Source organism: Streptomyces sp. NPDC017936 (assembly GCF_044328485.1).
Classification (GTDB): Bacteria; Actinomycetota; Actinomycetes; order Streptomycetales; family Streptomycetaceae; genus Streptomyces.
Window position 1 is genome coordinate 226,006 of the sequence record NZ_JBIRHK010000006.1, and the last position, 43,782, is coordinate 269,787.

At 72.6% G+C, this 43,782-nt stretch carries 38 protein-coding genes and 4 pseudogenes (1 of these 42 only partly in view); 16 read left to right on the forward strand and 26 right to left on the reverse strand.

Translation table 11 applies throughout. The annotated features are described in order from the left end of the window. A protein-coding gene (locus ACH4F6_RS14940) for a hypothetical protein (RefSeq protein WP_397960553.1) crosses the window boundary here: on the reverse strand, positions 1-65 show its start. The gene continues 487 nt to the left of window position 1, outside the view; 65 of the gene's 552 nt are visible here — the first part of the coding sequence; it begins with the start codon at positions 63-65; its stop codon lies off the left edge, out of view. A gap of 301 nt (positions 66-366) precedes the next feature. On the opposite strand from ACH4F6_RS14940, the gene ACH4F6_RS14945 reads away from it, so the two are divergent. Then, positions 367-1,578 (forward strand): globin domain-containing protein, encoded by a 1,212-nt coding sequence (locus ACH4F6_RS14945; protein ID WP_397960554.1) that lies wholly within the window; start codon positions 367-369, stop codon positions 1,576-1,578. Between the two features lie 106 nt (positions 1,579-1,684). Beyond that, positions 1,685-2,164, forward strand: a complete 480-nt coding sequence (locus ACH4F6_RS14950) for a hypothetical protein (RefSeq protein WP_397960556.1) — start codon at positions 1,685-1,687, stop codon at positions 2,162-2,164. Between the two features lie 125 nt (positions 2,165-2,289). On the opposite strand, the gene ACH4F6_RS14955 is transcribed toward ACH4F6_RS14950, so the two are convergent. Next, complete coding sequence (locus ACH4F6_RS14955; RefSeq protein WP_397960557.1) at positions 2,290-2,943, reverse strand: YceI family protein; 654 nt, start codon at positions 2,941-2,943, stop codon at positions 2,290-2,292. Positions 2,944-3,288: 345 nt separating this feature from the next. Next, the gene (locus ACH4F6_RS14960; protein WP_397960558.1) at positions 3,289-4,242 is read right to left on the reverse strand and encodes a LysR family transcriptional regulator; all 954 of its coding nucleotides are present in this window, start codon (positions 4,240-4,242) and stop codon (positions 3,289-3,291) included. A 182-nt stretch (positions 4,243-4,424) separates the two neighbouring features. Between ACH4F6_RS14960 and ACH4F6_RS14965 the strand changes: the two genes are divergently transcribed. Then, positions 4,425-5,417 carry an alpha/beta hydrolase family protein gene (locus ACH4F6_RS14965; protein ID WP_397960559.1) on the forward strand — a complete coding sequence of 331 codons (993 nt, stop codon included), beginning with the start codon at positions 4,425-4,427 and terminating at the stop codon, positions 5,415-5,417. A gap of 201 nt (positions 5,418-5,618) precedes the next feature. On the opposite strand, the gene ACH4F6_RS14970 is transcribed toward ACH4F6_RS14965, so the two are convergent. After that, positions 5,619-6,821 (reverse strand): PucR family transcriptional regulator, encoded by a 1,203-nt coding sequence (locus ACH4F6_RS14970; protein ID WP_397960560.1) that lies wholly within the window; start codon positions 6,819-6,821, stop codon positions 5,619-5,621. Between the two features lie 148 nt (positions 6,822-6,969). Here ACH4F6_RS14970 and ACH4F6_RS14975 point away from each other — a divergent pair, with 148 nt between their 5' ends. The 3 genes from ACH4F6_RS14975 to ACH4F6_RS14985 all read left to right on the forward strand — a co-directional run bounded on the left by ACH4F6_RS14975 (position 6,970) and on the right by ACH4F6_RS14985 (position 9,877). Beyond that, positions 6,970-8,469, forward strand: coding sequence for a long-chain fatty acid--CoA ligase (locus ACH4F6_RS14975; RefSeq protein ID WP_397960561.1), 1,500 nt, complete (start codon positions 6,970-6,972; stop codon positions 8,467-8,469). A gap of 149 nt (positions 8,470-8,618) precedes the next feature. Beyond that, on the forward strand, positions 8,619-9,092 hold the full coding sequence (locus ACH4F6_RS14980) for a hypothetical protein (protein ID WP_397960562.1): 474 nt from the start codon (positions 8,619-8,621) through the stop codon (positions 9,090-9,092). Between the two features lie 488 nt (positions 9,093-9,580). Continuing rightward, positions 9,581-9,877 (forward strand): hypothetical protein, encoded by a 297-nt coding sequence (locus tag ACH4F6_RS14985; protein WP_397960563.1) that lies wholly within the window; start codon positions 9,581-9,583, stop codon positions 9,875-9,877. A 253-nt stretch (positions 9,878-10,130) separates the two neighbouring features. Here the strand turns inward: ACH4F6_RS14985 and ACH4F6_RS14990 are convergent, their stop codons facing one another. Both ACH4F6_RS14990 and ACH4F6_RS14995 read right to left on the reverse strand, forming a co-directional pair. Then, on the reverse strand, positions 10,131-10,379 hold the full coding sequence (locus ACH4F6_RS14990; protein ID WP_397960564.1) for a hypothetical protein: 249 nt from the start codon (positions 10,377-10,379) through the stop codon (positions 10,131-10,133). 178 nt (positions 10,380-10,557) lie between these two features. Continuing rightward, positions 10,558-12,393, reverse strand: coding sequence for a glycoside hydrolase family 15 protein (locus ACH4F6_RS14995; protein ID WP_397960566.1), 1,836 nt, complete (start codon positions 12,391-12,393; stop codon positions 10,558-10,560). A 534-nt stretch (positions 12,394-12,927) separates the two neighbouring features. Here ACH4F6_RS14995 and ACH4F6_RS15000 point away from each other — a divergent pair. Further along, positions 12,928-13,809: an alpha/beta fold hydrolase gene (locus ACH4F6_RS15000; RefSeq protein WP_397960567.1), complete on the forward strand. Its 882-nt coding sequence runs from the start codon at positions 12,928-12,930 to the stop codon at positions 13,807-13,809. 174 nt (positions 13,810-13,983) lie between these two features. Here the strand turns inward: ACH4F6_RS15000 and ACH4F6_RS15005 are convergent, their stop codons facing one another. The 5 genes from ACH4F6_RS15005 to ACH4F6_RS15025 form a co-directional block, all read right to left on the reverse strand. Continuing rightward, a complete protein-coding gene (locus tag ACH4F6_RS15005; protein ID WP_397960568.1) occupies positions 13,984-14,757 on the reverse strand; it encodes a polysaccharide deacetylase family protein in 774 nt (257 codons plus the stop codon). 173 nt (positions 14,758-14,930) lie between these two features. Continuing rightward, on the reverse strand, positions 14,931-15,512 hold the full coding sequence (locus ACH4F6_RS15010) for a class I SAM-dependent methyltransferase (protein WP_397960569.1): 582 nt from the start codon (positions 15,510-15,512) through the stop codon (positions 14,931-14,933). A gap of 69 nt (positions 15,513-15,581) precedes the next feature. Then, positions 15,582-16,058 carry a hypothetical protein gene (locus tag ACH4F6_RS15015; RefSeq protein WP_397960570.1) on the reverse strand — a complete coding sequence of 159 codons (477 nt, stop codon included), beginning with the start codon at positions 16,056-16,058 and terminating at the stop codon, positions 15,582-15,584. Between the two features lie 606 nt (positions 16,059-16,664). Beyond that, on the reverse strand, positions 16,665-18,707 hold the full coding sequence (locus ACH4F6_RS15020) for a TerD family protein (protein ID WP_397960735.1): 2,043 nt from the start codon (positions 18,705-18,707) through the stop codon (positions 16,665-16,667). A 291-nt stretch (positions 18,708-18,998) separates the two neighbouring features. Then, positions 18,999-19,511, reverse strand: a complete 513-nt coding sequence (locus ACH4F6_RS15025) for a hypothetical protein (protein ID WP_397960571.1) — start codon at positions 19,509-19,511, stop codon at positions 18,999-19,001. Positions 19,512-19,701: 190 nt separating this feature from the next. Between ACH4F6_RS15025 and ACH4F6_RS15030 the strand changes: the two are divergent. Continuing rightward, a pseudogene (locus ACH4F6_RS15030) lies at positions 19,702-20,166 on the forward strand (RNA polymerase subunit sigma-70); the annotation flags it as partial. A 128-nt stretch (positions 20,167-20,294) separates the two neighbouring features. Next, the gene (locus ACH4F6_RS15035) at positions 20,295-21,371 is read left to right on the forward strand and encodes a fatty acid desaturase family protein (protein ID WP_397960572.1); all 1,077 of its coding nucleotides are present in this window, start codon (positions 20,295-20,297) and stop codon (positions 21,369-21,371) included. A gap of 169 nt (positions 21,372-21,540) precedes the next feature. On the opposite strand, the gene ACH4F6_RS15040 is transcribed toward ACH4F6_RS15035, so the two are convergent. From ACH4F6_RS15040 to ACH4F6_RS15050, 3 genes are all read right to left on the reverse strand, one after another. Further along, a complete protein-coding gene (locus ACH4F6_RS15040; RefSeq protein WP_397960573.1) occupies positions 21,541-22,413 on the reverse strand; it encodes an alpha/beta fold hydrolase in 873 nt (290 codons plus the stop codon). Between the two features lie 42 nt (positions 22,414-22,455). Next, positions 22,456-22,926 (reverse strand): hypothetical protein, encoded by a 471-nt coding sequence (locus tag ACH4F6_RS15045; protein WP_397960574.1) that lies wholly within the window; start codon positions 22,924-22,926, stop codon positions 22,456-22,458. Positions 22,927-23,056: 130 nt separating this feature from the next. After that, positions 23,057-23,623 (reverse strand): phosphatase PAP2 family protein, encoded by a 567-nt coding sequence (locus ACH4F6_RS15050; RefSeq protein ID WP_397960575.1) that lies wholly within the window; start codon positions 23,621-23,623, stop codon positions 23,057-23,059. 296 nt (positions 23,624-23,919) lie between these two features. On the opposite strand from ACH4F6_RS15050, the gene ACH4F6_RS15055 reads away from it, so the two are divergent. Next, on the forward strand, positions 23,920-24,909 hold the full coding sequence (locus ACH4F6_RS15055; RefSeq protein ID WP_397960576.1) for a magnesium and cobalt transport protein CorA: 990 nt from the start codon (positions 23,920-23,922) through the stop codon (positions 24,907-24,909). A 186-nt stretch (positions 24,910-25,095) separates the two neighbouring features. Next, complete coding sequence (locus ACH4F6_RS15060; protein ID WP_397960577.1) at positions 25,096-25,719, forward strand: histidine phosphatase family protein; 624 nt, start codon at positions 25,096-25,098, stop codon at positions 25,717-25,719. A gap of 128 nt (positions 25,720-25,847) precedes the next feature. Here ACH4F6_RS15060 and ACH4F6_RS15065 read toward each other — a convergent pair whose 3' ends face one another. The 3 genes from ACH4F6_RS15065 to ACH4F6_RS15075 all read right to left on the reverse strand — a co-directional run bounded on the left by ACH4F6_RS15065 (position 25,848) and on the right by ACH4F6_RS15075 (position 29,252). Next, positions 25,848-27,047: a beta-1,3-glucanase family protein gene (locus ACH4F6_RS15065; RefSeq protein ID WP_397960578.1), complete on the reverse strand. Its 1,200-nt coding sequence runs from the start codon at positions 27,045-27,047 to the stop codon at positions 25,848-25,850. A gap of 95 nt (positions 27,048-27,142) precedes the next feature. Continuing rightward, entirely contained in the window at positions 27,143-28,417 is a 1,275-nt protein-coding gene (locus ACH4F6_RS15070; RefSeq protein ID WP_397960579.1) for a ricin-type beta-trefoil lectin domain protein, read from the reverse strand. 424 nt (positions 28,418-28,841) lie between these two features. Further along, positions 28,842-29,252, reverse strand: a complete 411-nt coding sequence (locus tag ACH4F6_RS15075) for a RidA family protein (RefSeq protein ID WP_397960580.1) — start codon at positions 29,250-29,252, stop codon at positions 28,842-28,844. A 79-nt stretch (positions 29,253-29,331) separates the two neighbouring features. On the opposite strand from ACH4F6_RS15075, the gene ACH4F6_RS15080 reads away from it, so the two are divergent. Beyond that, the gene (locus ACH4F6_RS15080; RefSeq protein ID WP_397960581.1) at positions 29,332-29,703 is read left to right on the forward strand and encodes a winged helix-turn-helix transcriptional regulator; all 372 of its coding nucleotides are present in this window, start codon (positions 29,332-29,334) and stop codon (positions 29,701-29,703) included. A gap of 63 nt (positions 29,704-29,766) precedes the next feature. Here the strand turns inward: ACH4F6_RS15080 and ACH4F6_RS15085 are convergent, their stop codons facing one another. The 3 genes from ACH4F6_RS15085 to ACH4F6_RS15095 all read right to left on the reverse strand — a co-directional run bounded on the left by ACH4F6_RS15085 (position 29,767) and on the right by ACH4F6_RS15095 (position 31,506). Further along, positions 29,767-30,303, reverse strand: a complete 537-nt coding sequence (locus ACH4F6_RS15085) for a hypothetical protein (protein WP_397960582.1) — start codon at positions 30,301-30,303, stop codon at positions 29,767-29,769. Between the two features lie 15 nt (positions 30,304-30,318). After that, entirely contained in the window at positions 30,319-30,579 is a 261-nt protein-coding gene (locus tag ACH4F6_RS15090) for a hypothetical protein (RefSeq protein ID WP_397960583.1), read from the reverse strand. 393 nt (positions 30,580-30,972) lie between these two features. Continuing rightward, complete coding sequence (locus tag ACH4F6_RS15095; RefSeq protein ID WP_397960584.1) at positions 30,973-31,506, reverse strand: GNAT family N-acetyltransferase; 534 nt, start codon at positions 31,504-31,506, stop codon at positions 30,973-30,975. A gap of 141 nt (positions 31,507-31,647) precedes the next feature. Between ACH4F6_RS15095 and ACH4F6_RS15100 the strand changes: the two are divergent. The 4 genes and pseudogenes from ACH4F6_RS15100 to ACH4F6_RS15115 all read left to right on the forward strand — a co-directional run. Further along, positions 31,648-31,851, forward strand: a pseudogene (locus ACH4F6_RS15100) (DUF4440 domain-containing protein); the annotation flags it as partial. Positions 31,852-32,099: 248 nt separating this feature from the next. Beyond that, positions 32,100-32,789: a hypothetical protein gene (locus tag ACH4F6_RS15105; protein ID WP_397960585.1), complete on the forward strand. Its 690-nt coding sequence runs from the start codon at positions 32,100-32,102 to the stop codon at positions 32,787-32,789. A gap of 151 nt (positions 32,790-32,940) precedes the next feature. Continuing rightward, positions 32,941-33,555 (forward strand): annotated as a pseudogene (locus ACH4F6_RS15110) (sigma-70 family RNA polymerase sigma factor); the annotation flags it as partial. Positions 33,556-33,966: 411 nt separating this feature from the next. After that, positions 33,967-34,302: pseudogene (locus tag ACH4F6_RS15115) on the forward strand (DJ-1/PfpI family protein); the annotation flags it as partial. Positions 34,303-34,551: 249 nt separating this feature from the next. Here the strand turns inward: ACH4F6_RS15115 and ACH4F6_RS15120 are convergent. The 6 genes from ACH4F6_RS15120 to ACH4F6_RS15145 all read right to left on the reverse strand — a co-directional run bounded on the left by ACH4F6_RS15120 (position 34,552) and on the right by ACH4F6_RS15145 (position 43,625). Then, positions 34,552-35,355, reverse strand: a complete 804-nt coding sequence (locus ACH4F6_RS15120) for an ABC transporter ATP-binding protein (RefSeq protein ID WP_397960586.1) — start codon at positions 35,353-35,355, stop codon at positions 34,552-34,554. Beyond that, complete coding sequence (locus ACH4F6_RS15125) at positions 35,352-36,317, reverse strand: FecCD family ABC transporter permease (protein WP_397960736.1); 966 nt, start codon at positions 36,315-36,317, stop codon at positions 35,352-35,354. The genes ACH4F6_RS15120 and ACH4F6_RS15125 overlap by 4 nt, the downstream gene beginning before the upstream one ends. Before the next feature lie 47 nt (positions 36,318-36,364). Next, a complete protein-coding gene (locus tag ACH4F6_RS15130; protein ID WP_397960587.1) occupies positions 36,365-37,420 on the reverse strand; it encodes an ABC transporter substrate-binding protein in 1,056 nt (351 codons plus the stop codon). Between the two features lie 70 nt (positions 37,421-37,490). Further along, entirely contained in the window at positions 37,491-41,747 is a 4,257-nt protein-coding gene (locus tag ACH4F6_RS15135; RefSeq protein WP_397960588.1) for an amino acid adenylation domain-containing protein, read from the reverse strand. Then, complete coding sequence (locus tag ACH4F6_RS15140) at positions 41,734-41,991, reverse strand: phosphopantetheine-binding protein (protein WP_397960589.1); 258 nt, start codon at positions 41,989-41,991, stop codon at positions 41,734-41,736. Before ACH4F6_RS15140 ends, ACH4F6_RS15135 begins: the two co-directional genes overlap by 14 nt. A 41-nt stretch (positions 41,992-42,032) precedes the next feature. Then, on the reverse strand, positions 42,033-43,625 hold the full coding sequence (locus ACH4F6_RS15145; protein ID WP_397960590.1) for a long-chain-fatty-acid--CoA ligase: 1,593 nt from the start codon (positions 43,623-43,625) through the stop codon (positions 42,033-42,035). Positions 43,626-43,782 lie beyond the last annotated feature (157 nt).

Sequence of the window (43,782 nt, forward strand, 5' to 3'; positions counted from 1 at the left end):
TCCGGCTTCGCGGCGTACGGATTGAGCGGACCGTCCACGTCGAGGTAGAGAAGGGGCCGCTCCACGACGTCCTCCTCCCGGCCGGTCGAGGCAGGGGGATCGTAGCGCGCGGTGTCCGCGCACGGCTCGCGGATGGCGCCGGTGCTCGCGGATCGCGCCGGTGCGCAAGGGGCCGCGATACGCGCAGGCGCGGGCGCCGAAGGGCGGCCGAAGGCGGCCGGTCACCGCCGTCGGCCCTCCCGCCCGGTGACGCCGATGCGGGACGGGCCGGGTGTGAGGCCGACGGGCCGGGTGTGAGGCCACAGCACGCCGGGGGTACCCGTGGGCTCCCCGGTAAGTCGGCTCCTCGCGCAGGGAGGCAGTGACGTGCTCTCGAACAAGGCCCGCCCCGTCATCACGGCGACTCTGCCGGTCGTCGCCGAACACATCGGTGACATCGCACGCCGTTTCTACCAGCACCTGTTCGAAGAGCATCCCGAACTCATGGACGGCGTGTTCAACCGCGGCAACCAGGTCCACGGCCACCAGCAGCAGGCTCTGGCCGGCTCCGTGGCCGCGTTCGCGACCACGCTGGTGGAGACACCGGAGAGGGTGCCGGAGCAGCTCCTGTCACGCATAGCGCACAAGCACGCCTCCTTGGGCATCCGCCCCGACCAGTACCAGGTGGTGCACGACAACCTGATGTGGGCCATCGCCGATGTCCTGGGCGACGCGGTCACCCCGGAGGTCGCCGAGGCCTGGGACGAGGTCTACTGGCTCATGGCCAACGCCCTGATCAACCAGGAACGCGGCCTGTACAGCGCCCGCGGGGTCAGGCCGGAGACGGTGTGGCGGGACTGGCAGGTGGTGCGCAAGGTGCCGGAGACCGAGGACGTGGTGACGTTCGTGGTCAAGCGGGTCGACGACCGTCTGGTGAAGACCTCGCTGCCCGGCCAGTACGTCACGGTCCGCATGCGGATGCCGGACGGGGTGCTCCAGCCGCGCCAGTACAGCCTGACCCGGGCCGATGACGGGGAGCACCGCCAGTTCTCGGTCAAGCGGATCCGCGGTGAGGGCACGGACCCCGAGGGCGAGATGTCGACGCTGCTGCACGACTCGGTGGGCGTGGGCGACACCCTGACGCTTTCGCTGCCCTACGGCGACGTCGTGCTCGACGACTCCGGGCGGCCGGTGGTGTTCGCCAGCGCCGGCATCGGGATCGCGCCCATGGCCGGGATGCTCTCGCATCTCGTCGCCGCGCAGTCCGGTCTGTCGGTCACCCTGCTGCACGCCGACGTCGACGAGGCGTCCTTCCCCCTGCGCCGGCAGGTGGTCAACGACGTCCTGGCGTTGCGGAACGGCCGGATGTACCTCTGGTACGAGAAGGAGGACAGGAGCCGCGAACCGGTGGACGGGGTCTTCACCGGACTCATGGACCCCGCGGCGGCCGACCTGCCCGAGGACGCCCTGTACTACCTCTGCGGGCCGCTGCCGTTCATGCAGGCGGTGCGGAGCGCGCTGATCGAGCGCGGTGTCCTGGCGCGTGACATCCAGTACGAGGTCTTCGGCCCCGACCTGTGGCAGGCGGACCTGGACTGAACCGCCGGGCCGCCGGCCCTCTTCGTCGGTTCCGGCCCACGGACGGAAGATGCGGGACATCGCTCGGGCGTAACGGGGCACTCGCGACTGCATGCATCACGACAACATGCCTGCCAGGGCCGACGCGCAAGGTCGGCTGCCGGAGCCGCGGTCCGGCGTGCCGCCGCACAGGGCCGAGGGCAAGCACCGGCGTGCCGGACGGCGCAGGGGCCGGTGGCGGCGCAGGCTGCTGGCCTACCGCGCCGTCGAGTTGCTGCAGTCCCCCGTGCCCGGTACCGCGGGTGAGGAGTGCCTGCTGCTGGTCCACATCCGCAAGGTGGTCGGTCAGGTGTTCTACCGGGCCTGCGACGAGTGCGCCGAGGGCGTGATCACCGATGTGGTCATCGACGGGCCGTTCCGCGACAGCGGACTGGGCACCAGGGCGCTGTCGCACCTGCGCTCCCGGTACCCCGGCGTCACCTGGCGTGCCACCGACGACCACCGCCTCGCGCGCGACCTGCTGCACCGGATGCGCATCCCCCACGCGGCCGGCGACGGCAACTGCTCCCACCTCCGGTCCTCCGCCGTCGCCGCAGGCGCCGGGTGAGGGGCGGCCCCACCGTCGCGACGTGACCGACCCGGCGGCCGCCGCCGAGCCCACGCCGCCGCGCCTCGCGCGCACGCCGGCCGGACGCCCTCGGCGAAGGCGCCCGCCCGGGCCACCGGGAGCCGCTATGACGTGGACCGGATCGCGGAGATGTCGAACTGCAGCCGGACCTTCTCGCTCACCATGGCGCCCCCGGTCTTGAGGCGCTGGTTGTAGACCAGGCCCCAGTCGGTGCGGTCGATGGTCGTGGTGCCGTCGAAACCGGCGCGCTCGTACCCGAACGGGTCCAGGACCGAGCCGAGGTAGTCGAGCTGCAGGTCGACGGACCGGGTGACGCCACGGATGGTCAGGTCTCCCGTCATGCGGAAGCTCTCCCCGCCCTCGTGCAGGGTGGAGGTGCTGCGGAACACCATCTCCGGGAAGCGCCGCACGTCGAAGAAGTCGGGACCGACGAGGTGCGCGTCCCGTTGTTCCACGCCCGTGTCGACGCTGGCGACCCGGATGACGAGCTCGGCCCGCGACGCGGAGGGCCGCGCCCCGTCGAAGTGGAGGGTGCTGTCGTAGTCGGTGAAAGCGCCCCGGACCGTCGTCACCATCGCGTGCCGCACGGAGAACCCGATGCGGCTGTGCGGGCGGTCGATGGTCCACCGCCCGGTCAGCGCTCGCAGGGCCGGGTCCAGCACGGCACCGCTGGTCGAGGCCTCCGCGCCGGGCGTGCTGATACCGAGAGTCGGCGTCGGCTCGATGACGGCAGTCTGGCGACGGCTGAAGATACCCATGAGGTCGTGAGCCCTTTCTCTCTGATCACCCCGTGCTATCACGGAGGCGACAGGCGCCACACAGCGAGATGGGTGGGCTCGTCCGGCTTCCATGGTGTCGACTGCAAAGCTGCACAAGATCGACATGAGAGGTCTCCGGTCGACGGCCGGGCCGGTCTCCCGTGCGTCGACGGGGGCCGGTCTCCCGTGCGTCGACGAGGGCCGGGCCGCCGGGCGGAAGCGGGTGCGGCGTCGGTGCCGTTCGCGATCGGGAGCGGCGCAGCGCCGGGGCGGCCCGCGGCGATGTCGCGTCGGCGGGGCCGCCGACGGCGGGGGCGGCCGGGCCGCCGGCGCGGAAGGAACCGGTCACTCGGGCCCGGCGGCTCGTGCCGGGGACGGGTGCGCGGGGGGTTCGGGCAGCCAGTCGCGCGCCGGGTCGTACTCCAGCCACCGGCTTCGCCGTGCTTGTGCGACGCAGGCGGCCAAGAGGCTGCTCAGCCCTGGGTGTTCGTCTCCGGTGCGCCACAGCAGGGACCAGGCGTACAACGGTGTGGGATCCACCAGGGGGACGGAGCGCAGCCGGGGAACCTTCGGCAGGGGCACGTCGGCGGGCAGCAGCGAGAAGCGCCGGGGGTCCCCCGCCACCTCGGCGAGGAAGTGGGGGAGACCCAGGTTGACGCTCGCCGCCCTGTCCCGGACGCCGAACCGGTCGGCGAACCGGCGGAGGAAGTCGAGCCGGTCCGGTGGACCGGGTGCCCACAGCACGCTGTCGCGCAGGTGGTCCGGTCGCAGCGCCGGCCGGGCCGCGAGCGGATGGTCCGCACTCAGCACGGCGTCCACCGGCTCCAGGCGGACGAGGCGGTGCGTGAGCCCCGGATGCAGCGGGGGGTGGACCCGGCCGAACGCGGCGTCGACGTCACCTCGCACCAACGCCCCCGTCACCGACGGCAGGTCGCGTCCGTGCCCCAGCACCCATTCCCCGGTCTGCCCGGCGACCTGGGCCAGGGTCCGCGTCGGCGCGTAGAGGTGCCCCCAGACGTCCACGTGCAGGGGACGCTTCTCGGCGGTCACCGACGCGACCGCGGCGTCGGCGGCCGCCGCGGCCCGCCGGGCCGGCTGGAGGAACCGCTGCCCGGACTCGGTGAGGCGCACCCCGTGGCCGCCGCGCTGGAACAGCGTGGTGCCGAGCAGTGATTCCAGCCGCGCGATCCGCTTGGACAGCGCCTGCTGGGAGATGGCGAGGGTGGCGGCCGCCCGCCCGAAGTGGAGTTCCTCGGCGGCGCGTACGAAGGCACGCACCTGCGCCATGTCGAGATCCACGGCTCTCACCCTAGGTGACAACCGATCGTTGTCGGAAGCGACCGCTCGTTGTTGGATCGCCGCGGGCCCGCGGGGTTGCATGCACGGCGTGCGGAGGTCGATCGCCTTCGCGAACGCCGCGCAGGGCGGCCGGGCCGGGTACGCCGCCGTGCCCGCCCACTCCCGCTGACAGGAGGACCACGATGAGCGCCCCCGAGTTCGCCGCCGCCCAGTGGACACGCGCCGTCGGCGCGGGCGTCGACCCCCACGAGTACCTGCGCGTCACAGAAGCCCTCCCCTCCGTCGCCGACTGGGGACCGGCCTTCCTGCGCACCGGACGGGCCTACCTGGAGCGCGCGGAGCACGCCGGATCGTCCGCCTCGGCGGGTGCGCACCTGCTGATGGCGGCCCGGTGGTTCCACCTCGCCACGCTGGCGCCGTACGCAGAGGCAGGCCGTGCGGCGGCCGAGGCGGACAGCGCCCTGGGCAGGGCGCTGACCGTGCTGGAACCCGGTGCGCGGCGGGTGAGCGGCGAAGGGTTCACCGGCTGGCTGCGCGGTCCCGCCGACGCCCCCGGCACCGTGGTCGTCGTCCCCGGCCTGGACTCGGCCAAGGAGGAGTTCCTCGACCTGGCGTCCGCACTGCTGGCCAGAGGGCTGGCGGTGTTCGCGATGGACGGCCCCGGACAGGGCGTGCTCGCGGCCACGACACACCTCGGGCCGGACTACGAGCAGGTCGTGGGCCGGGTCGTCGACGCCCTCGGCGTCACGCGCGTCGCGGTCGTCGGCCTCAGCCTGGGCGGCTACTTCGCGGCCCGGACCGCGGCACTGGAGCCGCGCGTGGCGGCGGCCGCCACCGTCAGCGGGCCTTTCCGCCTCGACTGGGACGAACTGCCCGAGCCGGTCAAGGACATCATGGCGCGACGCACCGGAGGGGCCGACGCCGCCCGGGAGTTCGCCCGCCATGTGGACCTCTCCGACCTGGCGCCCCGCATCGCGGACCCGCTGCTGGTCGTGGACGGCGCCCAGGACCGCATCCCCGGCGTGACGAACGGCGAGCCGCTGGCCCGTGCGGCACCGCGGGGCACCTACCTGTCCGTCCCGCACGGCGATCACCTCCTCGGCAACGCGCGGCCCGACTGGCTGTCCCGCCTCAGCGACCACATCGCGCACGAACTGACGGTCACCCGGGCGTGAAGCGCCTCACCGCAACCGCACCCGCGATCAGCGCACGCACACCGGACCTCCCCTTCACCGGCTCCTCCGCGCCCCGGACCCCCTGCGCGTCACGGCACGCGCCTCGGCCCGACCGGCCGCGTCCCCGAACCGGGCGGGCCGCGCCGGCACCCCGGGTGTCCCCGCTCGCGGTGTCGCCGGCCGGCGGCAACCGCGACGACGTCACCCGGACGATGCCGGGGCGGTGTCGGTGCCCTGCCCCGCCGCGGGGTTCCGTGTGGCCAGCAGCGCGGCGCGGAGGCCGGCCACCGCGTGGGGATCCGTGAGGGAGAGGCCGGTCAGCTTCTCGACGCGGCGCAGACGGTAGCGCACGGTGTTGGGGTGGACGTAGAGGCGTTCCGCGGTGGTCGCGGCGGAGCCGCCGGCCGCGAACCAGTTCTCCAGGGTGTCCAGCAGGCGCGCACGCTCGAGGCCCGGGAGCTCGAGCACCGGCTTCAGGACCACGTTCATCAGGTGCGCGGCCTCCGCGGGGGCCGCGGCGACCAGCATGGCGAGGGGATCGTCGTCGAAGCGGGCCACCCCCGGGGCGCTGCCCGGCAGGCCCGCCAGTGCCAGCCGGGCGAAACGCAGGGCCTGGGGCGTGTCGTGCAGCGAGGGGAACCGGGGACTGACCCCCAGGCGGGCGCCGGTGCGCTTCAGGAGGCGAAGGGCGACGGCCTCCGCGTCCGGTGCGGCGAGCGCGATGAGACCGATCTGCTGATCCGGCAGCAGCCGCCATGCGGAGGCGAGGCGCGCCTCGCGCAGCGCGCTTTCCAGGCCGGGCAGCGGCTCCACGCCGGGGGAGTCCGCCGCGGCCGCGACGACGGCGTAGGGCCCCCGCTCCGGGAGGCCCAGTTCGCGGGCCGCGTCCCACAGCGTGGTGCGGTCGGCGAGCACGCCGGAGAACAGCGCTTCGACCAGTGCCGAGCGCCGGGCGCCGCGCCGCACGGCCAACTCGGCGGTGGTCTCCCGGTGCGCGGCCGCCACCGCCTCGGCGTACAGGCCGAACAGGTGCCAGATCTCCGCCGAGCGGTCCACCAACTGGATGTCCGGAACGGCGGGACGGGCGCGGGCCTCCGCGAGGATCTCCGACCACATGAACTCGAAGCCGATCCGGTAGGCGTGCAGGATGTCCGCCAGCGGCATGCCCTGTTCGGCGCGGATCCTGCCGGTCTCGCGGGCGGGTCCGGGGTCCGGGGCGCCTTCCCGGCGCAGGTGTCCCAGGACCAGGTCCGCGTTCGCGGTGCAGGACGTGCGCAGGGAGTCGAACGGGATGAGCGCCTCGTCCCCGTAGGCGGGGACGTCCGCGCGAATGCGTTCCGCGATCCGCTCACCCAGTCCGGGAAGTCTGCCGTGGATCGCCGCGATCACGTCTGAGAGCTCCATCACCGCAGCGTAGTGCCCCTGTTTTGTTCGCGGGAACAGTCAGGGGCGGGGGACGGTGTCGTGCCGCCCATAGGCGGTGGCGGCGGATCGAAGCACGATGTCGCCCACGTGAACAACGTATGTCGACGGTGAGTTCGTGGAGGCGGCCATGGCCAATCTGGCGGAGTTCCTGGTGGAGACGGCGGCCCGCCGGCCGCAGCGTCCGGCGCTGCGGCTGGGACCGGACGTCACCTCCTACGCCGAGCTGGACGAGCGCAGCGCCCGCGCGGCCGCGCTGCTGCGGGCCGAGGGCGTGCGGCCCGGAGACCGGGTCGCCGTGATGCTGCCGAACGTCCCCGAGTTCGTCGTCCTCTACTACGCCGCGCTGCGTGCCGGGGCGATCGTGGTGCCGCTCAATCCCCTGCTGAAGGAGCGGGAGACCGCGTACCACCTCACCGACTCCGGAGCCGTGCTGCTCCTCGAGTGGCACCGGGCGCCGGGGGAGGGGGCGCGGGGAGCGGCGGCCTCCGGGGTGCGGCGCGTCGCTGTGGAGCCCTCCTCCTTCGCCGCGCTGCTGGCCGGGCACGAGCCGCTGGGCGAGGTGGCGCGGACGGCGGACGACGACGTGGCCGTCCTTCTGTACACCTCCGGCACCACCGGCAAGCCCAAGGGCGCCGCGCTCACCCACGGCGGGCTGCGGCACAACACCGAGGTCATGGAGAACCATGTCGCGCGGATGACGGCGGAGGACGTGGTGGTGGGCTGTCTGCCGCTGTTCCACATCTTCGGACAGGTCTGCACCATGAGCGTGGCCGTCCGCAGCGGCGCCTCGCTCACGCTCGTCCCGCGGTTCGATCCGCAGACCGTGCTCGAGGCCATCGCCCGCGACCGGGCCACGGTGTTCGAGGGCGTGCCCACCATGTACGCGGCCCTGCTGCAGCACCTGACGGACGCGGACGTGTCGACGCTGCGGATGTGCATCTCCGGCGGCGCGTCACTGCCCGTGGAGGTGCTGCACGGCTTCGAGGAACGCTTCGGGTGCGCGGTGCTGGAGGGCTTCGGCATGTCCGAGACCAGCCCGGTGGTGACGTTCAACCACCTCGACCGGCCCCGCAAGGCCGGCTCGATCGGCACCCCGATCCGGGACGTGGAGGTCCGGCTGCTGGACGACCGGGGCCAGGACGTCGGCGCCGGCGAGATCGGCGAGCTGGCCGTGCGCGGCCCCAATCTGATGAAGGGCTACTGGAACCGTCCGCAGGAGACGGCGGCCGCCGTCCCGGACGGCTGGCTGCGCACCGGAGACCTGGCCCGGCGCGACGAGGACGGCTACCTCTACATCGTCGACCGCAAGAAGGACATGATCATCCGCGGCGGCTACAACGTGTATCCGCGCGAGATCGAGGAGGTCCTGCACGAGCACCCGGCCGTCGCCCTCGCCGCGGTGGTGGGCGTGCCCCACGAGCAGCTCGGCGAGGAGATCGCGGCCGCGGTGGTGCTGCGTCCGGGCGCGGCGGCCACCGTCGAGGAGCTGCGGCAGTACGTCAAGGACCGGGTGGCGGCGTACAAGTACCCCAGAGCGGTGTGGCTCATGGACGCGTTGCCGATGGGACCCAGCGGCAAGATCCTCAAGCGGGAGATCAGCGCCGCGGTATCGGCCCCGAAGGGCTGACGGCGGGTCGGGCGCCCGTCACCGGGCCGCGGCGGTCGACCGGGTCGCGTCCTCGGCGCCGGCCGGGGCCTTACAGGACGGCCGGGCCGCTTTCCAGGGTTTCGCAAAAGGGACAGTGGCCCCGATGCCGCCGATGCCATCGTTCGGCTGTGACCTGGACAACGCTCGCACCGCTCGTCGGTGTCGTCCTGGGCGGGCTGATGTCGTGGCTGGCCCAGCACACGTCGGGACGCGCGTCCGCGCGCGTCGAGGAGAGCCGCGGCACCCGTGAATGCGCCGAGGCGCGTCGCTGCGAACGCCTCACCCACCTCATCGCCTTCCTGTCCGCGGTACAGGAAGCCGAACGGGTCGCCGTCGACCGCTACCAGCACCGCATGGCCGACGCGCAGTGGGAGGCGCGGGCCAGACAGACCGTGGACAGGATGTGGGTCACGCAGAAGACGATCCACATGCTGTGCGCACCCGAGGTCAACGACGCGGCCCGCCGTCTCGCGTACGCCGTCCAGGACGTGATCCGCAAGGGCCCCGACGACCCGGGCGAGCCCCAGGACGAGAAGGTCTGGGAGGCGATACGCCCGAGCCGCCGGGAGTTCCTCGACGTCGTGCGCGACCACTTGCGCTGACCCGCCGACGCCGTCGCACGGGTCTCCCCGCGACGGCCGACGCCCCTCAGGCGCCGAACGGGGCTCGGCCGCCCGGGCGACCCCAGCGGACCCGGCCGCCGCACCCGAGTGAGGACGGGAGGACGGGAGGCTTGCGCCGGCCGCCGCAGACCCTCCTCCGAGAACCCCTCGAGGATCCCGAGGGCGTGCGCGCGCCGGCGGCCCGGGGCGCCCGCCCTTGGGTCTGCCGGCAGGTGTGCCCGCCGTCCACTCCCGCGCGTCCGTCCTCCGGCGTGCGTGAACCGTCGAGGATCCCGGTCACGGTCGTCGCCCCGGCCCTCTCCGGGACCGGGCCGAAGCTCCGCCGGTGGCCCCGTGCGGTCCCGGGCCCGGTGGCGTCCGGGGGCCCGCGACCGGGCCGGCCGCCCCGCAGGCGGAAGCGGCGCCGGGAATCTACGGTGGTCGGAAGGAAGCCGACGAGCCGGAGCGCTGAGGGACAGGTGGCCGCGATGGAGGAGCATTTCGTGTGGGTGACCACGCGCCGCATTCGCCCGGGCAGCCTGGAGGAGTTCGAACGGGCGTGGCGTCCCGACCCCTACCCGCAGGGGATGCGCCGCGCTTTCGCGTACTGGTCCGAGGACGGGCAGGAGATCACCGGGGTGTCCTTCTGGGACTCGAAGGAGGCGTGCGACTCCTGGCGGACGTCCGAATCCGAGGCGCAGCGGCGCGCGGACATGGCGTCGCAGGTCGTGGAGGAGCGGGAGGGCTTCTACTGGGGCCGTGAACTCGCCGTCCCGCACCGGTAGCGGTTCCGCCGCCGGCCGCGCGGACCGGTTCGCCGGCGAGCGCCGGAAGGATCACGGCCGGCGGACCGCCCGGTACCCGGCCGCGGTGGCTCACCCCGTCCACGGAAGCACCGTGGGTCATCGGCCCGCCGGAGCGGATCGAAGCGGTCGGCGAGACCGGTGACCGCGCACCGGAGAAGGTGACAGGCCCCCGCCGGCCGCATGGCCTGCGGGCGGGGGCCGGGACCGTGCGCCCCGGCCCGCCGCGTCGAAGCTAGCGGTCGGAGGTCTCCGCGCCCGTTTCGTCGTCCGGCTCTCGCGGAGTGTCCTCCTGGGCCTCGACCCCTTCCAGAGGCTTGCCCGCCACCGTGCCGCGTTCCGGCTGGTAGCCCTCCTCGGCACTCGCGGTGCCCGGAACGGACCGCTGCTGCGCCTGGTGCTCCGACCCCGAGTGCGCCCCGGGCTCGGTCGCGTCGCGCGCCCGGTCGTAGCGGTCCCCGCTGTCGTTCTTGCGACCGCCCATGTCCGTCCTCCCATCGACGTCGGGCTTCGCCGCGTACCCGGGACGAAAACGGGGAAACGCCCGGCGCGAGGACCGCTGACCGGGGCTCCGGGGACCTCGCGCCGCCGTGCCCGTGCGGCAGGGGCGACAGCGCCCGCCCGCGGACGCGGGGAAGGGACCGTGACGGGACCCCGGGCCGTCAGCCCAGGGCCCGGTCCAGGTTGAAGGCCGCGCTGATCAGCGCCAGATGGGTGAACGCCTGCGGGAAGTTGCCCTGCTGCTGACCGGTGTGGCTGATCTCCTCGGCGTACAGGCCCAGGTGGTTGGCGTACGTCAGCATCTTCTCGAAGGACAGCCGGGCCTCGTCCAGCCGGCCGGCGTGCACCAGGGCCTCGACGTACCAGAAGGAGCAGATGGAGAACGTGCCCTCGTCGCCGCGCACCCCGTCGGGGCTGGCCAGCGGGTCGTAGCGGTAGACGAGGGAGTCCGACACCAGGTCGTGGGTGAGCGCGTCGAGGGTGGACAGCCACTTGGGGTCGGTCGGGGCGATGAACTTGCTCAACGGCATCATCAGCAGCGCCGCGTCCAGCACGTCCCCGCCCTCGTACTGCACGAAGGCCCGGCGGTGGGCGGACCAGCCCCGGGTGTGGATGCGCCGGTAGATCGTGTCGCGGCACTCCCGCCAGCGGGGCAGGTCGGCGGGCAGCCCGCGCCGGTTCGCCATCCGGATGGCCCGCTCGATCGCCACCCAGCACATCAGCCGCGAGTACAGGAAGTCCTTGCGGCCGCCGCGGGTCTCCCAGATTCCCTCGTCGGGCTGGTCCCAGTGCGCGCAGACCCAGTCGACGAGGGCGCACACGTCGTCCCACTGGGCGCTGGAGACGGGCCGCGCCCATTTGTCGTAGAGGTAGATGGAGTCGATCAGAGCGCCGTAGATGTCGAGCTGGAGCTGGTGCGCGGCGCCGTTGCCGATCCGCACCGGCCCGGAGCCGTGGTGGCCCTCCAGATGGGGGAGCACGCTCTCGGCCAAGTCCGCGCGCCCGTCGATGCCGTACATGATCTGCAGCGGACCGGAAGGGTTCCCGTCGCCGGGACTGATGTGCCGTGTCACGAACTCCATGAACGCCTCGGCCTCGTCGGCGAAGCCCAGCCGCAGCAGCGCGTAGACGCAGAAGGCGGCGTCGCGCACCCAGACGTAGCGGTAGTCCCAGTTGCGTTCGCCGCCCATCTGCTCGGGCAGGCTGGTGGTCGGCGCGGCGACGATCGCCCCGGTGGGCGCGTAGGTGAGCAGCTTCAGGGTGAGCGCGGAGCGGTGCACCATCTCCCGCCAGCGGCCCCGGTACACGGAGGAGGACAGCCAGCGCCGCCAGTACGCCACCGTGGCGGTGAACTGCGTCTCCGCCTCGTGGTGGGCGCACCGGCGCGGAGGCACCTGCCCGCCGACCCGGTCGAGGGCGAACACCGCCGACTCGCCCTCGGAGAGTTTGAAGTCGGCGTACACGTCCGGTCCGTCGGTCTCCAGGGGCACCGTGGCGGTCAGCGAGAGGGACAGCTCCTCGGATGCGAAGAGGGCCACACCGCCCGTCATGCGGAGGGTGTGCGGGCGGGCGCCGTAGTGGAAGCGCGGGGCCACGCGCGTGCGGAACGGGAGGGCGCCGCGCACGCACACCACGCGCCGGATCAGCCGGTGCCGCTCCGCCTCGGCGGCCCCGCCGCTCACCGGCATGAAGTCCTGCACCTCACCGACCCCGTCCTCGGTGAAGAACCGGGTGATCAGGACGTTGGTGTCGGGGAAGTAGAACTGCTTGGTCCGTGCCGGGACGGCCGCCGCCAGTTCGAAGCGGCCGCCGCGCTCGGCGTCCAGGATCGAGCCGAAGACGCTCGGGGCGTCGAAGGCGCCGCAGCAGTACCAGTCGATCGTGCCGTCCGTCCCCACCAGGGCCACGCTGCGCAGGTCCCCGATCAGCCCGTGCTCGGCGATCGGCAGGTAGCGGCTGGCTTCGTGCGCGTACGGGTGGTTCGGCATGTCCGTCATCGCACCTCCCTGGCCCGACCCGCACCGGCGAGACTTCCAGCCTAGGCGCTGTTCCCCTCCGGCGACGGCCGTGACGGCCGGCGTTCCCCTCCGGCCGTCACCGCCGTGCGGCCGCCGCGTCCGCGCGGGCCCGTCGCCACGGCGCCGCAGGCGCCGCCGTCCGGCGGAGGGGGACGCCGCCGTCCGGCGGAGGGGGACGCCGCCGTCCGGCGGAGGGGGACGCCGCCGTCCGGCGGAGGGGGACGGTCGACGATCACCGCGCTCGTCCCCCCGGCCCCCGACGCGGCACAGCGCGCGAGCGGCACCGCGGACTCGGCCGTTCACCCCGTCGGCCCCCCGTCGCGGAGACCGCCGAGGCGACGACCACCGCCACGGACGCCGCTTTCACACGTCGACGGGGCCCGCTCCGACGGCCGTCGCCGCGGCGGTCTCCCTCCCGCCACGCGCATGGCCGCAGTCGGCCGGGGCACCAGGAAGAGTCCGTGTCGTGCCGGCGCCGGAGCGGTGCGCCGACCGGGCGTGAGGGAGGCTGGGGTGTTCGAAGGGTTCCAGGAGGCGCGACTCGACGTCGGCGAGGCGTCCGTCTTCGTGCGCTTCGGCGGCGAGGGCCCGCCGGTGGTCCTGCTGCACGGTCATCCCCGTACGTCGGCCACCTGGCACCGGGTCGCTCCGCGGCTCGTGGAAGCCGGTCACACGGTGGTCTGCCCGGACCTGCGCGGGTACGGCCGCTCCAGAGGACCGCGCTTCACGGCGGATCACGCGGGCTACTCCAAGCGCGCCGTGGCCGCTGACGTGGTGGCCGTCATGCGCCGTCTCGGCCACCGCCGGTTCGCGCTCGCCGGGCACGACCGCGGGGGCAGCGTGGCGCTGCGCCTGACGCTGGACCACCCCGACGCCGTCTCCCGCGTGGCCTTCCTGGACTGTCTGCCGCTGACGGAGCACCTGTCGCGGATCACGGTCGAGTTCGCCACTCAGTGGTGGCACTGGTTCTTCTTCGCCCAGCCGGACGTCCCCGAGCGGGTCATCACCGCCGACCCCGACAGCTGGTACCGCGGCGACCCCGATGCCATGGGGCCGGAGAACCACGACGAGTGGCGGCGGGCCACCCGCGATCCTGACGTGGTGCGGGCGATGCTCGAGGACTACCGGGCCGGCCTCACCGTCGACCGGCAGCACGAGCAGGCCGACCGGGACGCCGGCTCGCGCGTCACCTGCCCGACGCTGGTCCTCTGGTCACTCCAGGACGACCTGGAGGACCTCTACGGCGATCCCCTCGCGATCTGGCGCCGGTGGGCCACCGACGTCCGGGGGCACGGCATCGACTCCGGGCACCACGTCGCCGAGCAGGCGCCCGCGGCCCTGGCCTCCGCGCTCGTCGACTTCCTCCGGGAAGGTCCGACCGGCTCCCCCCGGTGACCGCCGGCACACCGCGGCACGTGAGCTCGTCGTCGCTCCCGCCGGAGGCGGACGGACGCGGCCACGGCACCGGTCATGGCGGGTCCGGCCCCCCGAGCCCGCCCGGTGCACCACCACGCTGCGCAACCCCGGCAGCGAGGAGACCACGGTCACCGTGACCGGCCGGGGCCCGGCTCAGCGCACCGGGAAGCCGAAGGAGCAGCCCTGCTCCTTCAGCCAGGGCAGGATCCGGCGCAGGGCCTGGACGGTCTGGGACCGGTCGCCGCCCGCGTCGTGGAAGAGGAGCGTCGGCCCGTTGGGCAGCTCCCGCTCGACGGTGGCGACGATGGCGTCCGCACCGGGCCGCTCGAAGTCCTTGGAGTCCACGTTCCAGCCCAGCGGGCGCATGCCCCGGGAGGCGGCCAGCGTGCGGCTGTAAGGGGTGAAGGCCCCGCCGGGCGCCCGGTAGTACATCGGTCGTACGCCCCCGGACGCCTCGGTGATCATGCGCTCGGCGTCGCGTATCTGCTGCGACTGGTAGGCCTGGGACTTGGCGTCCATGCCGGTGTCGTGGGACACCGAGTGGTCGCACAGCCGGTGCCCGGCCGCGACCACCTTCTTCACGAGGTCCGGGTGGGCCTGCGCCTGCGTCCCCACCATGCAGAACGTCGCCTTCACCCCGTACTCGCGCAGCACGTCGAGCACCTGCGGCGTCCACACGGGGTCCGGTCCGTCGTCGATGGTGATGTTGACACCGCGCGCCCCCTTGTCCGAGGCGTGCGCGATGGTCGCCGTCACCGGCTTGACGTCGCTGCCCGACGTGGCCGGCGCGGCCGCTCGGGGCGACGAGTCGCTCACGGCGCCGGCCTGCGCGGCCCACACCGAGGCGCCCGCGGCCAGCACGGTCACCCCGAGCGCCGCCCCGACCACCTTGCCGTACCAGCCCCGCCCGCCGCCGTGCCGTGCCATGTCGACCGTCCTCTCCCGCAGTTGCTCGCCGTTCCTCGGCCACTGGTGACCACTTGGCAGGACGGGGCGCGGTGGCCACGGGATGCGTCCGTTACCGAATACGGACACATCAAGGGGAGTTCGCGGACAACCCCGCTGATCACGCCTCGCACGCGAAGCGGGCCTGCCCATGTTCAGGGGCGGAGTGCGTAGCAGCGCAGCACGTCGAGATCGGCGACGCGTACGACGGACCAGCCCGCGGTCAGGACCTCGGCCTCGGCGGGGCTGATCCCGAGGCCCTGGCGGGGATCACCGGTCTCGCGGCGGCCGGCGACCTCGGTGACGACCCAGAAGGTCCCGCCGGGGGCGAGGACCTGCCTGACGCGGTCCAGGAAGGCCGGCTTGTCCTCCGACCACCGGTAGACCAGGCGGCAGGTGACGACCGCGTACGCGGGATCCGGCAGGGCGCTGAGGTCGTCGGTGACGAAGTCCATGAGACGCAGGACCGGCCCGGCGCCGTGCCCGGAAAGGGGAGTGGCCCGGGCCGCTGCGACGGCGCTGGGCGCGAAGTCGATGCCGGTGGTGCGGTAGCCGAGCTGGTGGAGGCGGCGGGCGAGTGCGCCGTCGCCGGTGCCGATGTCGAGAGCCGGGCGTCCGCGACCGGGCCCGATGTGATCGGCCAGCAGCGTGGCCTCGGCTCCGGTGACCTCCCGGTACCGGCGTCCGCCGGCCCAGAGCGGCTCCCAGTAGTCGGCGGTGGCGGGGGTGTTCGGCATGCGGTTCCTTCACGATCAGGCCATGGAGCCGGACTGGTCGCGGGACGCGAACGCTGCTCGACCCCACGCTCACACATCGATGGCCTTGCGGGCATGGCGCACGAACTGTTCCCGCTTGTTCGACGCGTGGTTGAGGAAACGCCGGATGCGATGGGACTCGTTCGCCGCGAGCGCGTCACCGCCCTCGCGGCCGATGGTTCTCGCCTGGATCGCTGCGACGCAGGCCGACAGCGACTTGGCCGACTCGCCCGCCATGCGCGCCAGTTCCTCCGGACCTTCGAGCTCGACCGCGGTCTGAGCGTCGGCCAGACCGCCTCGGACCAGCCTCCGGGTCTCGTCGAGCGCGCCGCGCAGCCCGTCGAGGTCATGGCCCGGCCTGGCCAGCTCGGCCTCGATGCTCCGCAGCGCCTCGTAGACCTCGTCGGCTTTGACCGTGAAGGCGGCGTAAGCGTCCCGGCGCAGCTGGCGACGCCAGTGACGATGCTCAGCCCGTACCTGTCGCTGCCCCGCCACCCCTGCGACGACCGCTGCCAGGGTCGTCCCCACCACTCCCACTCCGGCACCCAGAACCGCTGAAGTCCCCGCATCCACAGCAGTAGGTTGCCAGCAAGAGCCTCTGAGCGCTCGGAAACCTCAAGACCGGTTCACCGACAGCAACCGCCAGTCGGCCATGACCCCAGGAATCCGCCATCAGCCACGGATGTCCAGGCCGTCGCGAGCGAGCGCCACCCGCATCCGGCTGAGCCACTCCGCGCCCATCCGGCGCCCGTCCGGGAACTGGTCGCCCCGACCCCACCGCCACGCCGTGATCATCGCCGGCACGAGGATCCGGCACTCGCGCAACACGTCCTGATCGACGCCCGGGTAGTGCTCGCCGACTTCTTCGGACTGCGCAAGCGCAGTGGCCGGCCCGTGACCGTCCAGCGCCGGTCCACGGCCGGAGCGGCTCAGCGGCGAGGTTCCCCCGAGGCGAGGAGAGCGGCGACAGCCGGTCAGACGGAGTTCACGCGGAGGATCCCGACGACGCGCCTGCCTCGGGGAAGTATCCGCCGAAGGCGCGTGAGCGTCCTCTCGCGCGGCTCCAGGATCGGGCTCGTGCAAGAGGACGGCTCCGCGTCGGACGGGGTCAGGGCCGCTCCATGCGCCCGGACGTCATCCGGTCGTCGTGCGTTCCTTGGACGGCGTCCGGCGTGCCGCCGGGGCGTCCAGGTGGACGACGACGGTGGTGTAGAAGCGGTGTACGGCGTCGTCGACGCTGCGGATGAAGCCGGACTCGGCGTTGCCGCGGCCGCTTCCCATGTTCTTGAGCAGGGACAACCGGAACCCGGTGATCCTGGTGCCGTTGTCCTTGGGGAGCAGGTCCGCCGGCTCGGGGCGGAGCCGCTCCAGCGTTCCGCGTGGACCTCCGCTGTCACTGTCGACGAGTGTTTCGACGTGGAGGTCCGCGGGTGCCTCGGCCAGGCGCCGGACGAGTCGCTTGGCCCAGCTCAGGGGATAGCCCTGCTCAGGCGCCGGGACGTCGATGCCGGTGCGCAGTTTGCCGGTGCGCAGGTCGGCGCTGATGGCCAGGACGCCGGGGGTTCCGTCGATGCGCAGCTCCGCTTGGAGCCGTCCGTCGAGGCAGAGCTGGTCGGCGAGGCGGTTCCGGCGCTCCTTGGGATCCGCTCCGCGCCTGGCGCGCTGGACGGGCAGCACTTTCTGTCCGAGTTCGCCGCCCAGCCTGAGGCAGACCTGGCGGATGAGCCGCTCCCAGTTCTCGACCACCTCCAGTGCCCGTGCGTCGCCCTGGCAGAGGGTTTCGTCGTCGATTCCGTTGCGTACGGGGACCCAGGCGGGGCCCATGTTCTGGAACCCGTGGCAGCCGGAGTTCTCGTGCTGCAGGTAGTGCAGCAGTTCCTGGAGGAGCCAGGCGTGTGCCGCGTTGCTCACCCCCTCGTGCCTGATCAGCATCTGCGCCTGGTAGGCGACTTCCGCCCAGGACAGGTGACAGAGGGCCACCTTGTGCTTGCGCCGCTTGTCGATCTTGACGTCGACGAGCGGACTGCCCTCCAGCGCGACGTCGTTCGTCAGTGTGATCACGGCCTCGTAACCGCGGCGCGCGGCGATGTCCATGTACGCCTGCACCTGGTCGGCCTTGAGCGCGTTGCCGTTGGTCTTCGTCTCGACCAGCGCGGTCCACAACTTGCCGGCCCGCTCCACACGGATCACCCCGTCCGGGCGCCGCGGGCTGTCACCATGGGGCAGGGAGACCTCCGTGAACGTCTCCATGCGACCCGCCGGAGCGCCGAATCCGGCGGTGAGCCTCCTGCTGAACTCCGGTACCTGGGCCATCACCGACAGCAGCACCGAAGTGGCACGCATCTCACGGTCCCGGTCGCTCTTGAGCACCGAGACCGGGAAAAGCCTGGCCTGCCTCCAGGAGTCGTTCTCCGCCAGGGTGTTCCTGACCGCCTTGGGAAGGGTGATCTTCTTCTTCGCGGTACGAGGACGAGCGGCCGGCTTCTTCGGCCCGACAGCCTCGCCCTCAGGCCGGCGAGGAGCAGGGATGGCTTCCAGCACCGTTCGCGTGGCCGGCTCCTCGGCCGGCGCCGACTCCGTCGCATCCGCCTGCTCGTCGCCTTCGGTGCTTTCGAGTGCTGCTTCCGCCTCCGCGGCCGCGTCGTCCTCGATGTCGACCCCGAAGTCCGTCGCCAGCCCCGCAAGACCGGTTTCGTAGCCTTGCCCGACGGCGCGGAACTTCCATTCCTCCCCCCGCCGGTACAGCTCGCCGAAGATGACCGCCGTCATGGAGTCGGCGTCATCGACGGCGAACCGGAGGAGGCTCTCACCGGCCGCGTCGGCCAGTGTGATCCTCACGTCCTCCAGTTCACCGAAGCGGGCTCCGTCGTACCTGCTCGCGGCGACGACGATGCGGTCGGTCCCGGACGGGACCGCGGTGAGGTCGAAGCTGATCCGGTCCTCGCTGCCGTCCGCCGTCGGCGTCTTCCCCAGAAGCTGCACGCTTCCGTCCGCGGCCACCGGGTGGTTGTAGAAGTAGAAGTCGTCGTCGCTGCGCACCTTGCCGTTCGCGTCCAGCAGCAGGACCGACACGTCCGCGTCGCCCTCGCCGGTGGGGCTGACCCAGCCCAGACTGACGATCACTGAACCGACGTCGTCGCTCAGGTCCGCCAGGGCCACGTTCGAACCCTTGATCATTTCCTGCACAAAGCCCCCCAACGGCGCACCTTGGGCATGCGGAGGATTCCGCATCACATGCCCCTTTGCGCGACACAAGATGACGAGTCGCGCGCGGAAAACTGTAATACGCACGGAGCTCAATCGCGGAGGTTCTGTGAAGACGGGTGCCTGAGAGGGGAGGCGGGCCGGGCGGCGTGCGCCGTTGCCGCGCCGCCCAACAGGGACTCACCCCTGCAGACAGGAGAGTCCACGCCGTGGTCGGAGCACCCCTGTCCGAACGGCCGGCGTCCAGCAGTCGCGGAAGTCGGGTCATGGGTTCTTGGCGTGCTGGAGCATCGCGCGTACGTCGTCCTCGAACCGCAGGCGTCGGACGACGAAGCGCCGGTACCTGATCGGGAGCCAGAACGTGGACCGGGCTCCCGTGCGGTGTTCGATGTCGACCATCACCGCCGAGTCCAGCCTGGGCAGTTGTCCGAACAGGAGCGGGATGATCCAACCCCAGGTGCGCGAGTCGATCGCGTTGCCGTAGACCAGGGCGGCGCACCGGTTCGTTCCCCGTTTCTCCCGCAGGGCGCCGGCGAAGGAACGGGCGGACCGCGGACCGTCCCAGTCGACGTGCTTGCTCAGTTCGCCGGAGTCCACCTGCACCACGACCTCGTCGCTGTCCCGGAGTGTGATCCACTGCAGCCGGACGCCCCGGCGACGGGTCCAGGCCCTCGGGGCGACCCGCACCACCGTCTCGAGGACGCGGAGGTAGTCCGCGCGCACGGGAGCTGGAAGAGAGCCGAGTTCGGCCAGTACGGCCTCGCTCCGCACCGACATGCACGCCCCCGACGTGGTGTGTGACGCTGACGGGTCGAAGGGTAGTACAGCCTGGCTCCGGCAGCGCACCGTGAGGAACGCGCCAGGCGATCCGCGGCTCTCGCGAGAACCGCGAGAGCCGCCGGCCCGTCGGGGGCGTCCTCCCCGGGCGCCGGGAAGGCGCGGCTTCCGGGGAGGAGGGCGCCCCGCCCCGTTCGACGAGATCGGCCAGATCCTGGGCAAGTCCACCGCCGCCTCCAAGATGCTCGCCAGCCGCGCCCGCAGGAAGGTGCAGGCGCCCGAGCGGCCGGCCGGCGCGGGACGGGAGCAGCGCGAGGTGGTCCAGGCCTTCCTGGCGGCGGCCCGCCGCGGCGACTTCGAGGGATTGCTGCGCGTACTCGACCCCGAGGTGAAACTGACCGCCGACACCCCGTCCGGCGTGGTCGTCGCCCTGGGCGCCACCAAGGTCGCCGCAGGCGCGCGGCTGTCCGCCGGCGCAGCCGCACAGGGGCGGGCGGTGCTCGTCAACGGCCTCCCGGGAATCGTGTCGTGGCGCGAGGACGGCACCCCGCTCTCGGTCGTCGCGTTCACCGTGGTCGAGGGCCGGATCACCGACATCATGATCGTGACCGACCCGGTCAAGCTCGCGCGGACGGACCTGCCCGATCCGGCGTGAGTCCGTACCGGGGCGGCGCGCCGGCGGGCCCGGGGGATAACCCCCGGGCGCCCGGGGGGAACGCCTCGCGGGCAGGGGGTGGCTGGCAGGCTTCTGCAGGTCGCGGGGCCGGCGGGAGACTTCGGGCCATGACGACTTCTCCCGATGCCTTCGTGGCGCCCCGCTCCGCTCCTGCTGTCGTGGAAGGGTCCGGTGCCGACGGCGGCAGCGACTTCGCGCGGCTCTCCCGACGGATAGCCGCGGCCGGTCTGATGCGTCGGCGTCCCGGTTACTACGCGGCACGGATCAGCCTGGTGGTCGCCCTGTACGCGGCAGGGTGGGGGGCCTTCTTCCTCCTGGGCGACACCTGGGGACAGTTGGCCGTGGCGGCCTTCTTGGCCTTCGTGTTCGGGCAGGTCGCCCTGCTCGCGCACGACCTGGCCCACCGGCAGGTCTTCCGGCGGCGCCGGCCCAGCGAGATCATGGGCAGGCTGTTCGGGAACCTGGGCGTCGGCATGAGCTACGGCTGGTGGATGAACAAGCACACGCGTCACCACGCCAACCCCAATCACGAGGACCTGGACCCCGATGTCGCCCCGGACATCCTGGTGTGGTCCACCGACCAGGCGCGCGCCAGCAGCGGTGCGGCGCGCCTGATCGGCGGTCACCAGGCCCTGCTGTTCTTCCCGTTGCTGACCCTCGAAGGCTTCAACCTGCACGTCGCGAGCCTGCGGGCGCTGCGTTCGCCCCACATGAAGGAGCGGACGCTGGAGGGCGTCCTGCTCCTGCTGCACATCGTGGGTCTGCTGTCCGCCCTGTTCCTGGTCCTCCCGCCGGGCAAGGCGGTGGCGTTCCTGGCGCTGAACCAGTGCCTGTTCGGTGTGTACCTCGGCTGCACCTTCGCCCCGAACCACAAAGGCATGCCCACCTTCACCGGTGACGAGCGGCCGGACTTCCTGCGGCGCCAGGTCCTCACGTCCCGCAACGTACGCGGCGGCCTGTTCACCGACGTGATGCTCGGCGGCCTCAACTACCAGATCGAGCACCACCTGTTCCCGAGCATGCCCACGCCCCACCTGCGCCGGGCCCAGGCCGTGGTGCGGCAGTACTGCGCCGACATCGGGGTGCCCTACCACGAGACCGGACTGATCCGCTCCTACCGCGAGGCCCTGACCCACCTGCACCGGGTGGGAGAGCCGATCAGGCGGCAGCGCAGGGCACGGTGACGCGCTGGGGCGAGGCGTCCGGAACCCCGTCGGGGGCGACCGGTTCCCGCCGTACGGGGAACCGTGCCCGGCCGGGTGCCGCCGCCCGCGCGGGGAGAGGCACCGAGGGCCGGCTCGCCGGGTGCGATCGACCGGGACGGCCCCGGGCGCGAGGGGGAGCACCGGCCGGTCATCGCGTCTGCGGGCGGGACCGGCCTCTCCCGGCCCAGAACTCGGCCAGGGCTTCGGCGGTCGCCCGCGGAGCATGGATGCCGGGGGAGTGGCCGCCGCTCGGAATGGTGAGGCGTTCGGCTTTCAACTGCACGGCCATCGCGTCGAGTTCCGATGCGGACCAGGAGTCGTCCGGCTCACCGGCAAGGACCAGCACGGGGATTCCGCAGGCGGCCAGGTCGCTGATGCCCGAGGGGGGATCGAGCAACCACCGTGCGGCAGAGACGAGGCTCTGAGCGGTGGTGCGTGCCCACCGCTCGCGCATCAGCGCTTCGGCGTCCCGGCACGCCTGGGCGGGGCGCACGTAACTCCAGATGTCGTCCTTGGGCAGGGACGCCAGCGCGTCGATGAGGAGCTGGGCCCGCCGGCGTTGGCCGGTCGAGGGAGCGGAGGGGCCGGAGTTGAGGAGGGTCAGACTGGCCCAGGGCATGGCGGGTTCGGAAGCGGCCGCACGGAGTACCGCTTCACGCGCTACGAATCCCCCGAACGAGTGGCCCACCAGGTGAACGGGTTCGTCCCCCAGCGTTGCCGTGAGCGCGATGACGTCGGCCGCGAGTTCGGCCGGGGTGTAGGCGGCCGGGGAGCTCGGGCCGTCGGTCTCGTACTGGCCTCGGCCGTCGACGGCCACAGCGCGGTATCCGGCCGCGGCCAGCGGGGGGAGCAAGGGTGCGAAGTCCTCCTTGCTGCCGGTGAGGCCCGGCAGCAACAGCACGGCCCCCTTGCGCTCGTCGTGCGGGGGGTGTGCTTCCAGGCAGGCGAACGGGCCTCGGCCGGTCTGCAGGCTGGTGCGGTCGACCGCGTCGGGAAGCGTCGCCGTCAGGAGTTGGCTCATGGGACGGGGAGTGTAGGGGTGGGGAGGTGCGTGCGGCCGGTGTCAGCTGCCGGTGCGGACGTACCAGCCACCGGAGCGGCCCACGAGGCCGGGCACGCCACGAACCCGCATGCGGCTGTCCTGTGCCGTCGTCTCCCACGTCAGCACCGGGCCCGTGCTGCCGTATCCCTGTGCCGCCAGCGCGTTGATGCGCTCTTCCACGGTGCGCAGGTGCCGGCCGATGCGCTGGATGGCCCGGTTGATGCCGCGCAGCCAGAGCAGGGCCACGACCAGGACCAGGACGGCCACGTAGACGGCGGGTGCTCCGAAGTTCGGTTTGTCCGAGATGACCAGTAAAGCGGAGATGATGCCCGCGAAGCCGATCATCTGCATGCGTCCGGCGACCCGGTGGATGATCTCTTCCCGCAGCGTGCGGTACTCCTCGAGGAGCAGCGCGATCTCCTGCGACGCCCCGCGCGACGGGGCCTGCCCCGGGGTGCCGCTCGCCTGTGCCGGTACGCCTGCCGATGTCATGGGTACCCCCGAAGCGCCGCTGTGTCGTGTGCGTTCCGCGTCATTCTGCCCCATTCGGCCTGCCGCATACGAGATCAGCGAGGGGCGACAGCTTCCACGACCGGCATGACGGACCGGGGGCGCCGTTCCTTCACCGCGCGAGCCGGTGGCGCAGGACGAGGCGGGGGGCGTGGCGAGTGAGCCAAGCGCCGGCCAGGCCGATGGCGGCGCCGGTGACCACGTCGCTGGGATAGTGGGCGCCGCTCTGCACCCGCTCGAGCGCCACCATGGCGGCCGGCAGCGCACACGCCGCGCCGGCGACCGGCGCCGTGGACGCCACGGCGGCGGTGAACGCCACCGCGGCGGCGGTGTGCCCGGAGGGGAAGGAGGACGAGTCGGGCCGGTCGTCGACCTCGTCGTGGGGAAACCAGTCCTTCGGCGGCCGGGGCCGGTCGGCCAGGTGCTTGCACAGGCCGTTCGAGATCAGCTGCGCCACGGTCAGGGCGGCCATGCCGGAGACCGCCACCCCGCGGCCGCGCCGGCCGCCCAGGCACGCCATCGCGGCGGCGGCGCCGCACCACAGCTTCGAGTTCTCCGCGACCTCCTCCACGGCCGAGAGCACCTTGCCGGCGCGAGGCGGTATGCGGGAGGCCGCCTGCTTGGTCAGGGACCGGTCGGCGTCGCGCAATCCCGCGAACAGTCCCGCAAAGAACGTCATGACAGGCAGGTATCCCGCAGGTCGACGACCTACACCCATGATCACTGACGGTGGGGTGCGGCTCCCCCGGGCGGCTCCGGCCCTCCTCGGCCCGCTTCCGGGTGTCGCGAGGCTGGCCGCCCGTGACGCCCCGCCCGGGCGGCCGCCCGTGACGCCCCGCCCGGGCGGCCGCCCGCGACGGCCCGCCGGCGTACGAGTCCCGGCGACGCCCCCCGATCCGGCAGGAGGGCCAGGTCAGTGCTGCGAAAAGGCGCTCCCGGAAGCATGGAACGGTGTGCCGGAAGCATCCGAAGAGCATGGAGTGCGTGATTTATCAGCAGCAGACGGGTGAGAGCGAGCAGATCGACTGCCGGCAGGCGGACGGGGGGTGCCAGGTCACCCTGGACCGCCTGGCGGTGCTGAAGCAGGACGAGTTCGCCTGGATCCGCATGGACGAACCCGCCCAGGAGGAGCTGCAGCGGCTCGCCGAGCACCTGAAGCTGCACCCTCTGGCCGTGGAGGACGCGGTCCAGGCGCACCAGCGGCCCAAGCAGGAGCGCTTCGGCGACGTGCTGGCGGTCGCGGTGAAGACGCTGTGGTTCGTGGAGCGGACCTCGGACGTGGAGACCGGCGAAGTGATGATCTTCCTCGACTCCTCCTTCGCGCTGACCGTACGGCACGGGGCGAACGACCCCACCGTGGAGGCCGCGCGCCGGCTCGCACAGCAGCCGGAGATGGCACGGCTCGGGCCGGTCGGCGTCCTGCACACGCTGACCGACGTGATCGTCGACGCCTACGCCGAGGCGGCCGCCCAGGTGCGGACGGATCTGACGGAGCTGGAGCGATGCGTGTTCTCCCCCGTCCGCGAGGACCTGACCGAGCAGATCTACTCGCTCAAGCGCGAGGTGGTGGAGTTCCGCGACGCCATCCAGCCCCTGGTGCCGGTCATGCAGCCCTTCACCACGGCGCGGGACGACTGGCCGCGGCAGGTCGTGCCGTACTTCCGTGACGTCACCGACCACCTCACCCGCACCGACACGGAGGTCCGGGCCATGGACGACCTGCTCGCCTCCGTCCTGGACGCCCACCTGGCGAAGGTGAGCACCTGGCAGAACGACGACATGCGCCGCATCAGCGCGTGGGCCGCCATCTTCGCCGTCCCCACCATGGTCGCCGGGATCTACGGCATGAACTTCGCCGACATGCCCGAGCTCGACTGGCGCTACGGCTACCCGTGCGTGCTCGCCGTGATGGTCCTGGGGGCGGGACTGCTGTACCGGGCCTTCCGCCGCAACGGCTGGCTGTGACGGCGAACCCCGCCCCCACCGCGGCCGCTCCGGCTTCCCGCCTCTCGGGGTCCTCGCCGGCCGCTGCCCGGATACCGGGGACGCTGATCCGGCTCGAAGCCCGGCACCGGCCTCCCCGGAACCCGGTCGTGCGGGCCTGCGTCCTTCCGGGAGTCCGCAAGATCGACTTCAGGGAAGGACGCGCTCATGACCGGTACGGCCGCCCGTTACCTCTATCTCACCCGCCACGGCGAGGCGTCGCCGGACGAGAGCGAACTGACGGATGCGGGCCGCCGGCAGGCCGCCCTGCTGGGGGAGCGGCTCCGCGGGGTCCCGCTGGCGGCGATCCACCACGGGCCTCTCGCCCGTGCCGAACAGACCGCCCGGCTGGTCGGTGAGCGGCTCGACGGCGTCCCCCGCCGTCGCTCGGAAGCGGCCGGCGACTACATCCCCCACCTGCCGACGCGCGAGGAGCTGCCGCCGGAGGCAGTCGACGCCTGGCTCGCGTTCCTGGACCGGTTCCCGGCCGAGGAACGCGAGCGGGGCCCCGGGCTCGCGGCGGCGGCGCTCGCGGATTTCACCGGGCCCGTCGTCGGCGACGAACCGCGCCACGAGCTCGTCGTCACCCACAACTTCCTCGTCGGCTGGCTCGTCCGGGCCGCCCTCGACGCGCCGAAGTGGCGGTGGCTGGGCATCAACCACGCCAACGCGGCCCTGACCGTCATCCGCTACGCACCCGACCGCCCCCCGGCGGTCCTCCTGTTCAACGACACCGGCCACCTCCCCGCCGAGCTGCGCTGGACCGGTTTCCCGCAGGAGCTGCACGTCTGAGGCCCGTGCGTGCGGAACCGAAGCCGATCCACCGGGTTTCTCCGGGCGGTCCGGAACGCGGTACGGCACCGCACTCCCGGAGTGCGGTGCCGTACCGGCCGCTGCGGCAGTACCGGGCGAGCCGGACCTCAGAACGCCGTCAGGGTCAGAGTGAAGCCGGTCGGGCCGGTGTCCTGGATGTAGGACGCGAAGTCGGCCACGTCGTCGAAGGCGAAGCCGTAGGCCTTGCCGTCCTCGGTGGCCGCGTGGACGGCCTTCGAGTAGTGGTTCGTCAGGGCGGCCCGGTAGAAGGCGGCGGGGTCGGTGGTGGGCTGGGCGGGGTGGCTCAGGAGCGTCGAGCGGTTGAAGCCCGCGCCCAGGACCGCGGCCACGGGGCCGGTGGTCCCGTCGTTCGGGGCGGCGAGGTTGCCGTCGCAGAAGAGGACGTCGCGCGTGGAGGGCTTGGCGAAGGAGACGGAGGCCGGGCCGTCGAAGGTGAGCCGGTCCCCGCGCACACGGCCGGTGAACGTGCCGGCGTTCGTGGTGACCTTCAGGTCCTTGCCGGTGTAGGTGCTCCACACCTCGTCGATGTACGGGGCGAAGTAGTCCTCGGGGAACAGCCCGGCGTCCAGGCCGTGGCCGGGAGCGATGACGCGGGTGTCGTCCACGACCAGCCGGGCGAACTCCTCGACCTGCTTGACCGCGGCGAACGCGGCGGCCCGGCCGCCGTCGCGCAGGGTGCCCGTCGTCTGGTCCTTGACGCCCGTGAGGCGGATGCTCATCGGGACGCTGAACATGTCGACCATCGTGGTGTTGCAGAACATGCCGGCCGCGTTGTGGGTGAACTCGGCACAGTCGTGCAGGACGCCGTAGTTGGGGTCCGACGCGACCCATCCCGCCGGGTACTGGAGGGCGGCGTTGCCGTTGCCGTCGGCCACGGCCTTGAACTTGAGCTTCGCGCCGAGCGACACGTAGATGCGACCGGACATGTAGGGCAGGGACAGCTTGGTCACGCCGCTGCTCGCGAGCGGGACGGCGTAGTCGGTGTAGCCGTCGGCGCCGTTGTCGGACAGGGCGACGGGGACGACGGTGCCGTCCGCGGTGAGCCGTACCTGCTTGCCGTCGAGGTTTCCGACGACGTAGAGGTGGACCGAGGTGTTGCTGAACGAGCCGCTGTTGTTGACGACGGTCACCGGGAGTGAGCCGCTCGCCGCCGTCGACGAGCCGTCGCTCTGGCCCGCGAGGGCGTGCGGGGCGACGGCGGCGATCGCCGGGACGCCGACGGCCGCGCCGCCGAGGGCGAACAGCATCTTCCGGCGGGTCAGGTTGCGCTGGTGACGGGGTGCCATGAGGGGTGCTCCTTGGAGCCCCGGCCATGGGGGAGCCGGGGCGCTCGTGGGGAAAGGGGCGGGGACTGTGGTGGTGGGGGCGCCGTGCCGGGGGCTCAGCCGATGGTCCACTTCTGGTTGGCGTTGCCCGAGCACGTCCAGATCTGCAGGCGGGTGCCGTCCGCCGAGGAGTTGCCCTTGGCGTCGAGGCACTTGTCGGCGCCGACGTTGGTCAGGTCACGGGCGGCGGTGTAGGTCCACTGCTGGGCCTCGGTGCCGTTGCAGGTGTAGAGCTGTACGACCGCTCCGTCGTCGTGGGAGCCCGCCTGGACGTCCAGGCACTTGCCGAGGGCCCGCACCGTGCCGTCGCTGCCCAGGGTCCACTTCTGGGCGTCGTTGCCGTTGCAGTCGTGCAGCTGGATCGGCGTGCCGTCCGCGGTGCCGGCGCCGGCGACGTCCACGCACATGCCGCCGATGCCCTTGATGGCGCCCGTGCGGGTCGTGCCGCCGGTGCCGGAACCGGAGTCCGAGGTGGTGACGCGCACGTAGTCGACGGTCATCGTCTGCGGGAAGGCCGTGCCGGCGTCGGGGCTGCCGGGCCAGTCACCGCCGACCGCGAAGTTCAGGATGAGGAAGAACGGGTGGTCGTAGACCCACTTGTTGCCGTTGACGTCGGCCGGGGTGCGGGTTTCGTAGGCCTGACCGTCGACGGACCAGGTGATCGCGGAGGGGCTCCAGTCGACGGCGAAGACGTGGAAGTCGTCGGCGAAGGACTTTCCGTTCGGCAGGGTGTACGCGGCGCCTATGCCGCCTGAGCCGGAGTAACCGGGGCCGTGGAGGGTGCCGTGGACGGTGCCAGGCTCCTTGCCGACGTTCTCCATGATGTCGATCTCGCCGCTGTTGGGCCAGCCGGCGGTGCCGAGGTCGTCGCCCAGCATCCAGAACGCCGGCCAGACGCCCTGGCCCCGGGGGACCTTGATGCGGGACTCGAAGTGGCCGTACTTCTGGGTGAAGGTCCTCGCCGTGTTGAGCCGCGCCGAGGTGTACTGACAGGTGCCGTACCAGCACTGGAGGCCGGAGTCGGTGTTCTTGCGGGCGGTGATGACCAGGTTGCCGTTCCCGTCGAGGGCGGCGTTGCCGGTGCTGTTCGTGTAGTACTGGAGCTCGTGGTTGCCGTTGCCGCCGCCGCCCGTCTCCAGGGTCCACTTCGAGGAGCTGGGCGCGCTGCCCGCGGCCCCGTCGAAGTCGTCGGACCACGTCGTCGTCGTAGCGGCGTCCGCGCGGTTCGTCGCCGCGTCGGACGTGTTGATGAGGACGGCGGAGGCGAGGGCGGCGGACATCAGGACCGCCAGTCCTCCGAATGACCATCTGCGTGCGCGATGAGCGGCCATGGGTGAACACACCTCGGTTTCTTGGGGCTTCCGGACCGGGCGCCGGGCAGTGCCTGCCGAGGGCGGGGACAGACCTGGGTCTGAGAGCGCTCTCTGAAGCACCGTGGGCGCCGGCGGTGGGCCAGACGATACGCATGACCGTTGCTCCCGCCAACCGGAACGTGAAGCCTTCAAATCCCCCTGACCTGCGGTTACTTGAGGAACCGCGTCGTCCCGAAGCACGCTTAAGGCCCGTTTAACCTGTGCTTAAGCAAGCCGGTTCGGGCGCTTCGCGGTCGGTCAGCGAGGGTGTGCGGAGGGTGGTCGCGGGTTCTCGTCGCCTCCGCGGCCCGAGGAGCGTTCGTGACGGACGCGGCCCGCGGGGGTGCGCCGCCGAGGGGGCGGTCCCTTCACCCGCGCGGGCGGGCCCGTGGAAGCGGTCGGTTCAGTCGACGAGGGCGGTGGCCTCGATCTCGACGAGGACACCGGGCGCGTAGAGGCAGTCGACGCCGATGAGCGACGACGGGGGGAGGGGGCGGGGCAGTCCGATCTCGTCCGCGACGCTTTCGACGCCCGCCATGAAGGCGCCCATCTTCTCCGGCTTCCATTCGGTGACGTAGATCGTCAGCCGCAGTACGTCGTCGAACGTCGCGCCGGCGCCGGCGAGACCGCGTGCGGTGTTCCGCAGCGCCTGCGCGACCTGCCCCGAGAGATCTCCTTCCGCGACGGGCGTCCCGTCCGCGAGGGCGGAGGTCTGCCCGCTGACGTGAACGTGCCTGCGGCCCGTGCCGACGGCGACGTGGTGGTAGGGCGTGGGCTGCAGCAAGCCCTCGGGGGTGAAGCGCTGAACGGGCATGGCGGTCTCCTTCCGGTGACGGATCTGGTATAGCTTTGATACCTAGGAGACGCAGGACACTTCAACGAGACCAGGTTTCATGACCGATACCACCGCCTCCCGTGACAGCGAGCTGAGCATTCCGGCACCGCACCGCGAACTGCTCGACCAAGTGCTGGACAAGTGGTCCTTGAGCGTGCTCGGTGAGCTGTGCGAAGGGCCGCGCCGGTTCAACGACCTGCGTCGCGCGATTCCCGCGGTCACGCAGAAGTCACTGACCGCCACCCTGCGCAGGCTGGAGCGCAACGGCATCGTCGAGCGCGAGGTCGTGAGCACCAGGCCTGTCGCGGTGGAGTACCGGATCACTCCGCTGGGCAAGACCATGCGCCCTCCCGTCGATGCCCTCCTGGACTGGGCGCGGACGTACCTGCCCCGGATCGAACGGGCACGGGAGACCTTCGACGCCAGGTGAGACACCGAACGGGGAAGCCGCCCGCGCAGGGGTGAGGCCGGCTCGGGCGCGGGCTTCGGACGCTCACTGCGGACGGTCCTGGACGGCGCCGTCGGCGGTGAGCGCCTCGTGCATGCTGCGCAGCCGCTTGTGCTGGAGGTTGCCGTACAGGACGAGCCAGATCAGGAAGCCCCCGCTGAACAGGGCCATGCCGAGTGTCTGACGCGGGCCCGCGGTGAGCGCCGTCAGCACCACGACGGCGCAGAAGAGGAGGGCCAGGAAGCCCTGGGCCACCCTGCGGTGCCGGATGCGGTGCAGACGTTGTTCGACCAGATCGCGCATGGCCTGCCGCTGCTGCGGGGCGGTGGGCACCTCACCCCGCCGCAGTTTTTCGTCCAACGACACGAGGCTGTCCGCCGACCCTCCGGCGGCCCGCTTCTCCTTCCTCCGCACGGCGATCAGCACGGCGACCCCGCCGAGCGAGGCGAAGGCCGTGCGCGTCAGTACGGAGGCGACCGAGCGCTCCGGGAACAGCAGCAGGACGCAGGCGCAGGCGACGAGGACGGACAGGACGACCTGGAGCCACAGGTGCTTGCCGAAGAAGTGGTTGACGCGTTCCACAGGGGTGCCTCCCCGTCACAGCCGCGCCCGACGGCGCACGACGACGAATCGCATGGCCAGGGCGACGGCCAGCAGAACCCAGGACACGGCGCAGTACCCCCAGGCGGTCGTCCCCCGCACGGCGCCGACGGAGGCCCACACCGTCCACAGGGCGACCACGACGCACAACGCGCTCCAGGCGATGTCGGCGATGCGGGTGGGCAACTGCGCACGCTGTCTGGTCCCGGCCTCGAGTGTGCCGAGCCCCGGCCGGTGCGGTGTGTCCGATCGCGTCATGGATGCCTCCTCGGAGTTCGTGGTGTCGGGTGTTCCGAGTGCCCCGGGGGGTGGCGCCGCAAGCGGCGAACTGCCGGGCGTGAAGCGGAAGATGGGGCTCCATGACGGGCGGCGGTCGACGTCGGTGCGCCCGTGCCGCGCCGCCGGGACCGGCAGGTCCCCGGAGGCGGCCGGTGCCGCCCCGCAGGCCCCCTGACATGCTGTTCGCCTCGCCGGAGGTCGGCACCTGCATCGGTGGCCCGCGGCCGCGCGATGCGCCTCGCGGCGAAGCCGGGGTTCACCGAGGGGGAGCGGTTCGAGGAGTACGGCGCCGAGCGGTGGTCCGGTGCGCGGTCCTCGGTCACGCCGTCCGGTCGAGCCGGGACCGCTCCGCGCGGCCGTGCGCCCGCGGACTCACTTCTCGGTGACGACCTCCGCGCGCAGCACCGAGTACATGACCATGTCGCGCCATGCGCCGGCGCGGAAGCAGGCGCCGCGCAGGACGCCCTCGCGGGTGAAGCCCGCCCACTCCAGGGCGCGCTGTTCGGCGACGTTCGCCACCTCGGTGCTCGCCTCGATCCGGTTGACCTTGGTGTGAGCGAACAGGTACTCGACGAGCTGACGCTGGGCCTGCTTGCCGTAGCCCTTGCCGCGTTCGGCGGTGAGCAGGGACACGCCGATGTTCCAGCAAGGTGACGCCGGGCCCTGAAGCACCTCGTGCCACTGCACCTCGCCGACGAACCGGTCGTCCTCCCCGGCGATCGTCAGGCGTCCGCCCTGAGCGGAGAGGAAACCGTGCTCGGCCCACTGCCGACGAAGGTGCCCCGGATTGCGGTAGCCGAAGAAGCCGTGCTCTCCGAGCTCGGCACGATCCTCGTGGAGGCGCTCGAACAGATCGAGGTCCTTCTCGGCGACAGGGCGCAGTCGAACATGATCATGAGGGGACATGAGGTCCAGCGTAAGGGCCGTGGTGCGTGCTCCACCGGACGGGCCCAGGTCAGGACGTGCACCCTGGAGCGGACGGGGGCGCGGTCAGGGGGGCGTCCCGCGGGTTCACGGGGAGATCACCGGGCCGGGCTCGGCGAAGGCTCGCTGTGGGAGAAGGTGCTGGCCGACCGTCCCCGTTTCGAGCCGGAGCAACCGCTGCCGACGCTGATCAGCGACGGCATCGCCCTCACCTCGACCCCGCCGAAGGACGGGGCCGGTGCCCGGGCCCAGGTGGTCCGGCGCCAGCCCGACGGAAGCTGGCTCCGCCTGCTCGACCGGCCCGAGTTCGTCCCACCCACCCGCTGACCCCTCGCCTCCGTGAGTTCGTGAAACAGAAATCCGGGAGGCACTTCCCAGGAGATGCAATTCCCCTTGAGAAGTCGGCTCGAAGACGCGATGAGTTCCCCGGATCGGCCAAGTGCTGAACCACCTGTGTTTCTTCGAGTGGGGCACTCGGTGAAATGTGCGTACTGATCCATGACGAGCGCACTTCGGGTGCGAGGATGAAGCCCGTCATGGATTCCGGGTGGTGCGCGCGTACGGTACGGGCCGCAATGTTCGCGGTCGTGTGCGTGCTGCTCGCCGCCGTGGGGCACCTCATGATGTCGGGCTGCGCCGTGCCCTGGTGGGCACTTCTGGCCGGGGTCGTGGCGACGGGCGGCGTCGGCTGGACGGCGGCCGGCCGGGAACGCGGGCTGACGCTGATCGTGTCGTTCGTGGTCGGAGCCCAGACGGCGCTCCACTGGGGGTTCGCGCTCGCGCAGTCGGCAGCAGGGGCCACGGCCCCGGGCACGGCCGGCGGCGGAACGGGCGCGATGCCGACGGGGTCCATGGGGCACGACATGGGTTCCATGGACATGAGCGGCATGCACGCGCACTCCGTGCTCATGCGGACGCACACGGGCATGAGTCACTCGGCCCACCCGGGCGCAGGCGCTGAGGCCGGCCCGGGGCACTGGCTGGTGAGCGGTCTGCCGTCGCTCGGCATGTCCGGGGCCCACCTGGTGGCCGCCGTCCTGTGCGGCCTGTGGCTGGGGTACGGCGAGCGCGCCGCCCACCGTCTGCTGCGCGCCGTGGCCGGCTGGCTGGCCGCGCCGTTGCGGTGGGCGCGCACCCTGCCTCCGCTGCCGCGTCGCCCGCGCCGTCTGGTGCGGCGGACCCGTTCGCGCTGGGCGCCGTACCGCCTTCCTCTCGTTCACGCGATCACCACCAGAGGCCCGCCCGGGGAACCGGCTGTCGTCTAGGACAGCAGGTTTCCCGAGGCCGCCTTTCGGGTGTCGTCGACGCCCGGCCTCGGTACGCGGCCGTGCCCGCGCACGGTCGCCGTCCCCTTTGTTGCTGGAACCGGCGTGTCCGCGTGCCGCCGTTCCATGCGTGATTCGCGAAGGACACCAGGTGCTTGCTCCTGCCCTGCCCGCATTACGCGGGCGCCGCAAGAAACACAAGAAGCACGACACGACAGAAGAAGCCGACCGACTGATCACCGGATGGGCGCTGGCCGCCCGAGGCGGCGATGCGGATGCCGTCGAGCGGTTCATCCGGGCCCTGCACCGCGACGTACTTCGCTACGTCGCCCACTTGAGCGCCGACCCGCAGGCGGCGGACGATCTGACCCAGGAGACGTTCGCACGGGCGCTGGGCAGCCTGCACCGGTTCGAGGGACGCTCCTCGGCCCGTGCCTGGCTGCTGTCGATCGCGCGTCGGGCCGTGATCGACGATTTCCGGCGTGCCGCCGCGCGGCCCCGCCTGGCCGATCGTCATGACTGGCGGCGGGCCGCCGAACAGGCCCAGCCGGTCGACGTGCCGGGGTTCGAGGAGGGCATAGCGCTCCTCGACCTGCTGGCCACGCTGCCGGACGAGCGCCGCGAGGCCTTCGTCCTCACCCAGTTGCTGGGTCTGTCGTACGGGGAGGCGGCCGACGTCACCGACTGCCCCGTCGGGACGATCCGTTCGCGGGTGGCCCGGGCCCGTGCGACGCTGCTGGATCTGCTCGCCGAGCCGGAGCGGCCCTGCACGGCGGGGGGCGCCCGGGGGGGGCCGGGCCGGCCGCCCCCGGGGGGGGCGGGGGCCCGGCCCCCCGGGGGGGCCGGGGGGGGGGGCGGGGCCCCCCCCCCGGGGGGGGGGCCCCCGGGCCTCGCCCGGGACACCGGCGGGCCGCGTCCGTGGGCACGGGTGCCCTCCCGGTCGCGGAGGCGGCCGTGCCCGCCGGCGGCGGGGTCACCACGGGCCGGGCCCCGTCCGGGTGACTCGCCCGCCGCTCACCGGACATGACGGTGGACCGCGCGGGACCGGACGCGGCACCGGGGCCGCCACGCGCACGTCATTCCTTCGGGTCGCGTCCGTCGAATCCGTCGCCGGCACCCGTGACAAGGTCAGGCCCGGACCGGTCGGCTCGCGAGGAGAGCGGGTGAGCTCGTCGGCATGAAGTCGTCGCTGACCGTCGGTGTCTTCGTGTTCGAGGACGCCGAGGAACTCGATGTCGTCGGCCCGTGGGAGGTCCTCGGTTTCCGGGCCGCACACGTCGCCACGGCTCCCGTCCGCCTGGTCACGGTCGGCCGGGAGGAGGGATGGGTGCGCTGCGCCAAGGGACTTCGCCTGGGCGTGGACCACGACCCCGGCACGGCCCCCGCGCTCGACGTGCTGATCCACCCGGGCGGTGACGGCACGCGCTCGCTGGAGGACGACGGCGCGCACCTGGACCGGCTGAGGGAACTGCACGGCCGGGGGGTGCTCCTGGCGAGCATGTGCACCGGCTCGCTCGTGCTGGCGTCGGCCGGGCTGCTGCAGGACCGCCCCGCCACCACGCACCGCGACTTCGCCGGGAAGCCGGCTCCGTCGACGGCACGATCGACGTCCGTGCCGCCGAGCGGTACGTCGACGACGGCGACGTCGTCACCGGCGCGGGGGTGTCCGCCGGCATCGACATGGCGTTCCGCCTGGTGGAGCGGCTCGACGGCGCGGAGGCGGCGGCCGAGGTCCGCCGGGGGACGCAGTACGACCGTCCCGTCAGCCGACTTCGGCCCCCGACAGCCGTTCCGGAGCGAGGGGCTGGGCTCCGTAGGTGATGCGTACGACCCCGTCGGCGTGGCGGTCGGCGGTGGCGGACACGCCGAACACCTCGCGCAGCAGACCGGGCGTCAGCACCTCCAGGACCGGGCCCGCGGCCACCACCCGGCCCGCGTGGAGTGCCACCAGGTGGTCGCACAGGCGGGCGGCCAGGTCGAGGTCGTGCAGAACGGCGAGGGTGGTGATGCCGGTCGCCCGGATGAGGTCGAGGAGCTCGAAGCGGGCGCGGATGTCCAGGTGGTTGGTGAGCTCGTCGAGGACGAGGAGCCGGGGCCGTTGGGCGAGCGCGCGCGCCAGCAGCACGCGCTGGCGTTCGCCCCCGGACAGGCAGGTGACCTCGCGTTCGGCCATGTGCCGGATGCCGCACAGGTCGAGGGCCTCGTCCACGGCCTCGTGGTCCTCGGTGCTGTCGCGGCCGACGAGCCCGTGGTGCGGGGTGCGGCCGAGGGCCACGGCCTCGGTGACGCACATGCCCGTCGGGCCGCCGCCGGCGTCCTGGAGGACGGCGGCGGTGCGGCGGGCGGCGATGCGTGCGGTCAGCCCCCACACGTCGTCGCCGTCCACCCGCACCACGCCGCGGTGGGGGCGCAGCGAGCGATAGACGGTGCGCAGCAGCGTGGACTTGCCGCTGCCGTTGGGGCCGATGAGGCCGACGATGTCGCCCGGCTGGGCCTCCAGGTTCACGTCGTGGAGGATCGGGGTGCGGCCGAGCTCGACGTGGATCTGTTCGACGGTGAGCTTCATGCGGTGTCCAGGCTCTTGTTGCGGCGCAGCAGCCACAGGAAGAAGGGCGCCCCGAACAGGGCGGTGAGGATTCCGAGGGGCAGTTCGTTGGGCCGGTCGACGGTGCGGGAGAGCAGGTCGACGACGACCAGGTAGACGGCGCCGACCAGGGCGGCCCGGGGGAGCAGCCGGCGGTGGTCGGCGCCGGTCGTGAGGCGCACCAGGTGGGGGATCATCAGGCCGACGAAGCCGATCCCGCCGGCGACGGCGATGACCGTGCCGGTCACCAGGGAGGACAGCGCCAGCAGGACGGCTCGCAGCCGGTGTACGTCGACGCCGAGGGCGGTGGCGGGCTCGTCGCCGACGAGCAGCGCGTTGAGCCGCCGGCCGAGGAGAGCCAGGACCACGGTGGTGGTGAGGACGACGGTCGTGACGACGGGGAGCTGCCCCCACTGCGCGCCGGCGACGCTGCCCAGCATCCAGAACATCACCGTGCGCAGCTCGGTCGGGGTGGCTCGCAGTTGCAGGTAGCTGGTGGCGGCCAGGAACAAGTAGCCCACGGCGACACCGGACAGGACCAGACGGGTGGGCACGAGGCGCCCCTGCTTCCGGCCGAGGAGGAAGACCAGGGCGGCCGCCGCGGCGGCTCCGAGGAAGGCGGCCGAGGAGACGCCGAGTCCGCCGAGCGCGCCGCCGGTGAGCGTGATGACGAGTACGGCGCCGAGCGACGCGCCGGACGAGACGCCCAGCACGTACGGGTCGGCGAGCGGGTTGGCGACGACGGCCTGCAGCACCACACCGGCGACGGCCAGCCCCGCGCCGACCAGCGCGGCCAGCACGACGCGCGGAGTACGGAAGTTCCAGACGATCTGGTCCACGGCGGGGTCGGCGACCGCCCCGCCGCCGGTCAGATGACGCCAGACGATCCGCCACACGTCGCCCACCGGCACGGTCACGGCGCCGATGCTGACCGCCACGATCATGACGCCCAGGAGCACGGCCGACAGCACCACCGGCACCAGCGCGGACTTCAGCCGTTCCGGCCGGCCCCGTCGCGTCGGAAGACGTCCGGGTGCAGCAGCTCGGCGATCTTCTCCACGGCCAGGTCGTTGCTGGGCCCGAGGTAGATCGAGTCGGACAGGACGAGGGAGCGCCTGTTCTTCGCGGCCGGCCACTGGGGGAACTCCTTGAGCAGTTTGCGGGCGTACGCCTCGGGGTCCGGGTCGTTGTAGCTGATCACCACGAGGGCGTCCACCTGCTCGGCGGCGACCTTCTCCTTGCTCAGGTCGGCGAAGGCGGACTCGGAAGCGGAGGAGAAGGCGTTGCGGCCTCCGGCTCGGGCGAGGACGTCGTTCCAGATGCCGTGGGCCGCGATGGAGCTGAAGTCGTTGCCGCCCATGCTCATGTGGGAGAAGACCACCATGACGTCGGGCTTCTCCTCGCCCTTCACCTTGGCCGACACGTCGTCGATGCGCCGACGCGACGCGGCGATGAGCTTCTCGGCGCGGTCGCCGACGTTGAAGATCTTCCCCAGATCGCGCAGCAGTCGATGGCTGTCGTCGATGGTCATCCGGGAGGTGTCCTGGTCACAGCCCTGCGGAGACACATAGGTGTGGGAGCCGACCGCCTCGAGGTCGTCGCGGGTCGCGAAGCCGTTCTGGGCGTCGAAGCCGTACGACGTGGTGGACATCACCAGGTCCGGGTCCAGGCCCAGCACGGCCTCGCGGGGGACGTCGTAGGCGTCGTTGAGCTCGATGCCGCCGGTGGGCAGCTTCTCGATGGACGCGGCCCGGCCCGGGACTTCGGAGCGGCCGTAGGACTGCGCGTTCGCCACGATGCGGTCACCGAGCCCCAGCGCCAGCAGGGAGGAGACCTCGGCCACGGAGGCGCCGTTCATGACGACCACCCTGCCGGGCGCCTCGGTGTAGGTGGTGGTCCGCCCGCAGTTCTCGAGGGTGACCGGATATCCGGGGGCGCTCACGTCCGCGGCGGCCTCGGCCGTCGGGGACGACGAGGCCCCGCATGCCGTGGCGGCCAGGCACAGGGCGCCGGCCAGGGCCACGGCAGCGGGCCGTTTCGTCTGCACACGATCTCCTTGGGACGGGAAGGACTCCGCTCAAGTAGTCGGTGCGGGGTGGGGCCGAGTTCCCGGGAGATCAGACGTTCCGCCCTCCGGGAGGCGGCAGGATCCCGTTTTCCACGCAGTGGTCCAGGTATCGGAACACCAGTGCCCGGTCGGCCGGCGGGCAGGTGATGCCGGTGCCCTCGAGCCCGCGCAGCACGTTGTCCGCCCGGACGCGGCCCAGGGCGAGCTCCGGCTCGGCGTCCTCGTCGTCGGTGAGGGAGTCGAAGAACGCTCCCGTCGTCGCCGCCACGTCGGCGGAGCGGGGCAGTTCCCTGCGCCACTGCGTCAGCGGGACCTGCTTGACCGCGTACCCGTACTGCTGCACCCAGTCGTACACGTCGGCCAGTCGTACGGGGGCGACAGGGGCGTGGTTGAAGACCGTGCCGGGTGCGGCGGTCAGGGACAGGTGGACGACGGCGCGGGCGACGTGGTCCGCCGGGGTCCACACCTCGGCCTCGAACAGGTCGGGCACGATGCCGGCGGGGATGCCGGAGGCCAGGACGCTCCACAGGAAGTCCCGCCGGTTCACCCGGCCGGTGTCCGGCGCCCCCGTCACACGGCCCAGGCGGTGCAGGGTGACGGGGAGACCGCGTTCGGCCGCCTGTTCCAGGAGGCGTTCGGACGCCCACTTGGACTGCTGGTAGCCGCTGACCAGACCCGGGTGCGGCGGGAAGAACGTCTCGGGCACCTCCGGACTCCTGCTGCGGGGCGGGGCCACGGACAGGGTCGACACCAGGTGGACCGGGACCGAGCGTGCGGCGGCCATCCGCAGCAGCCGGCGGGTGGAGTCGGTGTTGGCGGCGCGCAGGCTGCCGTAGTCGCGCAGGATGCTGACCGTCGCCGCGTTGTGGATGACGGCGTCGCAGGTCCCGGCCAGCTCGGCGAGCAGGGCCGCACCGAGCCCCAGGTCCGGGCGGGCGAGGTCGGCGGGGACGGCGGTGATCCGTCCGGCGCCCGCCGGAAGCGGGATCTCCTGATCCGCCAGGGCCCGGCGGATGCGGTCGGCGGCCTCGGCGGGGGTCGCGGCCCGGACCGGGCAGATGATCTCGGCGTCGGTGGCGGTGAGCAGCTCGGCGAGCAGATGGGGGCCGACGAAGCCGGTGGCGCCGGTGAGCAGAACGGTGCGCGGTGCACCGGTCGTGCGGGGCGAGGCGCCGGGCCGGACGTCGTCGTCCAGGACGGCGTCGTCCAGGACGGCGTCGGGCAGCGCGGGCGTGGATGCCGGGGTGCTCTCGTGGTGCTCCATGCGGTGTGCGAGGCCGGCGGCCGTCGGGTGCTCGAAGAGCCAGGCGACGCGGACCTCCCGCTCCAGTTCGACGCCGAGCCGGTTGGCGACCTGTATCGCCTGGAGCGACTGGGCGCCGAGGTCGAAGAAGTCGTCGTCGGGCGTCATGCGGTCGACGCCCAGGACCTGGGCCCAGACGCGGGTGATGGTTGCCTGCAGACCGCCCGCCGCCCCGGCGGGGACGGCCCCGTCCTCCACGACGGTGCTCAGGGCTTTCCTGTCGATCTTCCCCGTGCTGGTGCGGGGCAGCCGGTCGGTGAACTCCACGGCCGACGGGACCATCGCCGCCGGCAGGACCTTCCGCAACCCCTCCCGCACCTCGGTGGCGGTGGGCGGGGGTCCCTCCGGGACGACGTGGGCCGCCAACCGCCTCGTCCCGTCCGGCAGGACCTGTCCGACGACGGCGGCCTCGCGGACGCGCGGCTGGGCCAGGAGGGCGGCCTCGACCTCGGAGGGATGGACGCGATGTCCGCTGATCTTGAATTCGTCGTCCGCCCGCCCGAGGAACCGCAGCTGTCCGTCGTCGCCGAGGCGCACCAGGTCGCCGGTGCGGAAGGCCCGCGGACTCCCGGGCAGTTGGGGGAGCGGTGCGAACCGGGCGTCGTCCGGTGCGTCCGCACCGCGGTAGCCCAGGGCCAGCGCGTCGCCCAGGAGGTGGAGCTCGCCGCCGACGACGGCCGCGCGCATGCCGGGCAGCGGGACTCCGATCGGTACGTCGCCGGGTTCCGCGGGAGTGTCGTGGAGTGCGGCGACCGTGGCCACGACCGTCGCCTCGGTCGGGCCGTAGGTGTTGAACAGCCGTACCGACGGGCCGACCGCGTCCCTCCAGCGGTCGACGCGTTCGGGCAGGGCGGCCTCCCCGCCGATGATGACGGTCCGCACCCCGTCGGGCAGGGGAGCGGCACCGGTGGAGACCGCGTAGGCCAGCTCGTGCCAGTAGGCCGTGGGAAGGTCCAGCACACTGATCCGCAGCCGGTCCACCGCCCGCAGGAACCGGGGCACCGAGTCGGTCATCTCGCGGGTGCGCACGACGAGGGTGGCGCCCGTGCACAGGGTGAGGAAGACCTCCTCGACACTGGCGTCGAAGTGCAGGGGTGCGAACTGCAGGACGCGGTCCTCGCGGCGCAGGCCGTAGCGGTGCGCGGCACCCGCGACGAAGGTGGCCAGCGCGCCGTGGCCGATCTCCACGCCCTTGGGCCGGCCGGTGGATCCCGAGGTGTGGATCAGGTACGCCGGATCGTCCGCCGTTCCGGCCGGAGCGAGCGGCGCCTCGGCGTCGTCGCCGGGGGCGTCCAGCAGCAGGGCGGGCCGGCCGGCGAAGCGGGCGGCGTGTGCGCTGTGGGTGAGGACGAGTGAGGGGTGGAGGCTCTCCAGGAGCGCTCGCGTCCTCGTCTTTGGGGCGTCGGGGTCGAGCGGGCAGTACGCGGCGCCCGAGAGCAGGACCGCGAGGATGGCGGTGACGGCGTCGACGCCGCGCGGCAGGGCGACGGCGACGACCGCACCGGGGCCCGCACCCCGGGCGGAGAGCCGTCGGGCGAGCTGTCGCGCGGAGCCGAACAACTGCGCGTAGGTGATGCTCCGTCCGTCGTGCTCGACGGCGGGGGCGGCACCGCGCCGGGCGGCATGGCCGGCGATGAGGCTCAGCACCGGCCGGGCCGGGCCGGGCAGCGGCCCGCCGTCCAGGACGGTGCACGGGCGCCGGCCGATCGCACGGTCCGGCTCGGCGAGGGCCTCGCGCAGCAGCGCCAGCAGTCCCTGCTGGTGGGTGACCAGGTCCGCCTCGTCGTACAGGTCCGGGTGGGCGTCGACGGCGATGCGCAGGCCCGCGCCCTCGGCGCGGTCGTACACGTTGACCGAGAGGTCGTCGACGGGCCCCGCGGAGACGTTGTGGACCGTGCTGCGGTGGCCTGCGAACCGGAGGCCGTACTCGAACGGCATGATGTTCACGCCCGGACCGGACAGCCGCCGCCCGCCGCCGACCAGCTTCAGGTCCCGCCGCAGCTGTTCGTAGCGGTACCTCTGGTGCGGCCGGCCGGCCCGGAGTTCCGCGGCCACCTCGGCGGCCAGGTCCCGCAGGCCGTCCTGCTCGTCCACCGCGACGCGCAGGGGCAGGATGTTGCGCACCGTGCAGGGCACGCGCAGGGACACCGATCCGAGGCGGCCCATGGCGGGAAGGCTCAGCACGACCTCGGGGGCGCCGCTGACCCGGTGGACGTAGGCGGCGGTGACGGCGAGCAGGAGATCGGACCAGGTCACCGACAGGTCGCCGGCCACAGCGCGCAGCCGTTCCGTCTCGTCGGGATCCAGGTCGACGACGCGGCGCAGGAAGGTGCGGGCGGGAAGCGCCTGTCCGGCGGCGAGACTGGGGACCGCCGGGCGGTCCGCGAAACGCCGGGTCCAGTAGGCGCGGTTCTCGGCGAAGCGCTCCGAGGCGCGGTAGGCGGCCTCCTCCCGCCGGACCGACTCCAGGGTGCCGAACCCGCTCTCGCCCGGCGGGGCGTTCTCCACCAGGGCCGTGTACACCTGTGCCACGCGGCGCGCGACCAGGGACAGGCCGAATCCGTCGAGCGCGATGTGGTGGACGCGGTGGTACCAGAGGAACTCGTCGGGGGCCGTGCGCAGCAGGGCGTGGCCGAAGACCGGGTCGCGTTCCAGGTCGAGGGGGCGGGCCAGGTCCTGGGCCATCCACGCGAGGGCGGCCCGGTGCGGGTCGGCGGCGGTGGTCAGGTCGGCGATGTGCGGTTCCCACTCGATGCCGGGGACGCCCACCTGCCAGGGCCGGCCCGTCTCGTCGGTGACGAAGCGGACGTTCAGGGCCTCGGTCTCCGCCACGGCGTGCCGGAGGGCCTTCTCGAAGGCCGTCGGGTCGACCGGGCCGTGGATGCGCACGTATTCGGCGGTGTTGTAGGCGGGGCTGTCCGGATCGAGGTGGTGGCCGGTCCAGATGCCCTCCTGGGCGGCGAGGAGGGGGTGGCGCTCGGCGTGCGGGTCAGGCGTCGGCATGAGCCGCTCCCGCCTGGCGTTCGGACAGCAGTTGCCACCACGCGCCGAAGGAGGTGCGCTCGGCGAGCTCGACGAAGCTCACCTCCGCGCCGGCGCTCCGCCATCGCTCGGCGAGGGTGGTCAGGCGCAGCGAGTCCAGGCCCGCGTCCAGGGGGTTTTCGTCCAGGTCGACTTCGTCCGGTTGCTGGTGCAGGAACTCCGCCAGATCCGCGCGGAAGGCGTCCAGCGTCAGGGGCTCAGGCATGGTGGTCTCTCTTGGTAGCCGCACGGGGTGGCGGGTGCCGGTCAGTTGACCTTGCGGTCGGCGTCGCTCCAGAAGCGGTCGCGCAGTTCACGGCGGAGGATCTTGCCGCTGGGGTTGCGCGGGACGTGCTCGACGAACTCGTAGGCCGCGGGGAGCTTGAAGGGGGCCAGCCGGTCCACGAGGAACCGGTGCAGGTCCCGTGGGGTGGGCTCGTGCCCGGTCACGGGCACGACGAAGGCGTGGACGCGCTCGCCCCACCGTTCGTCGGGGGCGCCCACGATCACCGCCTCGGCCACCCCGGGGTGGCGCTCCAGGACGTTCTCGATCTCGGCGGGGTAGACGTTCTCGCCCGCGACGAGGATCGCGTCCTTGATGCGGTCCTGGATGAAGAGGTAGCCGTCGTCGTCGACGTATCCGGCGTCGCCGGTGTGGATCCAGCCGTCGACGAGGGTCTCGGCGGTCTTGTCGGGCAGACCCCAGTACTCGACCATGCGGGCCGGCGTGGCCAGGCAGATCTCACCGACCGCACCCGTCGGCAGTTCCTTGCCGTCCCCGTCGACGACCTTGCTGGCGACCCCCGGGTACGGGTGGCCCGCGGCCTTCATGCGGGGGTGGCCGGGGACGTGGTCGGCGGGCGGCAGGCACACGGCGGTGTTGCCGGTCTCGGTCAGGCCGTAGATCTGGGCGAACTCGCTGCCGAACAGGGCCAGGCTCGCTTCGAGGAGGGCCTCGGAGATCGGCGAGCCGCCGTAGACGATCTTGCGGAGTGTGGTGAAGTCGCTTGGTTCGACGCTGGGTTCGGCCAGCATCATGCGCAACATGGCGGGGACCACGCAGGCGGTGGTGACGCCCCTGTCACGGATGAGGTCGATCGCGTCCCGGGGAGCGAAGGCGCGCATCGCCACCACGGTCACCCCGGCGTTGAAGTTCTGGGTGGCCCACCACAGGCCGCCGACGTGGAACCCGGGAATGCCGACCAGGGCGACGTCGCCGACCCGCCAGTCGATCCAGTCGAGCCGCTCGCTCGCCAGTGCGTCGCGGATGGCGAAGAAGCTCCGGTGGGCGAGGACGACTCCCTTGGGCAGGCCGGTGGTCCCGCTGGTGTACAGCTGGGCGACCGGTGTGTCGGGGGTGGGGGAGGAGACGGGTCCGGCGTCCGGGTGGTCCGCCTTCCAGGCGGCGAAGCCGTTTCCGGCGCCCAGCCGGACCACCGTCTTCGGCGGGGCGGTCGGCAGCCGGTCGAGGAGGGGAGCGAACTCGTCCTCCACGAAGAGCAGTTCGCTGCCCGAGTCCTGGAGGACGTGGCTGACCTCGGGGGCGGTCAGCCGCCAGTTGACGGGCACCAGGACGGTCTCGCTCTTGGCGCATCCGAAGAGGATCTCGTAGTAGTGCTCGGACTCCTTGCCCAGGTAGGCGACTCGGGCGCCGGGAGCGGCCCCGGCCTCGCGGAGGGCGTGGGCGATGCGGTTGCTCTCACGGTGCAGCTGGGCGTAGGTGAGGTCGCGGTCCTCGCAGACGACCGCGGTGACCTGCGGACTGTGTGCGGCGTGGAAGCGTGCGGTGTCGACGAGGGTCTCGAGCTGGGGGTGGTGCAGTCTTTCGCCGGGTGTCCCGGGCGCGGACGGTTCGGCCATGTGCGGCCTGCCTCTCGTTCTGCTCTCGGTCCGGGGGGCGTGGGGCCCCCCCCCCCGCGGCGGGCCCCCCCCGGGGGGGTGGGGGGCCGGGGCCGGGGGGGGGGGGCGGCGCCCCGCACCGGGGCGGCGCCCCCCCCCCCCCCGGCGGACCCCAAAC

Bases quoted from the DNA above. Each gene is read 5' to 3' on its own strand.
- ACH4F6_RS14965 (WP_397960559.1), top strand. From the start codon at position 4,425: ATGAGCGCCCCCGAGTTCGCCGCCGCCCAGTGGACACGCGCCGTCGGC.
- ACH4F6_RS15025 (WP_397960571.1), bottom strand. From the start codon at position 19,511: ATGTCGGTGCGGAGCGAGGCCGTACTGGCCGAACTCGGCTCTCTTCCA.
- ACH4F6_RS14990 (WP_397960564.1), bottom strand. From the start codon at position 10,379: ATGGGCGGTCGCAAGAACGACAGCGGGGACCGCTACGACCGGGCGCGC.
- ACH4F6_RS15040 (WP_397960573.1), bottom strand. From the start codon at position 22,413: ATGAGCCAACTCCTGACGGCGACGCTTCCCGACGCGGTCGACCGCACC.
- ACH4F6_RS15050 (WP_397960575.1), bottom strand. From the start codon at position 23,623: ATGACGTTCTTTGCGGGACTGTTCGCGGGATTGCGCGACGCCGACCGG.
- ACH4F6_RS14995 (WP_397960566.1), bottom strand. From the start codon at position 12,393: ATGACGGACATGCCGAACCACCCGTACGCGCACGAAGCCAGCCGCTAC.
- ACH4F6_RS15090 (WP_397960583.1), bottom strand. From the start codon at position 30,579: ATGACGCGATCGGACACACCGCACCGGCCGGGGCTCGGCACACTCGAG.
- ACH4F6_RS15005 (WP_397960568.1), bottom strand. From the start codon at position 14,757: ATGGCACGGCACGGCGGCGGGCGGGGCTGGTACGGCAAGGTGGTCGGG.
- ACH4F6_RS15045 (WP_397960574.1), bottom strand. From the start codon at position 22,926: ATGACATCGGCAGGCGTACCGGCACAGGCGAGCGGCACCCCGGGGCAG.
- ACH4F6_RS15135 (WP_397960588.1), bottom strand. From the start codon at position 41,747: ATGCCGACGCCTGACCCGCACGCCGAGCGCCACCCCCTCCTCGCCGCC.
- ACH4F6_RS15140 (WP_397960589.1), bottom strand. From the start codon at position 41,991: ATGCCTGAGCCCCTGACGCTGGACGCCTTCCGCGCGGATCTGGCGGAG.
- ACH4F6_RS15055 (WP_397960576.1), top strand. From the start codon at position 23,920: ATGGAGTGCGTGATTTATCAGCAGCAGACGGGTGAGAGCGAGCAGATC.
- ACH4F6_RS14970 (WP_397960560.1), bottom strand. From the start codon at position 6,821: ATGGAGCTCTCAGACGTGATCGCGGCGATCCACGGCAGACTTCCCGGA.
- ACH4F6_RS15035 (WP_397960572.1), top strand. From the start codon at position 20,295: ATGACGACTTCTCCCGATGCCTTCGTGGCGCCCCGCTCCGCTCCTGCT.
- ACH4F6_RS14950 (WP_397960556.1), top strand. From the start codon at position 1,685: ATGCCTGCCAGGGCCGACGCGCAAGGTCGGCTGCCGGAGCCGCGGTCC.
- ACH4F6_RS15020 (WP_397960735.1), bottom strand. From the start codon at position 18,707: ATGATCAAGGGTTCGAACGTGGCCCTGGCGGACCTGAGCGACGACGTC.
- ACH4F6_RS14985 (WP_397960563.1), top strand. From the start codon at position 9,581: ATGGAGGAGCATTTCGTGTGGGTGACCACGCGCCGCATTCGCCCGGGC.
- ACH4F6_RS15120 (WP_397960586.1), bottom strand. From the start codon at position 35,355: ATGAAGCTCACCGTCGAACAGATCCACGTCGAGCTCGGCCGCACCCCG.
- ACH4F6_RS15105 (WP_397960585.1), top strand. From the start codon at position 32,100: ATGTTCGCGGTCGTGTGCGTGCTGCTCGCCGCCGTGGGGCACCTCATG.
- ACH4F6_RS14975 (WP_397960561.1), top strand. From the start codon at position 6,970: ATGGCCAATCTGGCGGAGTTCCTGGTGGAGACGGCGGCCCGCCGGCCG.
- ACH4F6_RS15010 (WP_397960569.1), bottom strand. From the start codon at position 15,512: ATGCCGAACACCCCCGCCACCGCCGACTACTGGGAGCCGCTCTGGGCC.
- ACH4F6_RS14955 (WP_397960557.1), bottom strand. From the start codon at position 2,943: ATGGGTATCTTCAGCCGTCGCCAGACTGCCGTCATCGAGCCGACGCCG.
- ACH4F6_RS15095 (WP_397960584.1), bottom strand. From the start codon at position 31,506: ATGTCCCCTCATGATCATGTTCGACTGCGCCCTGTCGCCGAGAAGGAC.
- ACH4F6_RS15065 (WP_397960578.1), bottom strand. From the start codon at position 27,047: ATGGCACCCCGTCACCAGCGCAACCTGACCCGCCGGAAGATGCTGTTC.
- ACH4F6_RS15080 (WP_397960581.1), top strand. From the start codon at position 29,332: ATGACCGATACCACCGCCTCCCGTGACAGCGAGCTGAGCATTCCGGCA.
- ACH4F6_RS15070 (WP_397960579.1), bottom strand. From the start codon at position 28,417: ATGGCCGCTCATCGCGCACGCAGATGGTCATTCGGAGGACTGGCGGTC.
- ACH4F6_RS15145 (WP_397960590.1), bottom strand. From the start codon at position 43,625: ATGGCCGAACCGTCCGCGCCCGGGACACCCGGCGAAAGACTGCACCAC.
- ACH4F6_RS15075 (WP_397960580.1), bottom strand. From the start codon at position 29,252: ATGCCCGTTCAGCGCTTCACCCCCGAGGGCTTGCTGCAGCCCACGCCC.
- ACH4F6_RS15125 (WP_397960736.1), bottom strand. From the start codon at position 36,317: ATGATCGTGGCGGTCAGCATCGGCGCCGTGACCGTGCCGGTGGGCGAC.
- ACH4F6_RS15060 (WP_397960577.1), top strand. From the start codon at position 25,096: ATGACCGGTACGGCCGCCCGTTACCTCTATCTCACCCGCCACGGCGAG.